Raw genomic sequence first — 57,671 nt, 5'->3', positions numbered from 1 at the left:
CGGCTGCAGGCGATCTGCCACCTGCCGCCGTGGTTCCGCCCGTACACCAACCACGACGTGGTCGGCGTGGAGCTGGGCGGCGCGGTGAAGAACGTGATCGCCCTGGCCGTGGGGGTCTCCGCGGGCATGGGCATGGGCGACAACGTCGGCGCCATGCTCATCACCAGGGGGCTGGCCGAGATCTCCCGCCTGGGCGCGGCCCTGGGGGCCGACCAGCACACGTTCGCGGGGCTCGCGGGCATGGGGGACCTCGTGGCGACCTGCACGTCGCCGCTGTCGCGCAACCGCACCTTCGGCGAGAACCTGGGCAGGGGCATGACCCTCGCCGAGGTCGTGGCCGCCACCAAGCAGACCGCCGAGGGCGTGAAGTCCTGCGAGTCCGTGCTGGAGCTGGCCAGGAAGCACGACGTCGAGATGCCGATCACCGAGGTCGTCGTCGGGGTCGTCCACGACGGCATGTCCCCGGCGGAGGCGGGCATGTTGCTCATGTCCCGATCGCCCAAACCGGAGCGGTACGGCGTGTAAGGATGGGAGAAAGTCCTGATTACGGCGTGCTCGGCTCGCTGTGACCCGGACACCCCGGTAGATTCGGACACCATGAGCAAGCCACGCGTCGCCGTTGTTTTCGGAGGCCGCAATTCGGAGCACGCCGTGTCCCTGATGGGCGCGGGCAGTGTGCTGGATGCGATCGACAGGAGCAAGTACGAGGTGATCCCCATCGGGATCGCCCAGGACGGCAGGTGGGTGCTGGCGGCTTCGGACCAGCGGTTCGCCATCGAGTCGGGCGAGCTGCCGGTCGTCGACACCTCGGGCGCGGCGCTGGCGCTGCCGTCCGGTGGGAGTTCGCTGGTGGCGTACGACCCCGGCAGCATCCCCGTGGAGCTCGGCTCGGTGGACGTGGTGTTCCCCGTGATGCACGGCCCGTTCGCCGAGGACGGCACCATCCAGGGACTGCTCGAGATGGCCGGGGTGCGTTATGTCGGCTCGGGCGTGCTGGCCAGCGCGGTGGGCATGGACAAGGCCCACATGAAGACCGTCATGGCCGCCGCCGGGCTGCCGATCGGCCGCCACGTCGTCGTACGCGACCGCGACTGGCGGCTCGACCGCGACCGCGTGCTGAAGGAGGCGGAGGGGCTCGGCTGGCCGGTGTTCGTCAAGCCCGCCAGGGCCGGGTCCTCACAGGGCATCTCCAAGGCCCACGACCTGGGCGAGCTGGAGGCGGCCGTCGAGGTCGCCAGGCAGCACGACCCCAAGGTGCTCATCGAGGCCGCCATCGTGGGCCGCGAGATCGAGTGCGCGGTGCTGGAGTCGCTCGGCGACGAGCCCGCGGTCGCGTCGCGGCCCGGCGAGGTGAAGGTCGAGGGCGGCCAGGAGTTCTTCGACTTCGAGGCGAAGTACTACCCGGACCAGATGTCGCTCACCGTGCCCGCCGACCTCCCCGAGGAGGCGGCCGAGCAGCTGCGGGCCATGGCGGTGCGCGCGTTCGAGGCGCTCGACTGCGAAGGGCTCGCGCGGGTCGACTTCTTCTACACGCCCGAGGGCCACCTGATCTTCAACGAGATCAACACCATGCCCGGGTTCACGTCGCTGTCGGTGGCGCCGCAGCTCTGGGCCGCCTCGGGGCTGGACTACCCGGCGCTGGTCGACCGGCTCATCCAGCTCGCGCTGTCGCGCTCGGCGGGCCTGCGTTGAGATCGCGCGGTCACTGGGACGAGGGCGAGACCTGGGCGATCGGCTTCGACAGGTCCGCCAGCACCTCGGCGGCCACGTGCTCGCCGCCGACCGTGACCTCCACGTAGGCCGCGTCCGTGACCGCGGTGAACAACGTGGGCCTGTCGGGGTCGGCGAACCAGCCCACCCCACCTATCTCCTGGAGCTGGTCGGTGGGTGCCATCCTGGCCGGCCTGGGCACGCCGCAGCGCAGCGCGATGACCCCGTCGCCCCAGACGGCCACGTACGGCGACTCGGGCGTGGACGTGCCACGCCGGTCGCCGTCGAGCGTCTGGGGCAGCAGCGTCGCCAGCTTGCCGCAGGCCGTCACCGCCTCGCCCGTCGGCTTGGGCGGCTCGACCTGTACGGTGCCGCCGCAACCGGCGAGCGCGAGGAGAACGAGCAGGGCGGCGGCGGCACGCATGCGACGACTACCTTTAAATGTGGACGATCGGACACGTAAGAGTACGCGTGATCCCTTCCACCGCCTGAATCTGTGCCACCACGAGCTTGCCCAGCTCGTCGACGTTGTTGGCCTCCGCGCGCACGATCACGTCGTAGGGCCCCGTCACGTCTTCCGCTTGAGTGACCCCGGGAATCCCGGAAATCTCGCGAGCCACGGCAGCGGCCTTGCCGACCTCGGTCTGGATAAGGATGTAGGCCTGCACCATCACGTCCTCCCGGGCGATTGGATCACGCCGAAGGGCCACCGTACCCTGTGTGCGTCAGGAGGTGCGTCATCACAGTCGGAGATCTCGGCGAATTCGGAGTGATAAATCGGATTACCAGTCGTCTGCCCCAGGGTGCGGCGGTAATGCTCGGTCCGGGTGACGACGCCGCCGTGGTCAGCGCGCCTGACGGCCGGGTCGTGGTCTCAACGGATTTGCTGATCGAGGGTAGACATTTTCGGCGGGATTGGTCCAGCGGTTACGACGTGGGTCGTAAGGCCGCCGCCCAGAACCTCGCCGACGTGGCCGCCATGGGCGCCGTGCCGACGTCCCTCGTGGTCGGGCTGGGCATGCCCGCCGACCTGCCGCTGACGTGGCTCGACGGGCTGACGGACGGGTTCCGCGACGAGTGCGCGGTGGTTGGGGCGAGCGTCGCCGGGGGCGACATCACGCGGTGCGACCTGGTGGTCATCGGGGTGACCGCGCTGGGCGACCTGGGCGGGCGGGCTCCCGTGACGCGCTCCGGCGCCCGGCCCGGGCATGTCGTGGCGGTGACCGGGCGGCTGGGGTACGCCGCCGCCGGGTGGGCGCTGCTGGAGGCGGGCGTGCCGGAGAACCCCGTTCTGGAGGAGGTCGTGGTCGCGCATCGGCGGCCCAGTCCGCCGTACGCGATGGGGCCGGGGGCGGCCGAGCTGGGCGCGAGCGCGATGCTGGACGTCAGCGACGGGCTGCTGCAGGACCTCGGCCACGTCGCCGAGGCCAGCGGCGTGCGCATCGAGCTGGATCCGCGGGCCTTCGCCGTGGGGGAGCCGGTTGCGGTCGCGGCCAAGGAACTTGGGGTCGATCCGCTGGAGTGGGTGCTCACGGGTGGCGAGGATCACGCGCTCGCGGCGGTCTTCCCCGCAGAGGTGAGTTTGCCGCCGTCGTGGCAGGTCGTGGGCCGGGTGGCCGAGGGTGAAGGCGTGCTGGTTCATGGGCGCGAGATCGGCCGGCGCGGATGGGATCACTTTCGGTGATGACTTGTCCCGATTTGAGTGACATTTTCCGGATTTGTGGTGGGACTCCGGGGATTGCTGTGACAACGGTGTCGCAAAGGTGTTATGAAGATTGGCGGCCACTGTAACCGCGAGAAAGGGCAGCCATGGGCCGCCACGGCACAGGTGGATCCGACGACGGGGATGAACGGGGGAACAACAGCGCATTCTGGGGTCCTGACGAGCAGGCCGAGCCACCCGGCTGGCCTTCGCTGCCGGACGAACCCGAGGTGACGGGCCAGTGGGCTCCTATGCCGCGGCGCACTGACGGACCGCCTCCGCGCGGGCCGCAGTCCGAGCCGTTCGAGACCACCGGTGCCTTCGCGCTGCCCAACAACTCCGACGGCGGCTTCCCCCCGGCCAACGACCCCGTGCATGGCTTCCCGCAGCCGGGTCCTGGGGAGGCCGGGCCGTTCGAGACGACGGGCGCCTTCGCCCGGCCGCCGGAGTGGGGCCAGCCGGGCGACCGCCCTTTTGACGCTCCCGGTCCCTTCGACGGGCCCATGGAGCGCACGGCCTTCTTCGACGGCCCCGGCAATCCGGGCGCACCCGCCGGGCGGGGCCCTTTCGACGCCGCGGCTCCCATGGAGGGGCCCGCCGAGCGTACGGCCTTCTTCGGCGGCCCGGACACTCCGCCTGGCCCAGGAGGACCGGGTCCGGGCCCGGCCGGCGGTCGAGGCCCCTTTGAGGCGTCTGGCCCCTTTGACGGGCCCATGGAGCGTACGGCCTTCTTCGACGGCCCCGACGTGCCGGGTGGCGCCTTCGGCGGACCACCTCCCGGCGACCGGCCCGGGCCCTTCGACGGGCCGTTCGACGGGCCGTTCGATGGGCCCGGTGACCGTACCGGCGCGGTGCCCATGTCGGCCGGCCCGCCCGAGCCCGGGGACGTCAAGGTGGCCGGGGAGCCCACGGCCGTGCAGGCGCCCGCCTGGGCGAACGCCGAGACCGGCTTCCTCGCCTCCGACTGGGCGGCCGACCCCGGCCTCGACGAGCCGGACGAGCCCAAGGGCCGCCGCGGGCGCCGTAAGGGCGGACGCGGCGGCGGCGGCGACGTGCTCACCGCGCCCCCGTCGTCGGGTGGCGGCAAGGGCCGGGTCGCGCTGCTGTCGGTCGCGGCGGTCGCCGTCGTGCTCGGCGGCACCGTGGCGGGCGTCAAGTTCATGAGCTCGTCGGGCACTCCCGACAAGTGCGCGGGCGCGACCTGCGCCGCCGTCCAGGCGACGAACAACCAGCCGGGTCCCGCGGCCTCCCAGCCGACCGAAGAGGAGACCACGCCGGAGGAGGAGCCGTCCGAGGAGGAGTCGGCGGACGAGGAGCCGACGACGTCCAAGACCCCGTCGCCGACGGCCTCGTACAGCGCTCGTACGCCCCCGCGCCGCACCGCCTCCGCGACGCCGACGCCCACCAAGACCAAGGTGAAGACGTCCGCGAAGCCGACGAAGGAGCCGACGCCGCCCGTCGAGGAGCTCGCCACCGAGACGCCGACCGAGGAGCCTTCGACGCTGGACGACGGCGACACCGGCGGGGGGACCAGCAGCGGCGGCAGCACCCCGCTCCCGACCACCACGAACACGTTCGGGTCCGGCCAGGGCGGCGCGATGAACATCAAGCAGACCATCAAGCAGCGGGTGCTCAGCTACCAGGCCGACATGACGCTCTCGAACACCTCTCGGGAGACGCTGGAGAACCCGACGGTCTCCGTCCCGGTCGAGGGCAAGGTCATGGCCGTGACCGGCGCCCAATGGACGCAGGACGGCGATCTGCTGATCCTCGACCTGTCGGCGTCGCTGTCGGCCGGTGACTCGGTGAACGTCTCGTTCACCGCCACGGGCGAGGGCCAGAAGGCCGCCAACTGCGGGCTGGTCAGCGGGGACTGCGCCATCAGCTGAGTGGTTGGATGGGGGACATGACGGTTTCGACCCCTCCACGCGTGCTGACCGTCGCCGGCTCCGACTCCGGGGGCGGCGCGGGCATCCAGGCCGACCTGAAGACCATGCTGGCCATGGGCGTCCACGGCATGAGCGTCATCGCCGCGGTGACGGCTCAGAACTCCCTGGGCGTCCAGGGCTACTGGGAGCTGCCGCCCGAGGCCGTACGCGCGCAGCTCGACTCGGTCCTGGGCGACATAGGCGCCCAGGCGGTGAAGACCGGCATGCTGGCCTCCCCCGCGCTGGTCGAGGTCGTGGCCGACGCGCTCGGCTCGTACGCCGCGCCCGTGATCGTGGACCCCGTGGGGGTGTCGAAGCACGGCGACCCGCTGCTCGCGCCCGAGGCCGTCGACACGCTGCGGACGCGGCTGCTGCCCGTGGCCACCGTGGTGACGCCGAACCTGTGGGAGGTGGAGCAGCTCACCTCTGTCAAGGTGGAGGACGAGGGCGGGCTGCGGGCGGCGGCCGAGGCCGTTCTGGAGCTCGGGCCCAGGTGGGCGCTGATCAAGGGCGGCCATCTGCCGGGCGCGCCCGTGGACCTGCTCACGGACGGCACGGCCGAATACCGCTTCGCCGCCGAGCGCCTCGACAACCGCCACACCCACGGCACGGGCTGCACGCTGGCCTCGGCGATCGCCTCCCGGCTCGCGCTGGGCGACGACGTGCCGGAGGCGGTGGGGAAGGCGAAGGAGTACGTGACGGGCGCGATCGCGCGCGGTTTCCCTCTGGGAAGCGGCATCGGCCCGGTGGACCACGCCTGGCGCTGGCGCTGACGCTCGGGCCTCAGGGGCCCGAAAACGCGTAAGCCCGCGGCTCCCTCGGGAGCTACGGGCTTACGCGAAAGTGTGGGACCTAGCGGGTGACCTTACCCGCCTTGATGCACGAGGTGCACACGTTGAGCTTCTTCGGCGTGCCGCCGACGACCGCGCGGACCGTCTGGATGTTGGGGTTCCAACGACGACGGGTACGGCGGTGGGAGTGGGACACGTTGTTGCCGAAGGTCGGGCCCTTGCGGCAGACATCGCAGACGGAAGCCACGGTTCGCTCCTTAAAACAGTCGATGTAGCCCTGTCCGCTGATGCTTTCCGGGCGGAGGGCATGCCGGGACAACCGGCCAGCCAGACGAGAATATCCGATCCACACCGATGGGCGCGAACTGGAACGCTGGACCGGTGGTCCGGCGGCGATATTCTCCATCGACAACCGTAGCGCATCCGGGCCACGCCGGGAGCCGGGAGGGTGCAGATGAAGATCCTCGACCCGCCGGCGGTGCGCCGCTGGGCCCGCCTGGCCGCCGACGCGCTCGGCCGGGCCAGGACCGAGATCGACGCGCTGAACGTGTTCCCCGTGGCCGACGGCGACACCGGCACCAACCTGCACCTGACCATGCTGTCCGCGGCCGAGGCCGTCGAGTCGCTGCCCGACGACGTGGACGCGGCCGTGGTGTGGCAGACGCTCTCGTACGGCGCGCTCGTCGGGGCCCGCGGTAACTCCGGCGTGATCGTCAGCCAGGCGTTACGCGGCCTCGCCGAGGTGCTGAAGGACGGCTCCGACCTGCGGGCCGGGCTGCTCAGGGCCGCCGTGCTGGCCAGGGAGGCGGTGGCCAGGCCGGTGGAGGGCACGGTGCTGAGCGTGCTGGAGTCGGCCGCGCGAGCCGTACAGGACGTGGACGGGGGCGATCTGCGGGCGGTGGCGCGGCAGGCGGCGGGTGAGGCCCGCGCCGCGCTGCGCCGTACGCCTTCCCAGCTGGACGTGCTGGCCCGCAGCGGCGTGGTGGACGCGGGTGGCGCGGGCGCGGCGATCGTGCTGGAGACCCTGGCCTCCGTGATCACCGACTCCTACAGCGATCACTACGACGTGCCCGCGCCGACCTCGCGGGTCGCGCCGATGGCCGAGGTGGGGGCGGGGTACGAGGTGATGTACCTGCTGGACGCCGACGACGCCGCGGTGGCCGCGCTGCGCGAGGAGCTCGACGCCATGGGCGACTCGCTGGTCGTGGTCGGCGGCGGCGGGCTGTGGAACGTGCACGTCCACGTGGCCGAGGCCGGTCCCGCCGTGGAGGCCGGGCTGCGGGCCGGGCGGCCGCACCGGATCAGGATCACGTACCTGGCCGAACGCACCCACCGCGGCAGCGCGGGCCGGGGCGTGGTGGCGGTGGCCGCGGGGGACGGGATCGCGGCGCTGTTCGAGGAGTGCGGCGCGGTCGTGGTACGCCGCGAGCCCGGCACCCGGCCCACCCTGCCCGCCATGCTGGCCGCGATCAGGCAGGCGGGCGGCGAGGTCGCGGTCCTGCCGAACGACGAGGGCGTCAGGTCGGTCGCCGCCGCGGCCGCGGAGATCGCCCGCGAGGACGGGGCCGTGGTCAGCGTGCTGCCGACGAAGGCGACCGTGCAGGGGCTGGCGGCGCTGGCCGTACACGATCCGCTGCGCCGCTTCGACGACGACGTGGTGGCGATGACGGACGCGGCCGGGCACACGCGGTACGGACACGTGACGGTGGCGGACCGCGAGGCGATGACGAGCGCGGGCCTGTGCCGCCCCGGGGACGTGCTCGGCATGATCGACGGGGACGTCGCGGTGATCGGCGGCTCGCTCGACCGCGTGGCCACCGTGGTCGTGGACCGGATGGTGGCCGGCGGCGGCGAGCTGGTGACCTTGGTCACGGGCGCGCAGGCGCCGCCGGGGCTCGCCGCGCGGCTGGAGGAGCAGTTGCGCGGTACGCGGCCCGACGTGGATCTGGTCGTGTACGACGGCGAGCAGGGCGGCTATCCGCTCCTGATCGGCGTGGAGTGACACCGATGAACGGGATTCCTGTCGGGCCGACGCGGTAGAACTTAATGCCGTGAGCCGTTTCGACGAGCCTCTGACGAAGGCGCTCGACCCGAAGACCGCCAAGTTGCTGCACAGCGTGCTCGACCTGGAGACGGTCGGCGACCTGCTGCGCCACTATCCCCGGCGTTACGCCGAGCGCGGCGAGCTGACCACGCTCGACGCGCTGGAGGTCGACGAGCACGTCACCGTGGTCGGCGAGGTGACCAGGCTCATGCGCAAGCCCATGCGCAATCGCGGCGGCACCTGGCTGGAGGTCGAGGTCGTCGACGGCAACGGCAACAGGCTCTACCTGTCGTTCTTCGGCAAGGGCTCCCACGTGGCCGAGTCGCGGCTCAAGCCCGGGCAGCGGGGCATGTTCGCGGGCAAGGTGGGGCTGTTCGGGGCGCGGTCGAAGCCGCGCTGGCAGCTCGCGCACCCGGAGTTCGAGCTGTTCGAGGAGGGCGAGGCGAACGCGGAGGAGTTCGCGGCGGCGCCGGTGCCGATCTATCCCGCGGGCAAGGACGTCACGCCGTGGGCGATCAGGCGCGCGGTCGGCGTCGTGCTCGACACGCTGGGCCCGCTCGACGACCCGCTGCCCGCCGAGCTGCGGGCCCGCCACGGGCTGCAGGATCTGGGCGAGGCGCTGGCGGGCATCCACCGGCCGAAGGACTTCGCCGAGGTGGGGCGGGCGCGCAAGCGGCTGAAGTTCGACGAGGCGTTCGTGCTGCAGGCCGTGCTGCTGCGGCGGCGCCGGGCCGCCACCGCGCTGCCCGCCAAGCCCAGGCCCAGGCGCGGCGACGGCCTGCTGACCGACTTCGACGGGCGGCTGCCGTTCTCGCTGACGGAGGGGCAGGCGCAGGTCGGCGAGGAGATCGCCGCCGACCTCGCGCTGGAGCACCCGATGCACCGCCTGCTGCAGGGTGAGGTCGGCGCGGGCAAGACGGTGGTGGCGCTGCGGGCGATGCTCCAGGTGGTCGACGCGGGCGGCCAGGCGGCGCTGCTGGCCCCCACGGAGGTGCTGGCCCAGCAGCATCACCGCTCGATCACCGGCATGCTCGGGGATCTGGCGCAGGGGGGCATGTTCGGGGGCACGTCGGTCACGCTGCTGACCGGCTCCATGGGCGCCGCCGCCCGCCGCGCGGCCCTGCTGGACGCCGCCTCGGGCACGGCGGGGATCGTCGTGGGCACGCACGCGCTGCTGCAGGAGCACGTGCAGTTCGCCGACCTGGGGCTGGTCGTGGTGGACGAGCAGCACCGGTTCGGGGTGGAGCAGCGCGACGCCCTGCGCGAGAAGGCGGCCGGTGGCCGTCCGCACGTGCTGGTCATGACGGCGACCCCGATCCCGCGCACGGTCGCCATGACCGTCTTCGGCGACCTGGAGATCTCGACGCTGTCCCAGCTCCCGTCGGGCCGCGCCCCCATCACCACGCACGTCGTCCCGGCCGCCGAGAAGCCCCACTACCTCGAACGCACCTGGCAGCGGGTGCGGGAGGAGGTGGCGCTGGGGCGGCAGGCGTACATCGTGTGCCCGCGTATCGGCGATCTGGAGGGCGACGAGGGCGACCTGGCGGCCGCCGGCGACGACGACCGCCGCCCGCCGCTGGCGGTCCTCGACGTGGCCGAGCTCCTGAAGAGCGGCCCCTTCCACGACCTGCGGGTCGGCACGCTCCACGGCAAGCTCCCGCCGGAGGAGAAGGACGCGATCATGCGCTCCTTCACGCGGGGCGAGCTCGACGTCCTGGTGGCCACCACCGTCATCGAGGTCGGGGTCGACGTCCCCAACTCCTCCGTCATGATCATCATGGACGCCGACCGCTTCGGCGTCTCCCAGCTCCACCAGCTCCGCGGCCGCGTCGGCCGCGGCGGCCTTCCGGGGCTGTGCCTCCTGGTCTCCGACTTCTCCGAGGGCACGCCCGCCCGCGCCCGCCTCGACGCGGTCGCCACCACCCTGGACGGCTTCGAGCTGTCGCGCGTGGACCTGGAGCAACGGCGGGAGGGCGACGTCCTGGGGGCGGCGCAGTCGGGCAAGCGGTCGTCGCTGAAGCTGCTGCAGCTCCTGCGGGACGAGGACGTGATCGCCATGGCCCGCGACGAGGCCGCCGCCCTCCTGGAGGAGGATCCGGACCTGACGGCGTACGAGGGGTTGCGGGCGGAGATCGCCCGGCTGCTGGCGGACGAACGCGCGGAGTACTTGGAGAAGACCTGACCCCTATGGCCGTGGCCGCCTGAGCAACTCCCAGGCCGGGGGGCAGCGTGCGGCGCTTACGGCCGTCCGGCCGCGCGCTGGGGTCTCGGGCGCCGGTGAGGCGGGGTGGTGTTCGGCGCGATACGTGCGGCGGGCCGGGGGCCGTTGGCGGGGAGGCGGCGTGGGGCGCTTCGGTGGCGCGGTGGGCAGCCTGCCGGCAGTGGAAAAACCCAGCCGCGGGGACGGCCTCCCCCCGAATGCCGTCCCCGGCTGGGCCCACCCTCGGGTCAGGTGCCGAGGGAACCGGCGTGCGGAAGGGCTCACGATCACGCCGGTCGGCCTTCATGTGGGTCACCTTGAAGGCCGCAGAACTCATCATGCGGGCCCGTCGCGCCGATGTGAATCACCCTTGCGCACTCGAGGCAGACACTTGTCCACTCTTGACCTGCGCGAACATGCGGAACAATGGGTCACATGACGCGGATCATCGCAGGCAGCGCAGGTGGCAGGCGGTTGGCGGTGCCGCCGGGGCGGGGGACGAGACCGACCAGCGACAGGGCCAGAGAAGGGATCTTCTTGACGCTCGACTCCCTGTACGGCCTCACCGGCGCCCGCCTGCTCGACCTGTACGCCGGGTCCGGCGCGATCGGCCTGGAGGCGCTGTCCAGGGGCGCCAAGGAGGCCGTGCTGGTGGAGTCCGACCCCAAGGCCGTCAGGACGATCAAGGCGAACGTCCAGTCGCTGGGCCTCGACGGCGCCAGGGTGATCGCGGACAAGGTCGAGCGCGTGCTCGGCAACCCGCCCGCTGAGCCGTACGACATCGTCTTCGCCGACCCGCCCTACGCCTTGTCCGACGAGGAGGTCCGGCGGACGCTGGAGTCGCTGCGCGACAACGGCTGGCTGCTGGATGAGGCGTTGGTGGCATTCGAGAGGGAAAGCAGGGGAAAGGCACTGATGTGGCCGGAAGGCTACGTTGAGGAGAGGGTCCGTCGTTATGGCGAAGCATCCGTTTGGTACGGTCGCGCCGCCGGGAACCCGTAGACCTGGGAGGCGTCTTGCGCCGCGTAGTCTGCCCGGGGTCGTTCGACCCCATCACCAATGGCCACCTCGACATCATCGGCCGGTCCGCCCGGCTCTATGACGAGGTGACCGTGGCAGTCCTCATCAACGTCGAGAAAAGCAGCCTGTTCACGGTGGACGAACGAATTGAGATCCTGCAGACCGTGACCAAGGAATATCCGAACGTCAAGGTGCGGAAATTCCACGGACTGCTGGTCGACTTCTGCAGGCAGAACGACATCCCCGCCATCGTCAAAGGCATCAGGGTGGTCAGCGACTTCGACTACGAGTTGCAGATGGCGCAGCTCAACTACCGCCTGTCGGGGGTCGAGACGCTGTTCATGCCGACGAACCCCGAATACTCGTTCCTGTCCTCCAGCAGGGTGAAGGAGATCGCCAGGTATGGTGGGGACGTCTCGGGCCTCGTGCCCGATCTCGTGCACAAGCTGCTCATCGAGCGGCTCAGGGGCTGAGCGCGACCTGCTATCCTTTCATTTCGGCCTTGTACGACGGCGATCGTCTCGCCATGCCTAGCGAGAGCAGGATGACTCAGCACCTCGACCCCCGCTCCCCGTGGGTGATCTCAACCCATGACCTGGGAAAGCGGCCGGGCACGATGCGGCAGATGACTCTGACCCTCCCGGCACCGGCGGATCTCGGCGTCGACATGATCGGTGTCCCCAAAGACGCCGAAGTCGAGCTGGACCTCCGGCTCGAAGCAGTGATGGAAGGTGTGCTCGTGTCGGGCACGGCGCAGGCCCCGCTCGCCGGGGAGTGCGCTCGCTGTCTCGACCCCGTCACCTCGGACCTCGAGGTTGACCTGCAGGAGCTGTTCTTCTACTCCGACGAGGACGCCTCGGACGAGGATTCGCTGCTCGACGGCGAGCTGTTCGACCTCGAGCCGACGTTCCGCGACGCGGTGGTGCTCGCACTGCCGTTGAGCCCCGTCTGCCGTGAGGACTGCGAAGGGCTCTGCACGGAGTGTGGGATCAAGCTGGCCGAGGCCGGCGAGGATCACCGGCACGAGAAGATCGATGCCCGCTGGGCGTCGTTGCAAGGTCTGATTACCGACAAAGATAACGATCAGGAGAAGTGACGTGGCCGTCCCGAAGCGAAAGATGTCGCGGAGTAACACCCGCCACCGTCGCTCCCAGTGGAAGACGACTGCTGTCGCCCTGGTGAGCTGCCCGCAGTGCCGTTCGCCCAAGCAGCCGCACATCGCGTGCCCCACCTGCGGCACCTACAACCGGCGTCAGGTCATCGAGCCTTCCGCCTGATCCGTCAGCAGTTGACGTGATGCCGACCGGGTGCGATGGTGCCTCGGTCGGCGTTACCGTCTCAGATGCGTGCGGCGGCGGTTCGCCCGCGGCCGTGGTGGACGCCGGGGCTACGCGTTACCCCGACGCCCACCACGTTTTCGGGCATCTTCCGCAGTCGCCACACCATGCGAAGATGTCCGAGGAGGAAAGCACGTGGGCACAGGTCCTAAGCCGGTGGCCGTAGAGGTCGCCCGAGACGAGCTGGAGCGGGTCCTGGCGGTCGGCCTCGACTCCGACATCCTGGAGCGGGCGCTGACCCACCGCTCCTACGCGTACGAGAACGGCGGCCTGCCCACCAACGAGCGCCTGGAGTTCCTGGGCGACTCGGTGCTCGGCCTGGTGGTCACCGACACCCTCTACCGCAACCACCCCGACCTCCCCGAGGGCCAGCTGGCGAAGCTGCGCGCCGCAGTGGTCAACATGCGCGCGCTGGCCGACGTGGCCCGCAACCTGGGCCTGGGCCGGTTCCTGCGGCTCGGCAGGGGCGAGGAGGGCACCGGCGGGCGCGACAAGTCGTCCATCCTGGCCGACACCCTTGAGGCGCTGATCGGCGCGATCTACGTCGACAAGGGGCTCGACGAGGCGTTCCGGGTGGTGCACCTGCTGTTCGACCCGCTGATCGTCCGTTCGGCCTCGCTCGGCGCCGGGCTCGACTGGAAGACCTCCCTGCAGGAGCTGACGGCCTCCGAGGCGCTCGGCGTGCCTGAGTACCACGTCGAGGAGAGCGGTCCCGACCACGCCAAGTCGTTCACGGCGATGGTGCGGGTCGGCGGCGAGTCGTACGGTTCGGGCACCGGGCGCAGCAAGAAGGAGGCCGAGCAGCAGGCGGCCGAGGCGGCCTGGACCCGGATCAGGGCCCGGCGCGAGCAGCGCGAGAGCCAGCCCGCGGGCTGAACGCCCGCCCGGGCGAGCCACACGAAAGGGTCTGAGGTGCCTGAGCTACCGGAGGTCGAGGTCGTCAGGCGCGGCCTCGCGCAGTGGGTCACCGGGCGCGAGATCGCCTCGGCGGAGGTGCTGCACCCCCGCGCCATCAGGCGGCACGCGCCAGGAGCCGACGAGTTCGCCGCGCGCCTCAAGGGCCGCGCGGTGCTGTCCGCCGAGCGGCGCGGCAAATACCTGTGGCTCCCGCTGTCGGGCGCCGAGGAGGCCCTCCTGGCCCACCTGGGGATGAGCGGCCAACTGCTGGTCGTCGAGCCCGACTCGCCGCCGGAGAAGCACCTGCGGGTACGCCTCCGCTTCGAGGACGGCGGCCCCGACCTGCGCTTCGTCGACCAGCGGACGTTCGGCCACGTCATGCTGACCGGCCTGGCCGATGGCGTCCCCGAGCCGATCGCCCACATCGCCCCCGACCCGTTCGAGCCGGTGTTCGACGACGCGGAGTTCGCCGGCAGGCTCAGGGCCAGGCACACGGAGATCAAGCGCGCGCTGCTCGACCAGTCGCTGATCAGCGGCGTCGGCAACATCTACGCCGACGAGGCCCTGTGGATCGCCCGCCTGCACGGGGCCCGGCAGACGCAGACGCTCACGCGTCCCAAGATCGCCGAGCTGCTGGCCGGGGTCCGCGCCGTCATGTCCTCCGCGCTGCAGCAGGGCGGCACCTCGTTCGACAGCCTGTACGTCAACGTCAACGGCGAGAGCGGCTACTTCGAGCGCTCGCTGGAGGTCTACGGGCGGCGCGACCTGCCCTGCTCCCGCTGCGGCACCGCGATCAGGCGCGAGCCGTTCATGAACCGCTCGTCCTACTCCTGCCCCAGATGCCAGCGACGACCGCGGTGAGAACGGCGAGCCCGGAGCCCAGCCACATCACCGCGGAGATCGAGACCCCGTCCACGACCCGGCCGCCGGCGAACGCGCCGAGCGCGATGGAGACGTTGAAGGCGCCGACGAAGAGCGCCGTGCCGAGCTCCCCGCCGCCCGCGCGCATGATCCACAGCTGCAGGGTCACCCCGACGCCTCCGTAACCGAAGCCCCACACCAGCAGCACGACCAGCGGCAGGCCGATCGAGGCCAGGGCCGCCGTGGCGAGCGCGATGAGGGCGGCCAGAGCGATCAGGACCGGCTTGGGGTTCCTGGCCGCCCATGCCCCGGCGGCGAAGTTGCCCGCCACGCCCGCGGCGCCGTACAGGAGCAGGACCGTGCTGACGAGGGCGGGACCGGCGTGCGAGACCTGCTCCAGGAACGGCCGGACGTAGGTGTAGGCCGCGAAGTGGCCGGACACGACGAGCACGGTCAGGACGAGGACGGTCTTGAGCGGCCCCGAGAGCCATCCGCGCCGGGATCCGGCACTTCGGGCAGGGGCCTCGCCCGGAAGGGGCGGCAGGGTCGCGTACAGGACGGCGGTCAGGGCCAGCGCCACCACCCCCATCGCGACGAACGCGCTGCGCCACCCCGCGAACGACGACACGAACGTCGCCGCGGGCACCCCCAGCACCGACGCCACGGACACCCCGGCCAGGATGATCGACGTGGCCCGCCCGACGGACCGTTCCGGCACCAGCCGCGTCCCGAGGCCGGCCGCGAACGCCCAGAACCCGCCGATGCTCACCCCCGTCAGCACCCGGGCGGCCAGGATGACGGGATAGCTCGGCGCGAACGCGCCCACCAGGTTGGCCACCGCCAGCAGCGCCATCAGCCCGATCAAGATCTCCCGCCGGTCCAGCCGGCGGGCGGTGAACGCCAGCACCGGCGCGGACACGGCGGCGACCAGCCCCGGGGCCGACATCATCAGCCCGGCCGTCCCGTCGGACACGTCAAGGGTGGCGGCGATCGAGGTCAGCAGGCCGACGGGCAGCATCTCGCTGGTCACGACGGTGAAGGTGCCCACCGCCACCGACGACACGGCGAGCCAGCGCGCCCGGACGGCGGGGGAGACATCAGTAGTGGTCATGCCCCTCAGCCTCGGGTTCGGCGGCGGACGGGAACAATGACGAAGTCCGAAGGCTTGGTTTAGGCAGGCTAAGCGATCCGAGGTGATGGGGATGGAGTTCAGGGAGCTGGAGTGCTTCGTGGTGCTCAGCGAGGAGCTGCACTTCGCGCGTACGGCCGAGCGCCTCTACCTGTCACCCGGCAGGGTGAGCCAGCTCATGCGCTCGCTGGAGACCAGGATCGGCGGCAGGCTCTTCGAGCGCACCAGCCGCAGGGTGCGCCTCACGCCGCTGGGCGAGCGCTTCCTGGCCGACCTGCGCCACTCCTACGACGGCCTGGCGAACGCGGTGCGCCGGGCCAAGGCGGCCGCCCGCGAGGTGACCGGCCGGCTCAGGGTCGGTTTTCTGGCCACGCCGACGGAGGTCGTCACCGGCAGCGTGCGGGCCTTCGAGGGCCGGTATCCGGAGTGCGAGGTGGAGCTGGTCGAGATCCCGCTCTCGGACCCCTTCGGCAAGCTGCGGGCCGGGCAGGTGGATCTCACGTTCACGCTGCTCCCGGTGAACGAGCCGGATCTGGCGACCGGCGAAGGGCTGAACGAGGTCTCCTACCAACTGGGTGTCTCCACCCGCCATGCGCTGGCCGCCCGCCCCGGCATCGCCGCGGAAGAGCTGGTGAACGTCCCCCTGATCGGCCTGGACGGCCCCGCCCCGCGCGCCTATCGCGAGCGGATCGCACCGTCCGTAACCCCTTCCGGACGTCCGATTCCCCGGGCCGGCACCGTGGCGACCAGCCAGGAGGGCCTGACCCAGGTGGCGCTCGACCGGGGTGGCATGCTGTTCTGCACGCCGACGGCGGCCCACCACCGGCGGCCCGACGTGAGCTTCGTCCCCGTCACCGGGCTGAGCCCGTCGATCATGGGCCTGGCCTGGGTGAAGGCGGCCGAGACCGCGGCCGTGCTGGCGTTCGACGAGGCGGCGGTCGGGCACGCACATCGGATGGAGTCCCTTGTGGCCTGACGGGAGATGAAATGCAGGAAAACAATGACAATTCACGGCTGACCGCCTGGGTACGGGGCAGGGTCCAAGGGGTGGGGTTCCGCTGGTGGACCCGGGCGCGCGCACTGGAGCTGGGTCTCGTGGGATGGGCGCGCAACACCGAGGACGGACGGGTGGAGGTGGTCGTGGAGGGCCCGCGCGAGGCGTGCGTCAAGCTGCTGGCGCTGCTCAGAGGTTGCGACACGCCGGGCAGGGTCGATGGAGTAGTGGAACGTTGGAGTGAACCCCGAGGTAGTTTGGGTGGATTTGTGGAGCGGTAGCGACTTCCGTTAAACCGCCCAAATAGGGTATAGTTGTATGTCGGGAGTGCCCATCAGTAGGGCTCAGCGGTTCGTTCGACTTGACCGCCCACACTGCCGGTGCGACTCTTGTTAGGTACCACGCGCACCCCTCCCGCGGAATAAGAAGTGCGCGAACCAGTCTGGTCACTCAGCGTGGAGGACCCTTTACCATGGCGAAGGCTCTACTCGGCCACGTCGGCGGTCCTGACCCTCGGATGGTCTCGGAGATGCGCCGCCTGCAGCAGCGTATCCGGGATCTGGAGGCAGAACTCATCCGACTTCAGGCCACCAATGACGCTCTTGCGGCGCAAACCCGCGATGAGGCACTAAGTCGCATGCAAGAGCGCGAGCCGGCACTCACCTGAGAGTGATCGGAGCGCAAGACCCCAGGGACGTCTCGGAGAGGCGTCCCTTGTTATTTGCGCATATTCGGAAAGCTTCCTTTACGCGGGCCGGGCAGTCATGGACTGTACCGGCCCGCGTGGGGCAGTGAGGACCAGTAGGCTTTCCGAAGTCCGCATCAGGGAGAAGGGGGTCGCGCTTGTATTTGAAGACCCTCACCCTGCGCGGCTTCAAGTCTTTCGCCTCAGCGACCGCCCTGCGTCTCGAACCGGGCATCACCTGCGTCGTCGGCCCCAACGGCTCGGGAAAGTCCAACGTCGTCGACGCCCTCGCCTGGGTCATGGGCGAGCACAGCGCCAAGTCGCTGCGCGGCGGCAAGATGGAGGACGTCATCTTCGCCGGCACCTCCTCCAGGCCGCCGCTCGGGCGCGCCGAGGTGACGCTGACCATCGACAACACCGACGGCGCGCTGCCGATCGACTACACCGAGGTCACGATCAGCCGGCTGATGTTCAGGTCGGGGCAGAGCGAATACGCGATCAACGGCGACACCTGCCGCCTGCTCGACATCCAGGAGTTGCTGTCCGACTCCGGCATCGGCCGCGAGATGCACGTGATCGTCGGCCAGGGCCAGCTCGACGCCGTCCTGCACGCGGGGCCCGAGGACCGGCGGGCGTTCATCGAAGAGGCCGCGGGCGTGCTCAAGCACCGCAAGCGCAAGGAAAAGGCGCTGCGCAAGCTCGACTCCATGCAGGCCAACCTGACCCGCGTGCAAGACCTCACCACCGAGCTGCGCCGCCAGCTCAAGCCGCTGGGCCGGCAGGCGGAGATCGCCCGCAAGGCCGCCGTCATCCAGGCCGACCTGCGGGACGCCCGGCTGCGGCTGCTGGCCGACGACGTGTGCATCCTGCGTACGACGCTGCAGCGCGAGGCCGCCGACGAGGCCGCGATCACGGCCAGGCGCAACCAGGTCGAGGCCGAGCTGGCCGAGGGCCAGCAGCGCGAGGCGGCCCTGGAGACGGCCGAGGCCGAGACCCAGCCGCGGCTGAGCGCCGCGCAGGAGACGTACTTCCGGCTCTCGTCGCTGCGCGAGCGCATCACCGGCCTGGCGCAGCTCGCCGCCGAGCGCCACCGGCACGCGCTCGACGCCGCCGCCATCGAGCGCCGCGGCCGCGACCCCGAAGACCTCGAGCGCGAGGCCGCCGAGGTGCGCGAGCGGGAGCTGATCCTCGGTGCCGAGCTGGAGCAGGCTCAGGAGCTGCTGGAGGAGGCCGTCCAGCGGCGGGCCGAGGCCGAGGCCGAGCTGAGCGCCGAGGAGCACCGCCTCGCCCTGGCCGCCCGGGCCGCCGCCGACCGCCGCGAAGGGCTGGCCAAGCTGCGCGGCCAGGTCGATTCCGTACGGAGCCGGACGCGGGCCGCCGAGGAGGAGATCGGGCGGCTCCAGCAGTCCGTGGCCGACGCGGCCGGGCGCGAGCGGCGGGCCAGGGAGGACCTGGAGGCGCAGCGGCTGGAGGAGCCCGCGGTCGATCCCGCGCTCGCCGAGGAGTTGGCCACGGCGCAGGCGCTGGTGGAGGAGGCCAGGGCGGTCGCCGACGAGGCGCGCGCGGCGGCCGAGGAGGCCAAAGCGGGCCTCGACGCGCCGCGCGCCGCGCTGCAGGCCGCCAGGTCCGGGATGACCACCGCGCGCGCCGCCGACCAGGAGGCCCAGCGGTCCGTGGCCGCGCTGATCGCCCGCCGCGACGCCCTGGAGCTGGGGCTCGCCAAGGGCGACGGCGGCGCGGCCCTGCTGGACGCCGATCTGGCCGGGGTGCTGGGGCCGCTGGCCGCTTCGATGCAGGTCACGCCCGGCGCGGAGCCGGCGGTGGCGGCCGTGCTGGGCCCGGTCGCCGAGGCCATCGCGGTCAAGTCCCTCGACACGGCCGTCGAGGCCCTTGACCTGCTGCGCACCCAGGGCTCGGGCCAGGCGACCCTCCTGGTGGGGGCGGACGACGACAGGGCCCGGCGCACCCGTACGGCGGCTCCCGAGGGCGGCCAGTGGGCCGCCGACCTCGTCATTGTCCCCGATCACCTGCGGCCCGCCCTCGACCACGTCCTCGCGGACGTCGTGCTGGTGGCCGACCTCGAAGCCGCCCGCGCGGTCGTCGAGAGCCACCCCGGGCTCAGGGCGGTCACCAAGGCAGGCGACCTGGTGAGCGCGCACCTGGCCAGCGGCGGCTCCGAGGGTGGCACCTCCGTGCTGCAGGTACGGGCCGCGTTCGACGAGGCCGTCAGGGACCTGGAGGAGGCCGAGGGCCGGGCCGAGGAGACGGCCGTCGCCCTCGACCAGGCGGCCGAGCAGGAGCAGACGGCACAGGCGGCGCTGGAGGCCGCCCAGGCGAAGGCCAACGAGGCCCAGACCGCCGTCACCACCGCCCAGGCCGGCGTGAGCGCCGTCCAGGGGACCCTCGACCAGGTCAGGGGCCGCCAGCGGGAGGCCGACCAGCGCAACGCCGCCGCCGCCAAGCGCCTGGCCCAGCTCGAGGCCGCCGCCAACGCCGCCCGCGACGAGGCCGAGCGCCTGGCCGTGAGCGTCACCAAGGCGGAGGAGGCCCGCGCCGAGGGGCTGGAGGAGGTGGCCGAGCTGGAGGTCCGCCTGGCCGAGGCCGAATACGCCCAGGAGCTGGAGTCCGAGCCCACCACCGACCTCCGCGACGACCTGGCCGGCGCCTGCGAGGTCGCCCGGCAGCGCGAGATGGACACCCGGCTCCAGGTCCGCACCGCCGAGGAGCGGGTCAAGGGCATCGAGGGCCGCGCCGACGGGCTCGTCCGGGCCGCCCAGCGCGAGCGCCAGGACCGCGCCCAGGCCGCGGCCCAGCGCGCCAGGCGCCGCCAGCAGGCCGCCGTGGCCGAGGCCGTCAGCAAGGGCGCCAAGCAGGTGCTCAGGGAGCTCGAGTCCTCCGTCCGGCTCGCGTCGAGGGAGCGCGACGAGGCCGACCTCGCCAGGGTGGCCGTCGACGCCGAGCTCAAGCAGGTGCGCCTGCGCGTCCGCGAGCTCGGCCAGGAGCTGGACAAGCTGGTCAACCGCGTGCACGGCAGCGAGGTCGCCCGCACCGAGCAGCGGCTGCGGCTGGAGCAGATGGAGCAGCGGGCGCTGGAGGAGTTCGGGGTCGAGATCGAGGCCCTGATCTCCGAGTACGGGCCCGAGGTCCCGGTCCCGGGAGACCCGCCGGTGCCGTACGTGCGCGAGGAGCAGGAGAAGCGGGCCAGGGCCGCCGAGCGGCAGATGAACCAGCTCGGCAAGGTCAACCCCCTCGCCCTGGAGGAGTTCGCGGCCCTGGAGGAGCGGCACGCGTTCCTCACCTCGCAGCTCGAGGACCTCAAGAAGACCAGGCGCGACCTGCTGCTCGTGGTCAAGGAGGTCGACGACCGGGTGGAGCAGATGTTCGCCTCGGCGTACGAGGACGTGGCCCGGGAGTTCGAGCAGATCTTCACCAGGGTGTTCCCGGGCGGCGATGGACGTCTGGTGCTGACCGAGCCGGCCGACATGCTGACCACCGGCATCGAGGTCGAGGCGAGGCCGCCGGGCAAGAAGGTCAAGCGGCTGTCGCTGCTGTCGGGCGGGGAGCGCTCGCTGACCGCCGTGGCGTTCCTGATCTCCATCTTCAAGGCGCGGCCCTCGCCGTTCTACGTGATGGACGAGGTCGAGGCGGCGCTCGACGACACGAACACGCAGCGGCTGCTGACGCTGTTCGAGGAGCTGCGGCAGAGCTCGCAGCTGATCGTCATCACCCACAACAAGCGCACGATGGAGATCGCCGACGCGCTCTACGGTGTCTCGATGCGCGGGGACGGCGTGACGCAGGTCGTCAGCCAGCGGCTCCGCGAACGCGAGCCGGCCTGACCCCACTGCGCTCCACGTGGTGGCGGCGCGCCGGACAGCCGGTCTGAGGGCGTGAGTTGGGCCTGATCGGTGGTGCCTTGGGCATGACCATGCCGGTCGATCTGGAAAACTGACATCTTGTGGATGGTTACCTCGGCGTCATAGTGATCGTGGCCGTCGTCGCCCTGCTGGCGGCCGGCGGCCTTCTGCTGTACTTCAAGCCGGGTCGCAAGGCGGCCCCGCCGGTCAAACCGCCAGAGACTCCCGTGCTCCCCGAGCAGGAGGAGAAGCCCGCGGGAGTGGCGGGCGAGGAGGGCGAGGGCGCGACCACCACGCTGCCGCCACCGGTCAAGCCCGCCGAGCCGGCCGTCGTCACGCCCGAGATCGAGGTGCCGCCGCCGTCCGCGGGCCGGATGGTGCGGCTGCGCTCGCGGCTGGCACGCTCGCAGAGCGCCCTCGGGCGCGGCCTGCTGGAGCTGCTCTCCCGCGACCGCCTCGACGACGACGTGTGGGACGAGGTCGAGGAGAAGCTGATCACCGCCGACGTCGGCGTCGCGCCGACCCGGGTGATCGTCGACGACCTGCGCACCAAGGTCAAGGTGCTGGGCAGCCGCACTCCCGAGGAGCTGCGCGGCCTGCTGCGCGAGGAGCTGCTGGCTCAGGTCAACCCCGATCTCGACCGCACGCTGCACGTCCAGAAGCACGGCGAGCGGCCCGCGGTGGCCCTCATCGTGGGCGTCAACGGCACCGGCAAGACCACCACCACCGGCAAGCTCGCCCGCTCGCTCGTCGGCGACGGCAAGAAGGTCGTGCTCGGCGCGGCCGACACGTTCCGCGCGGCCGCCGCCGACCAGCTCCAGACGTGGGGCGAGCGGGTGGGGGCCGACGTCGTTCGCGGTCCCGAGGGCGGCGACCCGGCCTCCGTGGCGTTCGACGCCGTCGCCAGGGGGATCGAGGAGAAGGTCGACGTGGTCATCGTCGACACCGCGGGCCGCCTTCACACCAAGACCGGCCTCATGGACGAGCTGGGCAAGGTCAAGCGGGTCATCGAGAAGAAGGCCACGGTCGACGAGGTGCTGCTCGTCCTCGACGCCACCACGGGCCAGAACGGCATGCGCCAGGCCCAGGTGTTCGCCGAGGTGGTCAACATCACCGGCATCGCGCTGACCAAGCTCGACGGCACCGCCAAGGGCGGCATCGTGATCTCCGTGCAGCGGGAGCTGGGGGTGCCGGTCAAGCTCGCGGGGCTCGGCGAGGGGCCCGACGATCTGGCGCCGTTCGACCCCGAGGTGTTCGTGGACGCGATCCTGGGGGAGTGAGACGAACACGATTCGGGCGCGCGGTAATTGTCGAGGGAATAGCCATTACCAGATAAACAATTGTTCGAGGGCTTTTCCCTGTGCTGACATGTAGCGGTCATCAATGATCGCTCGTTCCGCGCAAAGGGGCGCCATGAAGAAGATCGTCGTTCATCGGCCAGGAACCGTGAAGCCGACCGCCGCGGCCGCGCCGAGGCACAGCGCCTGAGCCGCCCGGCCGGCGTCTCGTGGGGCGCCGGCCAGCACGGAAAGGCCGTTCGTGGACACGATCTCCCTTGACGCCGACCGCCGGATCGGCGGCCCCTACACTTTCGCGGCCGGGCTCCTCGGCCATCTCGTCCCCCGGGCGCTGGAGCGCCGGCCGGAACTGGTCGCCGCGCACGACATCGAGATCCGCACCGCCGCGCCGCAGCTGCGCGAGTCCGTCCCCGAGCGCAGGAGCTCGCTGGCCGGCCGCCTGCCCACGGGGCAGCGCATCCTCGTGCCCGGCGCCCGGCGCAGCCTCAGGATCGCGAACGGGCTGGCCGAGTTCGTCCGCGACCACCTGCGCGACGCGGGCCCGCTCGCGCTCACCGTGACGAACCTGGGCGCGGCCGACCACACCGACACCGAGCTGGTGACCGTGCTGCGGCGCAGGCTCGACCCGGAGCTGCTGCGCATCGACGAGGGCCCGCCGGCCCCGAGCACCGGACCGCTGTGCGCGGACTTCGACCGTTACCGCGACGAGGGCTTCCATCACGCCATGGCAGAGTCGGGCCTGGCCGTGCTGCGCGGGATGGCGTACGAGGACGACCCGGAGGGCTGGCAGCACCTCCTGCAGCGCGTCGCCGGCGCCCTGGAGGCCACCGAGCGCGAGGACGAGGCCCGCGAGCTCTACGACCGGGCCAGGCGCGTGAGCACCGACCCCAAGCACCGCGCCACCGTCGCGTACGCGACCGCCATGATCCTCGTACGCCACCACGACCCCGCCCGGCGCGACCCCGAGCAGGCCCTGGCCTGGATCAACGAGGCGATCACGATCACGTCGCTGCTTCCTGACCGCCGCGAGCGGGCCTTCCACCTCGGGTTCGACCTCAACGGCAAGGCCCTGGTCGAGGTACGCAGGGGCCGTCACGAGGCGGCGATGGAGCTCGTCCAGGAGGCCATCGACCTGGCCGAGACGGACCTGATGGGCGAGCACCCGATCCACCGGCTCGTGCTGCACGCCAACAGGGCGCAGCTCCTGGCCATGGCGGGCCGGACGGAGGAGGCGCTGGCCGGCTACACGCGGGCCGTCGAGGCCGATCCCGGCTACCCCGACTACTACCTCGAACGCGGCAACCTGCTGCACCGGCTCGGCCGGACGGAGGAGGCGCTGGCCGACTACGAGGCGGTCATGCGGCTCAGCCCGCCCTTCCCCGAGGCGTACTACAACCGGGCCGAGGTCCGGTTCGCTGCGGGCGACCTCGACGGGGCCCGCGCCGACCTGGACCACACGCTGGAGCTGGACCCCGAGTTCGCGCCCGCGTACGTGAACCGCAGCGGTATCGATGTGGTGATGGGGGACTACGCCAGAGCCAGGGAGGACGTGGTGCGCGGGCTGGGGCTGACGCCCCGCGACCCCCACCTGCTGTGCGTGCTCGGGCAGGTGGAGCTGGCCGAGGGCAGGCGCCCGGAGGCGCGGACCGCGTTCGACGGGGCGCTGGAGGCCGACCCCGAGCTGGTGGCGGCCTGGGCGGGCCGGGCCGAGCTGGCCTTCGAGAGCGGCGACCACGACGCGGCGCTGGCTGACCTGACCCACGCGCTGAAGCTGGCGGAGACGGCCGAGCTGCTGTTCAACAGGGCCGTGCTCTACCGGGCCGCTGGGCTGGCGGACAAGGCCAGGGACGACCTGCTCAGAGCCGCGGAGCTGGCCCCTGACGACGAGGAGGTCAGGCGGGCGCTGGCCGAGGCGTGATCGCCACCGTGGCGGATCAGGCTCGCGGCTCCGCGGGATGCGAACGCGGCCGGATCGGAACCACGAGCGGCGTCCCCGCCACCGGGTCCTCGATGACCTTGGCGTCCAGCTCGAACACCTCACCCAGCAGGTCCTCGGTCAGCACCTCGTGCGGGGTGCCCGCGGCGACCACCCGCCCGGCGCGCATGGCCACCAGCCGGTCGGCGTAGCGGGCGGCCAGGTTGAGGTCGTGCAGGACCATGACGACCGTGCGGCCCGCCTCCTGGTGCAGGTGCCGTACGAGCTCCAGCACCTCCACCTGGTGCGCCAGGTCAAGGAACGTGGTCGGCTCGTCGAGCAGCAGCAGGTCCGTGCCCTGGGCCAGGGCCATGGAGATCCACGCCCGCTGCCGCTGCCCGCCCGACAGCTCGTCCAGCGGCCGTTCCGCCAGGTCGGCCAGGCCCGTCATGTCCAGGGCGGCCGCGACGGCGCCCTCGTCGTCCGAGGACCACTGCCGGTACCACGTCTGGTGCGGATGCCTGCCCCTGGCCACCAGGTCGGCCACGGTCAGCCCTTCGGGGGCGCTGGGCGCCTGGGGGAGCACGCCGAGGATCTTGGCCACCTCGCGGGTGGGGATCTTGTCGATGCGCTTGCCGTCCAGCAGGACCTCGCCGCCCTGCGGCTTGAGCAGGCGGCCGAGCGCGCGCAGCAGCGTCGACTTGCCGCAGCCGTTCGGACCGATGATCGTGGTCACCGTGCCCGCCTCGATGCCGAGGTCGAGCCCGTCGACGACCAGGCGTTCGCCGTATCCGAGCTTGACGCCGGCGGCCTGCAGCCTCATTTGCGTGACCTCCAGATCAGGTGGATCAGGTAAGGGGCGCCCAGTACGGCCGTGACGATGCCGACCGGCAGTTCCAGCGGGGAGAACGCGGTCCTGGCGATCAGGTCGGCGGCGGTGGTGAGCACGGCGCCCACGACCGCCGAGCACAGCAGCGGCGGCTGGGCGGAGCGGGTGAGCCTGAGCGCGATCTGCGGCGAGGCCAGGGCCACGAACGCGATCGGGCCGGCGGAGGCGGTGGCCACGGCGGCCAAGAGCACGGCCGCCAGGATCATCAGGGCGCGGGACAGGTTGGTGCGGACGCCGAGCGCGGTCACCGTGTCGTCGCCGAAGCGCAGGGCGTCGAGGGAGCGGGTGCCGAGCAGGGTCAGCGGCACCAGCACGGCCAGGGCCAGCGCGGTGGGCAGCACGTGCTCCCAGCCGCGGCCGTTGAGCGAGCCGCTGATCCAGACCATGGCGCGGCCGGTGTCGTTGACGTCGCCGACGGTCAGGAGCCAGAACTTGATGTTCGTGAACACGGCGGCCACGCCGATGCCGACCAGGACCAGCCGGTAGCCGTCCAGGCCGCGCCGCCACGCCAGCCCGTACACGACGGCCGCGCCGACCAGGCCGCCGAGCAGGGCCAGCGCGGGGATGCCGGCGGTGGCCAGCAGGCCGCTGGCGCCGCCGTACGCGCTGCCGCTGGCCACGACGCCGGCCACGACCGTGACCGAGGCGCCGGTGGTGACGCCGAGGATCTCGGGGCTGGCGAGCGGGTTGCGCGCGATGGACTGGATGATCGCGCCGGACAGCGCGAGCGCCGCGCCGACGAGGGCGCCGGTGAGGGCGCGCGGCAGGCGCAGCTCCATGATGACGAAGTGGGCGGCGCTGTTGACGTCGAACGTGCCGGAGATCACTTCCGGCAGCGTCATCCGGATCTCGCCGATGCGCATGTTCATGGCCATGAGCAGGACGATCAGGACCAGGCCGATCACGGAGACGGCGACGCCGCGCAGCCGTACCCGCCAGGACACGGCGCCGACGCGGAGGGAAAGAGCGGTCATCACAGTCGCACTGGCTTCCTGCGCCTGACGAGCGCGACGAAGAACGGCGCGCCGATCAGCGCGAGCACCACGCCCACCTCCAGCTCTCCCGGCGGGGCCACCACGCGGCCGATCACGTCGGCGAGCAGCAGCAGCGCGGCGCCGATCAGCCCCGAGAACGGCAGCAGCCACCGGTGGTCGGTGCCCGACAGCGGGCGGGCGAGGTGGGGCACGATCAGGCCCACGAACGCCAGCGAGCCGCAGGCCGCGACGGCCGCGCCCGACAGCAGGGTGACCGCGGCGACGCCGACGGTGCGGGTCGTGGAGATGTTCTGGCCGAGGCTCCTGGCCACGTCCTCGCCGAGGGAGAGCGCGTTCAGGCCCGGCGCGTTGACCATCGCGAGCACCAGGCCCACGAGGATGAACGGCAGTACCTGCCAGACCACGTCCGAGCCCCTGGTCGCGATCGAGCCGGCCTGCCAGAAGCGGAAGACGTCCATCGCCTGCTCGTCCAGCAGCACGATGGCCGAGGTCAGCGCGTACAGCAGGGCGCTCACGGCGGTGCCCGCCAGCGCCAGCGTGACCGGGGTCGGGCCGCCCCTGCCGCCCACCATGCCCAGCGCGAACACCCCGACGCTGGCGACCAGGGCGCCCGCCAGGCCGAACCAGATGTAGGTGAGCAGGCTGGAGGCGCCGAGCAGGATGATCGAGGACACCATCGCGAACGCCGCCCCCTGCGTGACGCCGAGCAGCCCCGGGTCGGCGAGCGGGTTGCGGGTGTGGCCCTGCATGAGCGCGCCCGCCACGCCGAGCGCGATCCCGGCGAGAACGCCTAAGGCGGTCCTGGGGAGGCGCAGCGAGCGGATGACGATGTCGTTCTCGGTCCCGGTGGGGGCCGTGAGGGCGTGCCAGGCGTCGGCGAGCGGCACGGACTTGGAGCCGACCGTGATGCTCAGCACGATCGCGACCAGCACGGCGGCCAGCAGCGCGAGGAGAACGGTGAGCCGCCTGTGCCGGATGCCATGGAGGCGCGGGGCCACAGCGGTCGCACTCACCCACGTCCTCCTCAACATTTGCCCGATCACGGTGAAGTATGCCAGCTTAGGCAGGGCTAACCTAATTTAGGGTTGCCTTACTTTGGGATTCGGGAAAGGGATCTTATGAGACCGTTGCGCATGCTGGTCGGTGCTCTCCTTGTGGCGGGGCTCGCGGCCTGTGGTTCCTCCGGCGCTTCCGGGGGGAGCGCGGCGGCTCCTGCCTCCGGTGCCCCGTTCAGGACCGTCAAACACGCGATGGGCGAGACCGTGATCCCGGCCCAGCCGAAGCGGGTGGTGGCGCTCGACCAGAGCTTCGTCGACGCGGTGCTCACGCTGGAGACGCCGGTGGTGGGGTACACGACGTACCGGTCGCTCGACGACAAGCTGCCCGCCTACCTGGGGGCCGTCGCCGAGCAGTACGGCAAGGAGGCCACCCCGGTCGGCTCGCTGGAGCAGCCGAGCCTGGAGAAGATCATGGCGCTGAAGCCCGACCTGATCGTCTCGGCGAAGGTCCGGCACGAGGCCCTGTACGACAAGCTGTCCAAGATCGCGCCGACCGTCTTCAGCGAGACCACCGGGGCCATCTGGAAGGAGAACATCCGGCTCATGGGACAGGCCCTGGGCAAGGAGCAGCTCGCCGACACCAGGATCAAGGAGTATGAGGGACGAGCGGCCAAGATCGGCGCGGCCATCAAGGCAAAGGATGGCGAGCTGCCGACGATCTCGGTCGTGCGGTTCGCCGGCGAGCCGACAGTCAGGCTTTATGTTGAGAAATCCTATTCCGGGCTGGTGTTGAAGGATGTCGGGTTCCCGCGGCCCGAGGGGCAGCCGACCGAGCAGGACGCCATCGCGGTGGACATCAGCCAGGAGCGGATCGCGGACCTGGACGCCGACCACATCTTCGTCTCGACATATCAGGATCCGTCGGCGGAGGGGCCCAAAGAGAAGTTCGTGAACAACCCGCTCTGGGGCAAGCTCAAGGGCGAGAAGCACGATGTCGCTGACCTGACCTGGATGACCGCGGTGGGCATCCAGGGGGCGCACGCCATCCTGGACGACGTGGCCAAGCTCTTCGAGGTGGACCCGGCCAAGGCCTGAGCCCGCTCAGTCCGGCAGGAACGCGCGGAGCTCGTCCAGGTGGGGTTCGACGTCCAGGCCCTGGTCGGCGAGCCACCCCGGGTTGCCGTACGTGCCCCGGTATCGGTCGCCGCTGTCGCAGACCAGGGTGACGATGCTGCCCTGCTCGCCCGCCGAGCGCATCTCCTGGATGAGGTCCACGCAGGCCGCCATGTTCGTGCCCGTGGAGCCGCCGACGTCCAGGCCCGTGACCTCGCGCGTCCAGTGCATGGCGGCGATCGAGCGGGCGTCGGGGACGGCGATCATGCGGTCGATGACGGACGGCTGGAACGAGGGCTCCACGCGCGGGCGGCCGATGCCCTCGACGCGGGAGCCCCGCGCGGTGACCGAGGTGTCGCCGGAGACCCAGCTCGGGTAGAAGGCCGAGCCCTCCGGGTCGACGACGGCCAGGCGGGTGGGGTGGCGGCGGTAGCGGATGTAGCGGCCGATGGTCGACGACGTGCCGCCGGTGCCGGCGCCCACCACGATCCAGGAGGGCTCCGGGTGGGGCTCCATGGACATCTGGGAATAGATGGACTCGGCGATGTTGTTGTTCCCGCGCCAGTCGGTCGCCCGCTCCGCGTAGGTGAACTGGTCCATGAAATGGCCGCCGGTCTCGGCGGCCAGACGGTGAGATTCGTCATAGATCGCGCGAGGGTCGGTCACGAGGTGACACTTCCCGCCGTAGAACTCGATGAGGTGACACTTCTCCGGCGACGTGGACGCGGGCATGACCGCGATGAACGGCAGGCCCAGCAGCCGGGCGAAGTACGCCTCGCTGACGGCCGTGGATCCGCTCGACGCCTCCACGATCGTCGTGGCGGGCCCGATCCAGCCGTTCGCCAGGCCGTACAGGAACAAGGATCGAGCAAGTCGATGTTTGAGTGAACCCGTTGGGTGTACCGACTCGTCTTTCAAGTAGAGGTTTACACCCCAGTGCGAGGGAAGCGGAAAGACGTGCAGATGTGTGTCGCAGCTACGGTTGGCATCGGCCTCGACCTTGCGTATGGCGTCTGTCACCCAGTGGCGCGAAGCAAGGTCGTGACGGTCCACAAAACTCATGCCCATACGCTATCCCATGTGACTCTTGCCACTATTACTGCAAAATTGGGTGGGTAGTGTTATGATACTGAGACTTGTCCGGCCGTGGACGTGACGACACACGCCGCGAGCAGATGGACGGAAACCCCCTCTGACCAAGGCGGAACCTCTAACGCGTCCCTTACCTGGGACTTGCCATGATGGAAACCGCCCGCAGGCGGCTTGTGCCGAAACGGGGGATAGCGCAAGGGGGAATGAATTGATCACTATGACCGATGAGCAGCGTCAGGACTGGTTCGAGCGCGATGTCGTGCCCGTGACGTCGCAGCTGTTCGCCTCCGCCATGCGCCTCACCCGCAACGCCGCTGACGCGGAGGACCTGGTGCAGGAGACGGTGGCCAAGGCGTACACCTCGTACCACCAGTTCCGGGAGGGCACCAACCTCAAGGCGTGGCTGCACCGGATCCTCACCAACAACTTCATCAACGACTACCGCAAGAAGCAGCGTTCGCCCAAGTTGTCGGCCGCCGAGGACATCGAGGACTGGCAGCTGCACGCCGCCGAGTCGCACAGCTCGACGGGCCTGCGCTCGGCCGAGACCGAGGCGCTCGACCGGCTGCCCGACAACGTCGTGATGAACGCCCTGCGTTCGCTGCCCGAGGACTTCCGCGTGGCCGTCTACCTGGCCGACGTGGAGGGGTTCGCGTACAAGGAGATCGCCGACCGCATGGGCACGCCCATCGGCACGGTCATGTCCCGCCTCCACCGGGGCCGCCGCCAGCTGCGCGGCATGCTCGAGGAGTACGCCCGCGAGGAAGGCGCCGTACGGCTCCCCGCCCAGCGCGCCGCGTGAAGACCCCTACGACCCCATCATGAAATGAAGGCGGACGCGTAACACGCCGCCTTCATTGCGCAGCTGTACGAGATCGCAGAGCTGCCGGCTGATCCAGAGCCCGTATCCCCGAGGGGATTCGGGCTCAGGTGGTATGTAGCCGGGTAACGGGTCGTCCAGGTCGCCGCCCGGGTCGGCGACCTCGCAGACCAGCTCCCCGTCGCTCACCCACATCGTGATCATGCCGTGCCCGGCGCCGTGCTCGATGCTGTTCGCGGCGATCTCGGACACGCTGATCACGAGCGAGGTGATCAGGTTGCGGTCCATGCCGGCCGCTCTGGCGTAGTCGCCCACGCTCTGGCGCAGCCGCTTCAGCTCCCGGGCCGTGAAGGGGATGGTCTCGGCGCCGTCGGCCGGCGCGGGCAGGGGCGCGCGGTCGCCGTTCAGGACCAGCTCGTGGGGCTCGACGAAGCGGGTGCTGGCCGCCTCGCCGTCCGTGCCCAGGAGAAACGGGTGGCTGACCGGGCCGAAGTCGAGCGCGGTCCTGGGGGCGCGGCGCACGTCGTACAGGCACATCATGATCGCCGCCGCCGGGCGGAGCGCGGCGTTGACCACCGACTCGTAGCGGATCAGCTCCCTGATGTCGCGCTCGCTCCTGCCCTCCCAGTCGGGCTCGCCGATGACGAGGGTGCGGCGGTCGCGGGTGTACTCGTGATAGGCGGCCAGGGTGCGGTACGGGTGGCCGTACCAGCCGGTCGAGACCCTGCTGTCGATGCGCCCGGCGTCGCGGCCGAGGGCGTCGTGCAGCAGGGCGAGCTTGTCCGCGCACGTGATCACCAGCACGTGCCTGCCCTCGTCGAGGGCGGAACGCACGCGCGGGGTGGCGAGCCTCACGAAGGTCTCGTCCGAGTCGTGCGGCACCGCGATGTGCCGTAGCGACTCGCCGTCCGAAGGTGCCCGGTCAGGGCGCACGGGCGAAACGTAGCAAGCGCTAGAGGTGCTGCGCAACGGCTATCAGCGCCACCGCCCCGAGCGCGCAGGCCACACCGGCCACCTGGATGGCCCGCAGCCGCTCTCCCAGCACCTGTCTGGCCAGCAGCAGGGTGCTCGCGGGATACAGCGACACCAGCACGGCGACCAGGCTGAGCAGGCCGTCCTGCTGGGCCAGCAGGTACAGGACATTGGCCGCCATGTCGAGCACGCCCGCCGCCACGATGATGTGCAGGGAGCCCGGGCCGGGCCTGAGCGCGCGCCGCGTGACCAGGGCCAGCAGCGCCACCGTCGTGATCGACGACACTCTGGCGCCGACCAGCGGCCACAGCCCGGCATCGTCCGGCGCCATGGCCAGCAGGATGAAGAACCCGCCGAACCCGGCCCCGGCCGCCAGCGCGGTCAGCACCGAGGCCAGGGAGCCCTGCCGGTCCGTGGACCTGTCCTGGCTGACCAGCAGCACCGAGCAGAGCGCCAGCGCGATGCCCACGAGCGCCCAGAACGCCGGCCGCTCGCCCGTCGCCAGCCCGAACACCACGGGCAGCGCCGCCGAGGTGACCGCGGTCGTCGGGGCGACCACCGACATGACGCCCGTGGCCAGCGCCCGGTAGAACAGCACCAGCCCGGCCGCGCCCGCCAGGCCCGCCGCCAGGCCCCACGACAGGGCGGCGGCGCCGGCCGTGCCGGGCAGCACCGGCAGCAGGGCGAGGATCAGCACCAGGCCCGCGATCTGCGACAGCACGACGACCGACAGCACTTGGGATCGGCGGGTGGCCAGGCCGCCGAAGAAGTCGGCCGTGCCGTACACCACCGCGCAGGCGGTCGCCAGGATCACCGTCACCGGTATTCCCCCCTTTGGTTCAACAGGTTGCACTGTCAGTACAACACACAGAGTACATTCCATTGCAAATCGGATTCACTAGACTGCACTGCGTGGAAGATCCAGACCTGATCAACCAGGCCATCGCCAGCAACGTCCGGGCCCAGCGGGCACACCGGGGGCTGACGCTCGACGCCCTCGCCGCCCGGTCGGGGGTGAGCAGGGGCATGCTGGTCCAGGTGGAGCAGGGCAGGACGAACCCGAGCGTCTCCACCCTCACCCGGATCGCCTCCGCCCTGGGCGTCACCGTGGCCCGGCTCGTCGAGGTCGCCGACGTGCCGACGGTGCGGATCGTGAGCAAGGCCGACGTGGTCACGTTCGACCAGGGGGACGTGCGGGCGCGGCTGCTGGTCGGCGCCGACGTGCCGATGATCCTGGAGCTGTGGGACTGGCGGATGCCGCCCGGCGAGCACCACGACGGCGACGCCCACCCGCCGGGCACCCGCGAGATGCTGACCGTCCTCGACGGGGAGTTGACACTCACCGTGTACGGCAAGAGCCACGTGATCGGCAAGGACGACGCCGTGCTCTTCACGGCCGACCGGCCCCATCGCTACGCCAACCGGGGCACCGAGGACCTCAGGTTCGTGATGGTCGTCGCGGAGCCGCGCGACACCCAGGACCAATAACCGCTGCTTCTCCTTCCGGGACGGCATGGAAAACCTTGGTAACAGCCAGTAATATTTGCGGTCGGTGAGGCTGACGTGACAGGAGGTGTGCGATGGCGGTGCCCTGTGACGCGCGCCCGGTGACCGTGTCGCTCTGGCCCTCCCACGGCCGATGACCGGCCTCCCCACAGCCGGACGGGACCCTCGGAGCAGACCCCCGGCTTCACCCAGCGGTCGTTGACGATTACTCATGCTTTGGACGGCTGATGCCCGTTGTTGGGTACATCCCTGGTGTGGCGGAACGTGGGCAGGGGGTGGCGTGTGAGTGAGGCCCTCGCGGCGACGGAGAAGCTCCAGTCGGAGCTTCGCGCTCTGGGCGTCACCAGCGCGTACGAGGTAGGGGACGGAGCGACTATCTCGGTATGGATAGGCCTGGTCGTTCGGTATAGAGATGGTTTTTACCGTTGGCAGGAAGGACCGGTGAAACGTCGGCATCTGGGTACGGATCCGGTCGGATGTGCCATGCGCGTGGCGCGCCGCTACAAGGAACTGCAGGCCGATATCCCACTCTGGTGGGACGACCTGGCCAGGGACTTGCGGGGGAAACCGGTCCAGGACTATCCATAGGCCCCCGCGCGCGGCGCTTCGGGGGGAACCATGCGCGTATGGGCTTTGCCGCTGGCCCTGCTCGCTCTGGCAGTCTGCGTCACCTGCTCGGTGGCGAGCCGCCATCAGACCGAGGCGCCGATCGTGCCGTACAAGGCGGCCGTCGTCGATCCGGCGGTGCTCGCCAAGCGGCTGGTGTCGATGCAGTACGGGTCCGGCTGGCCGCGCAGCCGCAAGTTCGACTGCGCGAGGCTCAAGTGTGTGGCCCTGACCTTCGACGACGGGCCCGGCGAGTACACCGGGCGGCTGCTCGACATGCTGCGCAAGCGTGACGTCAAGGCCACGTTCTTCGTCATCGGGCAGATGGTGGCGGCCGACAAGGGCGGCCGGCTCGTCCGGCGCATCGTCGAGGACGGCCACGAGCTCGGCAACCACTCCTGGAGCCATCCCGCGCTCGCCGGGCTGTCGCACGACGACGTGCGGCGGCAGCTCCGGCACACCAACGACCTCGTGTTCAAGCTGACCGGGGTGCGGATGCACCTCATGCGGCCGCCGTACGGGTCGACCAACGCCGCCGTCGCCGCGGAGGCGCGCGACGAGGGGCTGGCGGAGATCCTCTGGAGCGTCGACACCCTCGACTGGCTGCACCGGGTCCCCGCGGCCGTGGCCCGGCGGGCCGGCGAGGCCAAGTCCGGATCGATCGTCCTCATGCACGACATCCATCGGACGACGGTGGAGGCCGTGCCCGCCATTCTCGACATCCTTGACCGGAAGGGCTTCACGTTCGTCACGGTTTCGGAGCTCTACGGCAAGACGCCGTCGCCGGGCCGGACGTACACCGAGCGGTGACCCGAGGTGTCGGTGCGGCGTGGCACCCTTGGGAGCATGGGTTTCAGCGGCTTCCCTGATGAGGCTTTCCTGTTCTACGAGGGGCTCGAGGCGGACAACTCGAAGACCTACTTCACGCGGCACAAGCACCTCTACGAGGAGGCGGTGCGGGAGCCGATGCTCGCGCTCACGGACGAGCTGGCCGCCGAGTTCGGAGCGGCGCAGCTCTTCCGGCCCTATCGTGATGTGCGCTTCTCCAAGGACAAATCGCCGTACAAGACCCATCAGGGCGCGTTCGTGGACCTCCAGCCGGGGATCGGGCTCTACGTGGAGCTGAGCGCGGCCGGGATCTACACGGCCGGGGGCTTCTACACCCAGGCGCCCGACCAGGTGGCCCGCTACCGGGCCGCGGTGGACGAGGACCTGACCGGCAAGCCCCTGGAGTCGATGACGGGGGAGCTGGTGTCCGCCGGTTACGAGCTGGGCGGGGAGCGCCTCAAGACCAAGCCGCGGGGCTTCTCGGAGGACCATCCGCGGATCGAGCTGCTGCGGCACAAGTCGCTCTACGCGGGGGTGCGCTGGGAGCCGGAGCCGTGGGTGCACACGACGGAGGTGCGCGAGCGCGTGTCACGTACGTGGCGCGCGTACGGCCCCCTGGTCGACTGGCTCTGCGCCCACGTCCGCGGCAGCGAACTCCCCCGCCGCTGACCCTTCCGCCGTGGTCAGCGGGGGGCGGTGGTGGTGATTTGGTCGCCCTTGAGGATGCGGTCGACGGTTTGGCCGGCCGCGGAGGTGGCGGCGGTGGTGCCGGCCGCTACGACGATGGCCAGGGCGGGGGCCGCCAGGCTGCGGACGCTGCGGAGGTTGCGGACCCGGGCCCACGGTTCCCCGGCCAGGTGCATGAGGCGCCACTCCCAGTACAGCCCCAGCCCGACGCAGACCATGGTCACCTGACCCACCACGATCCCCACCACCTGCACCTTGTCGAAGGCCCCGATGTCCGGCTCCACCAGGGTGGACAGGTAGCCGGACAGCTCCGTGAGCAGGGCCGCGGCGATCAGGTGGAGGGCCTTGGTCATCGGCTGGGTGCCGCGCAGGCGCGGGTAGAAGTAGCCGAACAGGAAGCCGAAGGCCGGCAGCGTGATCAGGTAGCGCGCGTCGAAGATGAAGCTGGTCAGGTCGGCCCCGTCCGGCCACCCGTACACGATCGCGAAAGGCAGGCTCAGCAGCAGGCTCGCGGCGAAGGCGTGCACGCCGTTGTGCCAGGGCGTGCAGCCGGCGGCCGTGGCGAAGGCGGTCTCCGGGTGCCGGCCGTGCTGCCGCAGCGCCTCCTCCAGGGCGTCCCGCCGCTCGTCGAAGTCCGTCATCGACATCTCGCCCGAGCCGATGCTGCCGCGTCCGACGCGGTACAGCTCCTGCTCGGCCACCAGCAGCAGCCGCTTGTGCAGGGCGGCCCTGACGAGCCGGCGGTGCTCCTCCTGCGAGGCGGGCTCGGCGAGTACGGGGCGCGGCCCGGAGAGCAGCCAGCGCGCGCTCGCCCAGGCGACGATCGAGGTGATCGCCAGCAGCGGCAGCGGCACGTCGATGTCCGCCAGGGTCGTGCTGCCGCCGGGCGTGATGTACAGCACCATCAGTACGGCGATCATGGTCGACTCGGCGACCGGGTTGTCGATCGCGGAGAGCTCGTCGCCGAGCCGCCGCAGCCGCAGCACCAGCATCAGGAACCCCAGCAGCAGCAGCCCGAGCACCCCGCGCACGAGCGGGGTGAGCACCAGGCTGCCGATCCGGGGTTCGGGTTGCGACACCGCCAGGCTCCACGACCCCGAGTCCAGCCATTCGGTCGGCCAGCCCTGGACCAGCAGGCTCACGATCACCGCGCCGGCCACCGCGCCACGCGTCCACTGCTTGGTGGCCACGGCGAGGGCGGCGACCGGGATCATCGCCCAGCTCAGCGCCAGCACCAGCCGGACGCTGTCCGGCGGGTACACCCCGGTCAGCAGCGCCCGCAGCCACAGCGCCAGCGCGAGCAGTCCGATCGCGGCCTCGGCCGACAGCACGGCCAGCCGTACGATCACCGGCCTGACCCCCAGGTCCACGCTGAACGCCACCGCGGACCCGGCCGCGGCCACGGCCGCCACCGCCCCTCCGGCCAGCAGCGTCTGCCCCGGCAGCTGCCCGTGCAGCCACGACCAGGCCAGCATGCCGAGCCCGACCACCACGCCCAGCCCGGTCACGACCAGCAGGTCGCGCGTGTTCCACGGCGGGCTGGTGGGCAGCACCCGTCCCGCGTGCCGCAGCGCGAACGCGGGCACCGCGACGAAGAGGATCACGTACGCGACCGCCGACCAGTCCTCGGCGAACAGCGGGATCAGCAGCGTGGGCGCCGCCAGGACGAGCCCGACGAACAGCTCCCTGTTGGCCAGCCGCGCCCACCACCCGCGCCCGAGCGAGCGCAGGAGGAAGGCGACGAGAGCGATCGCGGTGAGCACGCCGAGCGCGGTGGCCCACGAGAAGTCGTCCTCCACGACCGTGTCGGCGAACCCGAACGAGTCCGGCGCCAGCGTCATGCTCACCGGGTACGCCCCGATGGTGAACTCCAGCCGCTCTTCCTGCTCCCGCTCCGGCGTGATCCCCGCCAGCCGCAGCACCGTCCACTCACCGGGCAGCACGGCGATCGAGCGCGAGGTGACGATCAGCGGGACCGCGCCGGGCGCGGTGAAGTCGAGCTTCAGCAGTTCGTCCGCCTTGACCTGCCGCAGCAGCGTCACGGCGAACCTGGCCGTGGTCCCGGTGGAATCGGAGATCAGGATCGGCGCCAGGCGCGTCGTGGGTGCCAGCCCGGGCCCGCCCACCTTGATCGCGCCGAACGCTGCGTCGGTGACCTGCTGAAGCGTGCCCGGGAACCCGCTGCCCTGGCGCAGCGCCTCGGTGAGCGGGTCCTTGGGCGCCATCTGGAGCCGGTGTACGACGGTCACCTTGACCTGTCGCTGGCGGGGATCGATCCGCCCCTTGGGCACCGGGTCCAGGTCGCGCTCAGTCGCCCTGGTGAGCGTCACCTCGGTGGTGGCCTTGCGGGCCCAGCCCACGAGAGGGTCGGCGCGGGCGGCGGCCGCCACCCACGGGTTGGGCACCGCCGTGCTCTTGGGCAGCACGGGACCCGCCACCGGTCTGGCTACGACGGTGCACCAAACGATCGCCCCCAACGACACCAGAGCCAGCCCGAACGCAGTTGCCATCCGGAGCGTTCCCACAAATTGGATGATTCTCCGGAATGGCGGAATGTTCTATGTCACGGGGTCACGGTGTGATTACAGCTTTTCACCATGACCCCTTTTCTTGACCGGCGGGCTCATTCATCGCCCATGGCGAAGCCGGAAGCCTTACCGGCCGGGCTTACACCGAAAAAAGCGAAGAAAAAGCTCAGGCGCGCTTGGCGCGGGCCGCGGCGCGACCGCGCGTGGCGGCGTCGAGCACGACCTTGCGAATGCGCACGTGCTCCGGAGTGATCTCCACGCACTCGTCCTCGCGGATGAACTCCAGCGCCTGCTCCAGCGAGAGGACGCGCGGCGGGATCACCTTCTCCGTCTCCTCGCTGGTGGAGGAGCGCATGTTGGTGAGCTTCTTCTCCTTGGTGATGTTCACGTCCATGTCGTCGGACCGGGAGTTCTCGCCGATGATCATGCCTTCGTAGACCTCGGTCGTCGGCGAGACGAACAGCGTGCCGCGCTCCTGCAGGTTGAGCATCGCGAACGCGGTCACCGGGCCGGACCTGTCGGCCACCAGGGAACCGTTGTTGCGGGTGCGCAGCTCGCCGAACCAGGGCTCGTACGAGTCGAACACGTGGTGCACCAGGCCGGTGCCGCGCGTCTCGGTGAGGAACTCGGTGCGGAAGCCGATCAGGCCGCGCGCCGGGACCACGAACTCCATCCGGATCCAGCCGGTGCCGTGGTTGGTCATGTGCTCCATGCGGCCCTTGCGCACGGCCAGGAGCTGGGTGACCGCGCCGAGGTATTCCTCGGGGCAGTCGACCGTCAGGCGCTCGACCGGCTCGTGCACCTTGCCGTCGATGGTCTTGGTGACGACCTGCGGCTTGCCGACGGTCAGCTCGTAGCCCTCGCGGCGCATCTGCTCGACCAGGATGGCCAGCGCCAGCTCGCCGCGGCCCTGCACCTCCCAGGCGTCGGGCCGGTCGGTGGGCAGCACGCGCAGCGACACGTTGCCGACCAGCTCCTTTTCGAGGCGGTCCTTCACCATGCGGGCGGTGACCTTGGACCCCTTGACCTTGCCGACCAGGGGCGAGGTGTTGGTGCCGATGGTCATCGAGATGGCCGGCTCGTCCACCGTGATCAGCGGCAGCGGGCGCGGGTCCTCGGGGTCGGCCAGCGTCTCGCCGATCATGATGTCGGGGATGCCGGCGATGGCGATGATGTCGCCGGGACCCGCCTCCTCGGCCGGCTTGCGCTCCAGGGCCTCGGTCATGAGCAGCTCGGTGATCTTGACGCGCTGGATCGTGCCGTCGGTGCGGCACCAGGCCACCTGCTGGCCCTTGCGCATGACGCCCTGGTGGATGCGGCACAGCGCGATGCGGCCGAGGTAGGAGGAGGCGTCGAGGTTGGTGACGTGGGCCTGGAGCGGCGCGCTCGGGTCGTACGTCGGCGCGGGGATGGTCGACTTGATGATGTCGAACAGCGGCTCGAGGTCCGTCGAGTCGGGCATGCCGCCGTCTTCGGGGCGCTCCATGGAGGCCCGGCCGGCCTTGGCGGAGGCGTAGACGATCGGGAAGTCGATCTGCTCCTCCGTGGCGTCGAGGTCCATGAACAGCTCGTAGACCTCGTCCACGACGTCCTTGATGCGGGCGTCGGGGCGGTCGACCTTGTTGATGCACAGGATGACCGGCATCTTCGCGGCCAGCGCCTTGCGCAGCACGAAGCGGGTCTGCGGCAGCGGCCCCTCGGAGGCGTCGACCAGCAGCACCACGCCGTCGACCATCGACAGGCCGCGCTCGACCTCGCCGCCGAAGTCGGCGTGGCCGGGAGTGTCGATGATGTTGATGGTCATGCCGCCGTGCTTGACCGCGGTGTTCTTCGCGAGAATGGTGATGCCCTTCTCGCGCTCGAGGTCGTTGGAGTCCATGACGCGGTCGTCGACGTCCTGGTTGGCGCGGAAGGCCCCGGACTGCCAGAGCATGGCATCCACAAGCGTGGTCTTGCCATGGTCGACGTGCGCGATGATCGCGATGTTCCGCAGGTCGTCGCGGCTGTTCAAAGGCATGATGACGTCTCGCTCTGTGTCGTGGGGGCGGCCGCGCGAAGTCGCGGCCTTATAAGTCTAGTTGATCCCCTCTGATGACAGGCGCGACTGAGGAGAGGGGCGGTTGTGGATACGGGGTCTCCTGAGAGCAGGCGCGACGCGAGGGGGACGGGTGCGGATATGGGAGTCTCCCAGGTGACAGGCGCGACGTGAGGGATCCCCGATGTCAAGCGCGATCCTCGATGTCAAGCTGACGTTAAGCCCTACGTACATAGCCGGTTGCACAATTGTGCGCATGGCAAGCCGGGCCGCCGTCCCTAGATTATCGGCATGACCTGGACAGAGCTGGTTATGGCCGCCGCGCCGACCCAGGGGGACCAACCGGCGGTCAGCGAAGTCAGGACCGGCGAGGTGCTGTCGTACTCCGCTTTCACCAGGCGCGTCACCCGCGCCGCGGCGGGTCTGCAGCGCCAGGGCCTGCGTTTCGGCGACGAGGTGATCGTCGACGTCCCGCTCGGCACGTCGTTGCCCGTGGCGGTCCACTCCGTGGCCTGGGCGGGCGGGGTGGCGGTGCTCGCGGCCTCGGGGACGGCGCGCTTCATGATCACCCAGCGCCGCTACGACCCCGCCGCGGTGAAGGTCGACCGGGTCTTCTCCTTCCAGACCGTGCCGGGGGCGAAGCCGTTCACCGCGCTCATCGGTGACCGCGCCCTCGAGTACGGCCCGCTGGCGGGGCCGGCGATCAGCGTCGACGGCGGGCGGGTGTTCGATCACCACACGCTGGCGAGCGACCTGCGCAGGCTGGCCGGCCGGCTGGTGATCGGCAAGGAGGACGTGGTGATCAGCGCGGTGAGCGAGCCGTTCCGGGGCCTGCGGGTGATCGATCTGGCGATGACGGTGGGGGCGCACGTCGTCATCGCCCACGAGCCGAGCCTGGTGGGCTGCCGCGTGCTGGCCCAGGAGCGCCGGGCCACCATGGTCGTCGCGCCGTACGACCTGGCCAGGCGGCTGCTCGGCGACCCCGTCCTGCGTGTCGTCGACGAAAGGGCGATCGTGAGCTCGCTTGGGCTGTGAAAAGTGCGACACTGTGGGAGAGTGTGATCCTTCAGCGACGCAGGGTGACCACATGCCAGAGCCCCCCAGGCACAATCTTCCGGCGGAGCCCAACCGGTTCGTTGGTCGCGAGCGCGATCTCGACGAATTGCGCGGGCTGTTCCGCGAGACGCGCGTGGTCACGTTGTGCGGGGTGGGCGGCATCGGCAAGACCCGCCTGGCCCTGCGGGTCGCGGCCGGGCTGGTGCCGGCGTACCCCGACGGCGTCTGGCTGGTCGAGCTGGCCAGGCTGCGCCACCCCGAGCTGGTCGACCAGGTGATCGGCCGGGTGCTCGGCGTGCGGGAGGAAGCGGGCCGCCCGGTGTTCGGCACCGTCCTCGACCGGCTGCGCGACCTGCACTGCCTGCTGCTGCTCGACAACTGCGAGCATCTCATCGACAGGTGCGCCGAGGTCGCCGCGGAGCTGATCGCGGCCTGCCCGCGCCTGAGCGTCCTGGCCACCAGCAGGGAGCCGCTGCGCATCGCAGGCGAGCTGATCTGGCGGGTCCCGCCGCTCGACCTCCCCGATGAGAGCACTTCCGGGGAGGGCGGCCCCGAGCATGAGCCCGTGCAGGGTGGTCCCGAGGCGGAGTCCGTGCAGCTCTTCCTGGACCGGGCGACGGCCGCCGGCACCAGGCTGGGCCCGGGCAGCCTGCCCGACGTGGTGCGGCTGTGCCGGGCGCTCGACGGGCTGCCGCTGGCGCTGGAGCTGGCCGCGGCCCGCACGAGCCTGCTCAGCCCCGGCCAGATCGCCGATCGCATCGACGACCGGTTCTCGCTGCTCACCACCGGCGGCCGCACCGCCCCCGCCAGGCAGCGCACGCTGGTCGCGGCCGTCGAGTGGAGCTACGACCTGCTGTCGGCGAAGGAGCAGGTGCTGCTGCGCAGGCTGTCGGTGTTCGCCGGGGACTTCGACCTCGACCTGGCCGAGCAGGTCTGCGCCGAGCGGCCCATCTCGGTGTCGGAGATCGTCGATCTGCTCGGCGGGCTGGTCGACAAGTCCCTCGTGCTGTGCGACGAGAGCCGCAGGCGCTACTGGCTGCTGGAGACCATCAAGCGCTACGCGGTGGGGTGCCTCCAGAAGGCCGGCGAGCGCGAGGTCCTGCGCGAGCGCCACCTGCACGTGGTCTGCGAGCTGCAGGAGCGCCACTTCGTCACCGAGATGGTCGAGCCGGGCGTGCCGTGGGCGCGCCGCCTCGAGGCGCTGACCATGAGCAAGCGCCTCGTCGACGACCAGCGGATGGCGCTCGACTGGTCCGTGGAGTCCGGCAACGTGCCGCTGGGCCTGCGCCTCTGCGCCGCCAGCAGCGGGCTGCTGCCGCTCTGCGGAAACCTGACGGAGATCGTCACCTGGATCGAGCGGCTGCTGTCGCTCGACCTGACCGAGGTGCCCGTCGAGCAGATCGCGCAGGCCAGGGGATACCTCGCCTACGGCCTGGAGGCCAGGGACGAGCTGAGCCGCTCCCTGGCGCTGGCCGAGGAGAGCCTGGCCGAGATCACCACCGACAACACGTTCGCGCGCTGCGTCATCCACAGCCTCATCGTCGTGGTGCTGCTGCGCATGGGCAGGCCCGAGGACGCGGTGCACCACGCGGAGGAGGGCCTGGCGCTGGCCCTGCGGTCGGGAGACGCGTGGAACCAGGCGGCGGGGCTGGCCGGGCTGTCGGCCGTGGCGCTGACCCGCGGGCGGCTGCGTGAGGCGCAGCGGCACGGCGAGGAGGCGCTCGCCCGGGCTCGCGAGCACGGCCACCGGTGGATCATGGCCAGGACCGCCACCCAGCTCGGCTCGGTGGCCGAGTTCCGCGGCGACCTGGTGACCGCCAAGGCCCATTACGAGATGGTCGTCCCGTGGCTGCGCGAGCTGGGCAGCGACCTCGACCTGTCGCGCGCCCTGGCCAGGGTCGGCAGGGTGACGGCGATGCTGCACGAGTTCGCCGCCGCGCGGGAGTGGCTGGCCGCCAGCCTCGCCCTGGGCCGGGAGACCGGGCAACGCCACGGGGTGGCCCTGTGCCTGGTCGGGCTGTCGATGCTGGCGGAGTGCGAGGGCGACCTGGAGGGCGCCGTGCTGGCCGCGGGCGCGGCGGTCAGGCTGCGCGAGTCGATCGGGCAGAAGTCGCCCACGCTCAGGATCGAGGATTTGCTCGGCCGGGCCCGCACCAAGCTGGGCGACGGCCGCACCACCTCGATCTGGTCGCGGGGCCGGGCCATGAGCCCCGACGACGCCGCCCGCCACGTGCTGGAGGGCGAGCGCATCGCGCAGAAGGCGCCGGTGGCGACCAAGCCGGTCAGACACTCGCTGCTGACGGCCCGCGAGCAGGAGGTCGCGGGCCTGCTCACGCGAGGGCTGTCCAACCGCGCCATCGCGACGGAGCTGGTGATCAGCCCCGCCACGGTCGCCCGGCACATCGCCAACATCATGGAGAAGCTGGGCTACACGTCGCGGGCCCAGATCGCGGTCTGGGCCGCCGAGCACCCGACCGTCGCGCAGTGAACGTGGCGCGGTTCTGCATAGGGATCTGCATATTCCGCCCCATGTATGCATGATGGGCCCTCCCTACCGTGGGCCACATGGATGAGCGCATCGTCATGGTGGACTCGGGCACCGGCCTGAGGCTCACCGAGGAGCAGCTGGACGAGAGGTCTGCAGTCGCGGCCGTCCAGCTGCGGCGCCGAGGTGTGCGCGCGGGTGACGCCGTGCTCATCTGCCTGCCCGTGGGAGCCGACCTCCTGGTGGCGGCCGACGCGGTGATCGCCGCGGGCGGCGTCGCCTGGCCGTTGCCGTGTGACCTCGACGCGGGCGCCTTCAGGGACCGGATCCACGCGAGCGGCGCCCGCGTGATGATCTCCGAGATGCCGAGGGCGCTCGCCGCCGCGGACGAATCACGCGTACGGATCGTGATGAGCGTCGCCGACCTCGGGGTCCTGCATTCATATCCAACCAGTCGCGAACTCTGCACGGAAAGTGACCCCATCAGCCCCTGAACCAGGGGAGACTTGGCATCGGATGTGATCCCCCCCGCGACCACCTGGGCCCCACATGATCGCGCAAGTTCCGCACAATCTCCCCGCCGAGCCCAACCGCTTCGTCGGTCGCGTCCGCGACGTGGCCGAGCTGGCGGTGCTCGTCCACGAAGAACGCGTGGTCACGCTCAGCGGCGTGGGCGGCATCGGCAAGACCCGGCTCGGCCTGCGCGTGGCGGCGCAGGAGCTGAGACGCTTCCCCGACGGCGTGTGGCTGGTCGAGCTGGCCCGCATCGGCAACCCCGAGCTGATCGTCAACGAGATGGCCGAGGTGCTCGGCGTACGCGACGAGGTGCCCGGGCGGCTGCTGGACGGCCTGCGCACGCGCCTGCGCACGGCCAGGGCGCTGATCGTGCTGGACAACTGCGAGCACCTGATCGAGCGCTGCGCCGAGCTGGTGGCCGGTCTGACCGCCGAGTGCCCCGAGCTGCGGTTCCTGCTCACCAGCCGGGAGCCGCTGCGCATCCCGGGCGAGCTGGTCTGGCGGGTGCCGCCGCTGGAGCTGCCCGACGAGCGGCATCCCGCGGCCGAGTCCGTGCTGCTGTTCGTCGAGCGGGCGCTCGCGGCGGGCGCGAGCGGGGTGGCGGGCGTCATGGACGACGTCGTACGCCTGTGCCACGCGCTCGACGGCCTGCCGCTCGCGCTGGAGCTGGCGGCGGCCCGTACGAGCCGGTTGAGCCCCGGGCACATCGCCGACCGCCTGGCCGGTCGCGGCGGCGAGCGGCTCGGCCTGCTCGCGGCCGGCGATCGCACGGCTCCGGCCAGGCAGCGCACGCTCCTGGCCATCGTCGAGTGGAGCCACGAGCTGCTCCCGCCCAAGGAGCGGGTGCTGCTGCGCCGGCTCTCGGTGTTCGCCGGGCCGTTCGACCTCGGCCTGGCCGAGCGGGTCTGCGCCGACGGCGGCATCCTGCGCAGGGCGGAGCTGCCCGGCCTGCTCACCGCCTTGGCCGGGAAGTCGCTGGTGCGCCACCACGCCCCCGGCCGCTACCGCCTGCTGGAGACCATCAAGCAGTACGCCGCCGAGCGCCTGGCCGAGGCCGGCGAGGCCGCGCACCTGCGTGACAGGCACCTGAAGGCGGTCTGCGAGGAGATGGAGCACTGCCACGAGGCCGGCTCGCTCGACCGCAGGATGCCGTGGCAGGATCGGTTCGCCCACTTCACCAGGGGCCGCGCCCTCCTCGACGACTCCAGGAACGCGGTCGACTGGGCGGTGGAGTCGCGGGACCCCGTGCTCGGGCTGCGCCTGGCCCGCGCCGCGATGGCCGTCATGGCCGTCCGGGGCGACCTGGGCGAGAGCGTCGGCTGGCACGAGCGGCTGCTCGCGCTCGACCTGTCCGGGGCCCCTGCCGACCTGGTCGCGGTGGCCAGGTGCGGGCTGGCGTACGGGCTGGAGCTCGCCGACGAGCTGGGCCGGGCGGAAGAGCTGGTCGTGCGGGGGCTGGAGGAGCAGAAGCGGCACCCGTACACCCACTGGCTGGGCATCACGTACGGCGTGGCGCTGACCGTGCTCTTCCGCACCGGGCAGAGCGAGCGGGCGCGGCGTTACGCCGCGGAGCTGGAGGCGGCGGCCGGCGCCCACGACGACCTGTTCAACCTGGTCACGGCCAGGATCGCCCAGCTCAACCTGGCGCTCTTCCACGGTCGCCCGGACGAGGCCCGGCGCTACGGCGAGGAGGCGCTCGCGCTGGCCGCGGAGGCCGGGCACCACTGGTCGCTGGCCAGGGCGCTGACCCACCTGGGCGCGGTGGCCGAGGCCGCGGGCGACCTGGAGACCGCCAGGTCACACCACGCCGCCGCGCTGCCGCTGCTGGAGGACCTGGACAATCGGATCGAGCTGGCCCGCTGCCAGGCCCAGATCGGCCGGGTGGCGGCCGGGCTGCACGACCACGCCGCGGCCAGGGGGCACATAGCCGACAGCCTGGCGCTGAGCAGGCAGACGGGCCAGCGCAGGGGGATCGTCCGCGCGCTCATGGCCGTCTCCGCCCTGGCGCAGGCGCGGGAAGACCTGGAGGGGGCGGTGCTCGCGGCCGCGGCCGCCACCGCGCTGCGCGAGTCCATCGGGCAGGTCGGCGCGTCCGGCCGGATCGAGGATCTGCTGGCGCTCGCCCGCGCGCGGCTCGGGGCGGACCCGGTGGAGCTGCTGTGGGCCAGGGGGACGGGGATGCCGCCGGAGGTGGTGGCCGGGCTGGTGCTCGACGGCGATCCCGGGTCGGCCGTGCCGCCGCCGCGCGTGCTCGACCGAGACGGGCTGAGCGAGCGGGAGCGGGAGATCGCCGCCATGCTGGCCCGCGGCCTGAGCAACCGTGGCGTCGCCGAGGCGCTGGTGGTCAGTCCGGCCACCGTGGCCAGGCACGTCGCCATCATCATGGAGAAACTGGGCTTCGACTCGCGGGCGCGGATCGCGGTCTGGGCGGCCGAACACGGGGTGGACGCGGAGCGAACATAAGCTCGTCTCCATGCCCTACGCGCCTCATTTCCCCGTCATGCTCAGGACCGACGACGGGGTCCGCCTCAACGCCGCCCACACCCCCTTCGCACGGCGAGGGAGCGCCGTCGCCTGGACTGAGGAGCGTCGGGAGCGTAGCGACCAGAGCGACGAGGGAAGGCGACGGCTCCCCAGCGACCGAGCCCGCCTCCACGGAGTGGAGGCCATGAACACAGGCATTGTCATGGCGCACGGGTTCACTGGTTCGTGGCGGGATCGCACCGCGCGGCGCATCGTGCACGTGTTGAGCGGGTACGGCGGCGTGGTCGCCTTCGACTTCCGCGGCCACGGGCGCTCCGGCGGTGAGACCACGGTGGGCGACCTGGAGATCCTCGACCTGGACGCCGCCGTCCGGCACGCCCGCGTGGCCGGCTACTCCAAGATCGCGGTCGTCGGCTTCTCCATGGGGGCGGCGGTGGCCGTACGGCACGCGGGCCTGCGCGGCGGCGTGGACGCCGTGGTGGCGGTGAGCGGCCCGGCCCGCTGGTACTACCGCGGCACCAAGCCGATGCGGCAGGTCCACTGGGCCATCGAGCGGCCGTTCGGGCGCCTGGCGGCGAGGGTGGTCAAACGGACGAGGATCGCCCGCGGCGACTGGAACCCGATCCCGATGCCGCCGCACGAGGCCGCCGCGCTCATCTCGCCGACCCCGCTGCTGATCGTGCACGGCGACGAGGACGCGTTCTTCCCGCTCGATCACGCGCACCAGCTCTACGCCGGCGCACGCGAGCCCAAGGAGCTCTGGATCGAGCCCGGGTACGGCCACGCGGAGACCGCCGCGCCCCCCGAACTCATCCGCAGAATCGGCAAGTGGATCTCCTCGAACCTTTTGTGAGTTAAACGCGTCTATCTAGGACGGAAAGAAAGAAACCGCCGGGAGAAAGTCTCTGGGGAAGGAAACCGTCGCCACGGTGGCCGTGGGACATACTTCCGGTAGCGGGATCTGTACCTAGCGTTGCGGGGGCGCGCTGGGTGCACGGTCCCGTGGCACGACGAAGGGCCTCGCGGCATGCCGCGAGGCCCTTCTCGCGGAGGGCTAGCCGAGCCGCGCGATCGTCTTGTACTCCAGGTAGCCGCTCAGGCCCTCGGGGCCCAGCTCGCGGCCGATGCCGCTGGCCTTGTAGCCGCCGAAGGGCGCGTTGGTCTCCAGCATGAAGCAGTTGACGCCGTACGTGCCGGTGCGGACCTGGCGGGCCACGTCCATGCCGTGCTCGGCGTCGGCCGTCCACACCGAGCCGGCCAGGCCGTAGTCGCTGTCGTTGGCGATGCGTACGGCGTCCGCCTCGTCCTCGTACGGGATCACGGCCAGGACCGGTCCGAAGATCTCCTCGCGGGCGATGCGCATCTCGTTGGTGACGCCGGAGAAGACGGTGGGGGAGACGTACCAGCCGCGGTCGTAGGGCCGGTCGAGACCGCCGACGACGACCTTGGCGCCCTCGTCCATGCCGATCCTGATGTAGCCCTCCACCCGGTCCTGCTGCCGCTTGGCCACCAGCGGGCCGATGCCGGTCGCCGGGTCGGCGGGGTCGCCGACGGGCTGGGAGTTGACCATGTTCGCGACGGCGTCGACGACCTCGTCGTAGCGGTTGCGCGAGGCCAGGATGCGGGTCTGCGCCACGCAGGCCTGGCCGTTGTTCATGAGCGAGGCGATGGACAGGAAGCCCATGCTGGCGGCCAGGTCGGCGTCGTCCAGGACGATCGCGGCGGACTTGCCGCCCAGCTCCAGGCTGACCCGCTTGAGCTGCTCGCCGCAGATGGCGGCGATGCGCCGGCCGGCCGCCGTCGAGCCGGTGAAGGCCACCTTGTCCACGCCGGGGTGGGAGATCAGGTGCTCGCCGACCTCGCGGCCCGCGGCCACGATGTTGAGCACGCCGGCCGGGATGCCCGCCTCGATCGCCCACTCGGCCAGCAGGTACGCGTCCAGCGGCGTCTCGGGCGCCGGCTTGAGCACGATGGTGCAGCCGGCCAGCAGCGCGGGCGCGACCTTGGTCATCGTGACGAACTGGGGGACGTTCCACGGCACCACGGCCGCCACCACGCCCACCGGCTCCCTGCGCACGGTGATCGGGCCGAACAGCCCCGGCCGCTGCTCCTCCTGCTCGAACGTCTTGCCCAGCTCGGCGTAGTACTGGAGCATGCCCAGCGGCTGAGGCGCCTGCGCGAGGTTCGAGAACGTGATCGGCGAGCCCATCTCCTCCGTGATGAGCTGGGCCATCTCGCCCTGCCGCTCGTTGTAGATCGCGGCCAGCCTGCCGATGACCTCGGCCCGCTCGGCGAACGTCATCCGCGGCCACGGCCCGTGGTCGAACGCCTCCCTGGCGGCCGCGACGGCGCGGTCCATGTCCGCGGTCGTGCCGTCGGGCACCTGGCCGACCACCTCCTCGGTGTGCGGGGAGACGATGTCTATCGTCGCGGTGCCCGCGGGGGCCACCCATTCGCCCCCGATGAACAGCGTGTCGTGCCGGCGCATGTCGTGACCCTCCTGCTTGACCGAATGCTTGCTTGTTTCCGGACTTCCTCAAGGTGACCGAACCATGTTCTGTCCGGACACGCAAGAGGGGTGCGGCATGCTCTGCCGCACCCCTCTCCGGCTCTAACCGAGCAGGTGCTTCATGGATCTCTTGACGAGGTCGGCGCGCTTGGCCGGGTCGGTCACGCTCTCAGCGCCGAAACCCAGGTAGACGGTGTCCTTGGTGACGATTCCGGCACCCTCCTCGAAGACCTGGTCCGTCCTGAACCAGTTGTTGATCGACGGCGAGGTGCCCTCGGGAGGCGCCCCGACGGCCCAGCCGCCCAGGTCCGACTCGAACGAGGTCTGCTCGGTCGTCACGCCGTCCAGGGTGACCGCGAAGTCGTCCAGGAAGACGCCCGCGCCCTGGGTGCTCCAGTCGCTGATGTAGGAGACGGACAGTTCGACCTTCTTGCCCGCGTACGGGGTCAGGTCGATCTTCCACTGCTGCCAGCCGGCCGAGTTGCCGGTGGCGGCGTGCCAGGCGCCGGAGGTGCCGGTGGACTCGCAGTCGGGGCCCTGGTAGCGCTGGGTGAACGGGTGGATCGCCCGCCAGCCTTCACCGCCGCTGGGCGGGTCGCAGCTGCTGCCGGTCTCCTGGGTGGTGTGCCCGTTGGCGTCCGGGAGCATGGTCCAGTCGTCGCCGCCCGCCGTGTGCGCCTCTACCGCGAGGTAGTCCCAGGTGCTCTCGGTGTCGTACGACGTCCAGAACGTCAGCTCGCCGCTGCTCTTGCCGGTCAGGTCGATCGTCTTGGTCAGCCGCTTCCACGAGACGTCGGCGATGCCGCTGTAGACGTCCCATGTCCCGGAGTGCGGGTCGAACGGGCCGCCCGGGCGTGCCCACTTGACCTGCGCCGAGCTCGCGAACAGCGGGAACTGCTGCGCGGGCAGGATGGCCGAGGTGGCCACGAACGAGTTGGTGTGGCTCGGCTCGATCGTCGCGCCGAAGCCGTCGAAAGTGCCGCCGTTGCCCGCCAGCCCGAACGGCTGGCCCGTGTTGTGGTCGGTGCCGGCGTCGTCGAAGAAGACGTACGCGCCCAGCCAGTACTGCTGGAAGTCGTTGAACACCGCGATGCACGGCGGGTCGTCCGGGACCGTGCACTCCGGCTGCGCCGGCTGGTCGGGCTGGTAGTAGTAGGCGCCGTTGTTGTTGGCCGCGAACGACGGGTACTTGCCGGCGTGCAGCAGCTTGCCGCCCTCGTTCAGGTAGTCGCGGACCGCCAGTTCGGTGTCCACGCCGCCCTTGGACGTCGTCCCGCCCACCTGGCCGGGGGACCTCGGGATGATGTCGTCGCCGGTCTCCCACACCACGGCCTTGTAGTGGCTGAGCACGCCCAGCGGGTGCGGGGCCTTGCGGCCCATCTTGTCCATGTCGTACACATCCGAGGTGTAGCCGGCCGCCGTGAGCGCCGCGGCGTACTCGTCGGCGTACTTGGCCTCGGTCACGCCCTGCGCCGGGCTGAGGCCCGTGACGTCCTCCGCGGCCAGGATCAGCACCTTTCCGCCGATGTCGGTCGCCACGGTGTAGGTGAAGTCGGCACTCTTCCTGCCGATCGAGGCGAACCAGACCTTCACCTTGTCGCCCGGCCTGGTGCCGGTGATCTTGCCGCGCAGCCGGTGGTAGTAGCGGTCGTAGCCGCTGCCGTACCGCTCGCCGCCCTTCCACTCACCCGTCAGGACGGTCTTGGTACGGCCGCCGTTGACCTGGTAGTTCAGGAAGACCGGGCCGAGCTTGCGCTTGGCGTTGACCTGGACGACCTGGTCCTTGCCGTAGCTGACCTCGAACGGGTCGATCTCGAAGTCCGGGGTCGTGTTGCCCAGGTGGTTCACCGGCTCGACGGGGTTGACCGCGGACCTGGCCACGTCGAGTGCGAACGGCAGGCCCTTCTCGAACTCGCCCTGCACCAGCGCCTCGTCGTCGGGGAAGACGAACCCGCAGCCGTCGCAGCCCTCGTCCAGCTCCGGCGTCCACGACAGCGTGCCGTACTGGCGGTGGGCATGGTCGTTGGTGTCGCCGTTCGTGGTGTACAGCTCGGCCCCGAGGTCGGGGTCGAAGCCGGGGACGGCCGGTTTGGCGTCGTTGCCGGTGATGGCCTCGTAGATCGGGTTGTCGGGCGTCTCCGTGGCGATCTGGAAGCCGCTCGGGTAGAGCAGCAGCGGGCCGTAGGAGTGGTAGTTGAGCTGCATCTCGAACCCGATGCGCCTGAGCAGGCCGTCCATGGCCCTGGTCTCCGGCTCGCTGGCCGGGCCCGTGCCGCGGTAGGTGTCGCTGCTCGGGATGCTCGACGAGCCTTCCTCGTCGTAGTGGAAGTTCGTCGGGAAGTTCCGGTTCGGGTCGACGCCGTCGCCGACCGTGATCTTGCCGTCGCCGTTGACGTCGCGCAGGTTCTTGCGCCACAGGCGGTTGCCCTCGGTGAACGTGAAGTCGTACCCGTCGGGGTTGGCCACCGGCACGAACCACAGCTCGCTCTTGTTGAGCAGGTCCTTCAGCGCGGCCTTGTTCGCGATCAGGTACTTCAGCAGCCGCATGTCCACCTCAGTGGCGATCCACTCGCGGGCGTGCTGGGTGGCGGAGTAGAGCGTCGAGGGCTTGATGCCGTCGGGCAGCAGCCGGGCGCCCGTGGTGACCTTGACGGCCAGGATGTCCTGGCCCTTCAGCGACTTGCCGATGGACTGGAGCTTGACGATGTCCTTGTTGGCGTTCGCGATGGCCTTGAGCTGGTCGGCGATGCCGCCCGCCTCGGAATAGGACTTCCACACGGTGTAGCCGGAGGCCGCCTGCGCCTTGGCGGCCTCGAGCTGGGTCTGGCCCTGAGGATTGCGTACGGGCTCGGGTTTGTGGCCGAGCTTGCGCAGCGCGTCCAGGTCGGTCTGTGCGGCGGTGAGTTCGATGTGTTCCTGGTCGCCCTTGTTCTGCTGCTGGACGACGTCGAAGCCTTTTTCCCTGAGTGTCTGCGCGGTGCCCGGGGCGCTGTCGAGCTGGTAGAGCTCGATGCGGTCGCGGGGTGGTAGCGGGTCCACGGACGCCTGCGCGGTCGTGGCCACGATGGACGTGCCTAAGCCGAGGATGACGGCGGTGGCGAGGGTCAATGTTCGAGACACGATCTGCCCCTTCGCAGAGACGAGTTCGATCGCCATCTCAGACCGTTGGAGCGATCTATACAAGGCCCAATCTTTAGGTTCGCCTTAAGTCGGACAAATCACCATAAATGTCACCAATGGTGCGGCAGTTCGGCCGTTCGGGTGACAGGAATCAAGATCATCTTCTATAGTTTCGGACCGTCTATGAGGGGAGGGGGCGGGTGTGAGAATCGGGCGGATCGCCGTTCTTGTCGCCGTCCTCGCCGGGCTGCTCGGCCTTCCCGCGCCATCCCCAGCCGTGGCCGAGCCCAGCCCTGGTGACCTGCGAAAACTCACCAAACAGGCCGAGCTGCTCGAAAAGCGCTACCGAGGCCAGATCCAGAGCCTGGAGGAGATCAAGCTCCAGGTGAAACGGGCGACCACCACTTCCGGCACCCTTCAGGCCCAGCTGAAGGACGCGCAGGCGGACGTGGCGGACATCGCGCAGACCGCGTACATGGTGGGGCCCCTCGACACCTTCCGGCTCCTCACCCCCAACGCCGACCCGACCGTGATACTGGGGCAGGCGGCCAACATGAACTACATGGCCGACGAGCGCACCAGGCGCGTCCAGGGCGTCCAGAAGCTGATCGACAAGTCCAAAGAGGCGAAGATCGCCGCCAACGACAGGATCGAGAAGCTGCGCAAGGAGATCAAGAACCTCCAGAGCAAGCAGCGAGACATCGACAAGCTGCTCGCCAAGTACGGCTTCCAGCAGCCCGGCGGCGCCGAGGGCCTGACCCAGCGCATGATCGACGTGCGGGCCGACATCATGCGGAACTTCCCCATGAAGTACGGCGTGGGCTGCCTGCGTCCCGGCGACCCCGGCGAGCACGGCAAGGGCCGGGCCTGCGACTTCATGATGTCGCGTGGCGGCACCGCGGCCAGCGGGTCCGACGAGGCCCGCGGAGACGCCCTGGCCGACTACCTGATCAAGAACGGCGCCCGCATCGGCGTCATGTACATCATCTGGAAGCAGCGCTACTACGACATCCGGTCAGGCGGCGGCTGGGACCCGATGTCGGACCGCGGCGGGGTCACGGCCAACCACTACGACCACGTTCACGTGTCGGTGTTCTGAGCCCGGAGCTGCTCCCGGAGCCACCGGTAGGAGGCCTTCGGGGTGCGGCGCTGGGTCTCGAAGTCCACGTGTACGAGGCCGAAGCGCTGGTGGTAGCCCTCGGCCCACTCGAAGTTGTCCAGCAGGGACCAGACGAAGTAGCCCCGTACGTCCACGCCCTCGGCCATGGCCCGGCGCATCGCCGCGATGTGGCCCTCCAGGAACTCGATGCGGGAGTGGTCCTCGAGCGTGTCGTCGGTCGAGCAGCCGTTCTCCGTGATGTGGATGGGCGGGAGCGCGCTGCCGTACCTGGACTTGAGGCCGGTCAGGAGCTCGCGCAGGCCGTCGGGGACGACCGGCCAGCCGAACGCGGTGGTGGGGTAGCCGGTGATGCCCGCGTCCGCGAACGGGAGGCCGTCGTCGGCGGGGGCGGCGATGCGGGTGGGATTGTAGTAGTTGATGCCCAGGCCGTCCAGCGGGGCGGCGATGATGTCGAGGTCGCCGTCCCGGACGAAGTCCACGGTCGGGGTGTACGCCGACAGGTCCGGATATTTGCCGAGAAGTATGGGGTCGTTGAAGAGGCGGTTGTGGAGGATGTCGTAGGCCTCCGCCGCCTTCAGGTCGGCTTCTTCCTGGGACGCGGGCCAGACCGGGGTGCAGTTGTTGGTGATGGCCACCTGGCGGGCACCGGCCGCCCGCAGGGCCTGCACGGCCAGGCCGTGGGCCAGGAGTTGGTGGTGGGCGGCGGGGAGCGCGTCCGTAAGGAGTGCCTGGCCCGGGGCGTGGATGCCCATGGCGTACCCGTAGGCCATGTGGACGAACGGCTCGTTCAGGGTGATCCAGAAGGGGACGCGGTCGGCCAGGCGGGCGGCGACGGTGGCGGTGTACTCGGCGAAATTTCCCGAAATATCGCGGTTAATCCACCCGCCACGATCTTGCAGCGCCTGCGGCAGATCCCAGTGGAACAGCGTCGGCACCGGCTGGATGCCCTTCTCCAGCAGCGCGTCCACCAGCCGCTCGTAGAAGTCGAGCCCTGCCGCGTTGACCTCGCCGTCCCCCTGCGGCTGGACACGCGGCCAGGCCATGGAGAAGCGGTAGGCGTTCACCCCGAGCCCGGACATGAGCTCGACGTCCTCGCGCCACCGGTGATAGTGGTCGCACGCGACGTCCCCGGTATGCCCGTCCCTGGTGCGGCCCGGCTCGTGGGCGAAGGTGTCCCAGACGGAGACGCCCCTGCCGTCCTCCTTGACCGCGCCCTCGATCTGGTACGCCGCAGTGGCCGTCCCCCACAGGAACATCCCGGGCTCCTTTCGTCTATGGGAACTTTAATGTCAGTAATAGGTCAGGATGGGGTCATGACGAGTACCTTGCGCCGCCGTCCCGCCCAGCGCCGGAGCGTGGAGCGGGTGGAGCGGATGCTCGACGAGTGCGCAATCCTGCTCGATGAGGTCGGCTACGAGGCGATGACCACCAAAGAGGTCGCCCGCCGCGCCGAAGTTCCGATCGGCACCTTCTACCAGTTCTTCCACGACAAGCAGGGGTTGGTGCGGGCGCTGGCGCGGCGCAACCTCGAGGCGTTCCTCGCCCGTGTCACCGACCGCATCCCCAAGGCCGACCTCGGACACTGGACGGACCTGGTGGACCTGGCCATCGACGAGTTCGTCGCCATGAAGCGCACCACGCCGGGGTTCGCGGTGCTCGACTTCGGCGAGGTCCTCCTCGGCCCCGGCGGCCCGGCGGTCGGCGGGAGCAAGACGGCGCTGGACGGGACGCAGGAGAACAACGTGGTGGTGGCCGACCGGCTGCGCACCCTCACCCTCGAACTCCTGGACGCACCCGTGGGGCCGGGGCTGGATCGCGCGCTGCTGGTGGCGGTAGAGGCGACGGACGCGGTGCTCAAGCTGGCGTTCCGCGTGGATCCGTGCGGGGATGCGGTGCTGATCGCCGAATGCAAACACCTCGTCCGCCGCTACCTGTCCGACCACCTCGCCTGACCCACCGTCCGGCCGCACGCCGCGAGGCTCGCCCTTCCGGCGCCGGGTGTCAGGTGGTGGTGTCGAGGCGGGTGCGGAGGTCCGTGTCGAGCTTGAGGTCGGTGGCGGCGATGGCCTCCTCCAGCTGGGCCCGCGTCGAGACGCCCACGATCGGGACCACGCCGTCGGCCAGCAGCCACGCCAGCACCACCTGGTTGACCGTGGCACCCAGCTCGTCCGCGACCTCCCGCAGCACCGCGAGCCGCCGCGTGGTCCCCGAGTGGTCGTAGATCTCGGGAATGGGCCGGTCGGCGCGCGTGTAGCTGCCGAACATCAGCGTGTTGTACGCCCACAACGTCACATCAGGCTCGGCGGCCAGGTAGTCGAGGGTCTCGTCCGTGGCGAGCCGGTGCCCGGACTCCGCCAGCTTGGCGAGCGGGCGCGGTCGCAGGTAGGTGTGGCGGAGCTGGAGGTAGGTGTAGGGGATCCAGCCGTGGGCGGCCGAGATGTTCCTGGCCCGTTCGAGGCGCCAGGTCGCGATGTTGCTCGCCCCCGCGTTGCGGATCTTGCCTGCCTGGGCGAGCTCGTCCATCGCCCCCAAAGTCTCCTCCAGCGGGACGGACCGGTCTTCGATGTGCGACCAGTACAGGTCGATGTGGTCCACGCCGAGGCGCCGCAGGCTGCCCTCGGCGGCCTTGGCGACGGTGGGGGCGGACAGGCCCTCGGCGGAGGCCAGGGTGGTGTCGCCGGGGACCGTGGGGCGGGCGCCGCCCTTCGTGCTGATGAAGATCTCATCGCGGTTGCCGCGGGCGGCCAGCCACGCGCCGATGGCCAGCTCGCTCTCATCGCCCGACCGGCCCGCCACCCAGAACGGGTAGTTGTTGGCCGTGTCGAGCATCGTGCCGCCGGCCTCGTGGAACCGGTCCAGGATGGCGAACGTGTCCCGCAGGTCGACGGTCGTGCCGAACGAAATCGTGCCGAGTGCGATGTTCATGGGCCGACTCTGGGAGCTGGAGCGCACTCCATGTCAAGCCGATTGACCTGGAGCGCGCTCCAGGTGGGATCCTGGTTGACGTGAGCGTCTACACGCCGGCGGAAGTTGTCGAGGAGACCGGCTTCAGCATCGACACCCTGCGCTACTACGAGAAGATCGGCCTGCTGGAGCGCGTCGGGCGCAACGCGGCCGGGCAGCGCAGGTTCAGCCAGGAGGACGTCGGCTGGCTCGGCACGCTGCGCTGCCTGCGTGACACGGGCATGCCCATCGCCAAGATGCTCCGCTTCGCCGAGCTCGTACGCGCCGGAGACCACACGATCCCCGACCGGATCAGGCTGCTGGAAGAGCACGACCGGCAGGTCAGGGAGCAGATCGACAAGCTGGCCGAGCGGCAGAAGTACATCCACAACAAGATTGGCTACTACCGAAGTCAGCTCTAGCCCTGTCTTTGCGGTCCGGCTGTTAGACCAAGATCCATGGCCGGATCGAGGGCGGAGCGGATCGACGAGCCGCTGCGCCGTGTCGCCAGGTTGTGCGCGGCGATGCTGTTCGTGGTGCTGGCGCACGTGACGGTCGTCCAGGCGTTCGGTTCGCGGGAGCTCAACGCCGACCACAGGAACGTACGGCCGCTGATCGCCAGGTTCGACCATCCGCGCGGCGACATCCTCACCTATGAGGGCACCCCGATCGCCGTGAGCCGCCCGACCGGCGGCGGCCCGTACCTCTACCGGCGGGTCTACCAGGACGGGGAGCTGTACGCGGCCGTCACCGGTCACATGTCGCTCTACCGCTCCACCGGGATCGAGCAGGCGCGGGACGAGGTGCTGTCCGGGGAGGACCCGAAGGTCAAGGTGCGCTCGCTGGTCAGGGAGGGCGTCGTGCAGGGGGCCGACGTCCGGCTGACGATCAGCGAACGGGTGCAGCGGGCCGCGTACCAGGAGCTCAAGAGGATGGGACTCCCGGGAGCGGTGGTGGCCGTCAACCCGGCGACGGGGGCGATCCTGGCGCTGGCCACCTATCCGACCTACGACCCGAACACCCTCACCACCTTCGACGCCGGCCGCCTTCTGGAGACCTCGCGCCTGCTCCGGCAGGATCCGTCGCGGCCCCTGCTGAACCGGGCGCTGAACCGGCTCTATCCGCCCGGGTCCACCTTCAAGCTGGTGACGGCGGCTGCGGCGCTGGCGTCCGGGGAGTACACCCCGACCTCGCTGGTGAACGCGCCCGTACGGCTGCGGCTGCCCGGGACGCCGACGATCCTGCAGAACGCGGGCGGCGGCGGGTGCGGGAAGCAGCGGCCGACGCTCACGGACGCGTTCCACGTGTCCTGCAACACCGCGTTCGCCGGCATCGGGCTGCAGCTCGGGCAGGACCTGCTCAGGGACCAGGCGGAGGCGTTCGGCTTCAACGCGCCGAACCTGACGATCCCGCTCGTCGCCACGGCCAGCCGCTATCCGCTGGCCATGGACCGGGCGCAGACCGCCCTGTCGGCCATCGGGCACCACGACAGCCGGGTGACGCCGCTGATGGTCGCCATGCTGTCGGCCGCCGTGGCCAACAACGGGACCTTGATGCGGCCATACCTGGTGGAGGAGGTACGGCTGGCGGACGGCTCGGTCATCGACCGCGCCGGCCCTTCCGTCTACCGCAAGGCCGTGTCGCCGGCGCTGGCCAAGAGCCTGGCGGCGATGATGACGATGGCGCCGCGCACCGGGAAGTCGGCGGCGGCCGGCCCCAGGAAGGGCGCCGAGGCCGTCCTGTCGGAGATCATCCCGGGGACGGACGACCACGCGCTCGTCACCGCCTTCGCGCCCGCGGACGCGCCCGAGGTGGCGGTGGGGGTCGTGCTGGAGCGCCCCGGGGCGCGGGCCGACGCGGTGACCTCGATCGCCCGCACGGTCATCGCGGCCGCCCTGCAGTGAGGGTCAGCGGTAGGCGGTGGCCTGGAGGGTGTAGAGGTCGGCGTAGAGGCCGTTGAGGGACATCAGGGTGTGGTGGTCGCCCTGTTCGGTGATCTTG

49 protein-coding genes (1 of these 49 running past the window's edge) are annotated in these 57,671 nt (G+C 70.8%); 33 read left to right on the top strand and 16 right to left on the bottom strand.

Features of this window, described 5'->3' with window-relative positions:
• Both ACIHFD_RS50705 and ACIHFD_RS50700 read left to right on the top strand, forming a co-directional pair.
• Positions 1-525, top strand: partial view of an NAD(P)H-dependent glycerol-3-phosphate dehydrogenase gene (locus ACIHFD_RS50705; protein WP_350729715.1) — the 3' portion only. Its footprint begins 486 nt before the window's first position; only the last 525 of its 1,011 coding nucleotides appear in the window; its start codon lies off the left edge, out of view; it ends in the stop codon at positions 523-525.
• Between the two features lie 72 nt (positions 526-597).
• Positions 598-1,692, top strand: a complete 1,095-nt coding sequence (locus ACIHFD_RS50700) for a D-alanine--D-alanine ligase family protein (RefSeq protein WP_363976018.1) — start codon at positions 598-600, stop codon at positions 1,690-1,692.
• A gap of 10 nt (positions 1,693-1,702) precedes the next feature.
• Here the strand turns inward: ACIHFD_RS50700 and ACIHFD_RS50695 are convergent, their stop codons facing one another.
• Positions 1,703-2,134 (bottom strand): DUF3515 family protein, encoded by a 432-nt coding sequence (locus ACIHFD_RS50695; RefSeq protein ID WP_350729718.1) that lies wholly within the window; start codon positions 2,132-2,134, stop codon positions 1,703-1,705.
• A gap of 13 nt (positions 2,135-2,147) precedes the next feature.
• A complete protein-coding gene (locus tag ACIHFD_RS50690) occupies positions 2,148-2,381 on the bottom strand; it encodes an Lrp/AsnC family transcriptional regulator (protein WP_106249262.1) in 234 nt (77 codons plus the stop codon).
• 47 nt (positions 2,382-2,428) lie between these two features.
• Between ACIHFD_RS50690 and ACIHFD_RS50685 the strand changes: the two genes are divergently transcribed.
• The 3 genes from ACIHFD_RS50685 to thiD all read left to right on the top strand — a co-directional run bounded on the left by ACIHFD_RS50685 (position 2,429) and on the right by thiD (position 6,113).
• Complete coding sequence (locus tag ACIHFD_RS50685) at positions 2,429-3,394, top strand: thiamine-phosphate kinase (protein ID WP_397373028.1); 966 nt, start codon at positions 2,429-2,431, stop codon at positions 3,392-3,394.
• Positions 3,395-3,663: 269 nt separating this feature from the next.
• The gene (locus ACIHFD_RS50680; protein WP_397373027.1) at positions 3,664-5,301 is read left to right on the top strand and encodes a hypothetical protein; all 1,638 of its coding nucleotides are present in this window, start codon (positions 3,664-3,666) and stop codon (positions 5,299-5,301) included.
• Between the two features lie 8 nt (positions 5,302-5,309).
• Complete coding sequence (thiD, locus tag ACIHFD_RS50675) at positions 5,310-6,113, top strand: bifunctional hydroxymethylpyrimidine kinase/phosphomethylpyrimidine kinase (RefSeq protein WP_363976007.1); 804 nt, start codon at positions 5,310-5,312, stop codon at positions 6,111-6,113.
• A gap of 79 nt (positions 6,114-6,192) precedes the next feature.
• Here thiD and rpmB read toward each other — a convergent pair whose 3' ends face one another.
• Positions 6,193-6,378, bottom strand: a complete 186-nt coding sequence (gene rpmB, locus ACIHFD_RS50670) for a 50S ribosomal protein L28 (protein WP_043618345.1) — start codon at positions 6,376-6,378, stop codon at positions 6,193-6,195.
• A 207-nt stretch (positions 6,379-6,585) separates the two neighbouring features.
• Between rpmB and ACIHFD_RS50665 the strand changes: the two genes are divergently transcribed.
• The 8 genes from ACIHFD_RS50665 (at position 6,586) to mutM (ending at position 14,490) form a co-directional block, all read left to right on the top strand.
• Entirely contained in the window at positions 6,586-8,133 is a 1,548-nt protein-coding gene (locus ACIHFD_RS50665; RefSeq protein ID WP_397373026.1) for a DAK2 domain-containing protein, read from the top strand.
• Between the two features lie 49 nt (positions 8,134-8,182).
• Positions 8,183-10,357, top strand: coding sequence for an ATP-dependent DNA helicase RecG (recG, locus tag ACIHFD_RS50660; protein WP_397373025.1), 2,175 nt, complete (start codon positions 8,183-8,185; stop codon positions 10,355-10,357).
• A 453-nt stretch (positions 10,358-10,810) separates the two neighbouring features.
• Positions 10,811-11,377 carry a 16S rRNA (guanine(966)-N(2))-methyltransferase RsmD gene (gene rsmD / locus ACIHFD_RS50655; RefSeq protein WP_397373024.1) on the top strand — a complete coding sequence of 189 codons (567 nt, stop codon included), beginning with the start codon at positions 10,811-10,813 and terminating at the stop codon, positions 11,375-11,377.
• A gap of 14 nt (positions 11,378-11,391) precedes the next feature.
• Positions 11,392-11,868 carry a pantetheine-phosphate adenylyltransferase gene (coaD, locus tag ACIHFD_RS50650; protein ID WP_185068071.1) on the top strand — a complete coding sequence of 159 codons (477 nt, stop codon included), beginning with the start codon at positions 11,392-11,394 and terminating at the stop codon, positions 11,866-11,868.
• A gap of 53 nt (positions 11,869-11,921) precedes the next feature.
• Positions 11,922-12,491, top strand: a complete 570-nt coding sequence (locus tag ACIHFD_RS50645) for a YceD family protein (protein WP_397373078.1) — start codon at positions 11,922-11,924, stop codon at positions 12,489-12,491.
• Position 12,492: 1 nt separating this feature from the next.
• The gene (rpmF, locus tag ACIHFD_RS50640; RefSeq protein ID WP_139632166.1) at positions 12,493-12,672 is read left to right on the top strand and encodes a 50S ribosomal protein L32; all 180 of its coding nucleotides are present in this window, start codon (positions 12,493-12,495) and stop codon (positions 12,670-12,672) included.
• Positions 12,673-12,888: 216 nt separating this feature from the next.
• Positions 12,889-13,608: a ribonuclease III gene (rnc, locus tag ACIHFD_RS50635; RefSeq protein ID WP_363976698.1), complete on the top strand. Its 720-nt coding sequence runs from the start codon at positions 12,889-12,891 to the stop codon at positions 13,606-13,608.
• 36 nt (positions 13,609-13,644) lie between these two features.
• Positions 13,645-14,490: a bifunctional DNA-formamidopyrimidine glycosylase/DNA-(apurinic or apyrimidinic site) lyase gene (gene mutM / locus ACIHFD_RS50630; protein ID WP_363975993.1), complete on the top strand. Its 846-nt coding sequence runs from the start codon at positions 13,645-13,647 to the stop codon at positions 14,488-14,490.
• Here the strand turns inward: mutM and ACIHFD_RS50625 are convergent.
• Entirely contained in the window at positions 14,438-15,601 is a 1,164-nt protein-coding gene (locus ACIHFD_RS50625; protein WP_397373023.1) for an MFS transporter, read from the bottom strand. The two genes, mutM and ACIHFD_RS50625, sit on opposite strands and share 53 nt — an antisense overlap.
• Positions 15,602-15,692: 91 nt before the next feature.
• On the opposite strand from ACIHFD_RS50625, the gene ACIHFD_RS50620 reads away from it, so the two are divergent.
• The 6 genes from ACIHFD_RS50620 (at position 15,693) to ACIHFD_RS50595 (ending at position 24,371) form a co-directional block, all read left to right on the top strand.
• Positions 15,693-16,595, top strand: a complete 903-nt coding sequence (locus ACIHFD_RS50620) for a LysR family transcriptional regulator (protein WP_397373022.1) — start codon at positions 15,693-15,695, stop codon at positions 16,593-16,595.
• Between the two features lie 11 nt (positions 16,596-16,606).
• Positions 16,607-16,894, top strand: a complete 288-nt coding sequence (locus ACIHFD_RS50615; protein ID WP_350729740.1) for an acylphosphatase — start codon at positions 16,607-16,609, stop codon at positions 16,892-16,894.
• A gap of 191 nt (positions 16,895-17,085) precedes the next feature.
• Complete coding sequence (locus tag ACIHFD_RS50610) at positions 17,086-17,280, top strand: hypothetical protein (RefSeq protein ID WP_090938435.1); 195 nt, start codon at positions 17,086-17,088, stop codon at positions 17,278-17,280.
• A 176-nt stretch (positions 17,281-17,456) separates the two neighbouring features.
• On the top strand, positions 17,457-21,137 hold the full coding sequence (smc, locus tag ACIHFD_RS50605; RefSeq protein WP_397373021.1) for a chromosome segregation protein SMC: 3,681 nt from the start codon (positions 17,457-17,459) through the stop codon (positions 21,135-21,137).
• A 119-nt stretch (positions 21,138-21,256) separates the two neighbouring features.
• Positions 21,257-22,435 carry a signal recognition particle-docking protein FtsY gene (gene ftsY / locus ACIHFD_RS50600; RefSeq protein WP_397373020.1) on the top strand — a complete coding sequence of 393 codons (1,179 nt, stop codon included), beginning with the start codon at positions 21,257-21,259 and terminating at the stop codon, positions 22,433-22,435.
• A gap of 259 nt (positions 22,436-22,694) precedes the next feature.
• Complete coding sequence (locus ACIHFD_RS50595) at positions 22,695-24,371, top strand: tetratricopeptide repeat protein (protein ID WP_397373019.1); 1,677 nt, start codon at positions 22,695-22,697, stop codon at positions 24,369-24,371.
• A gap of 16 nt (positions 24,372-24,387) precedes the next feature.
• On the opposite strand, the gene ACIHFD_RS50590 is transcribed toward ACIHFD_RS50595, so the two are convergent.
• Genes ACIHFD_RS50590 through ACIHFD_RS50580 form a run of 3 tightly spaced genes read right to left on the bottom strand, consistent with a single transcriptional unit; the run spans position 24,388 to position 27,265 of the window.
• On the bottom strand, positions 24,388-25,191 hold the full coding sequence (locus ACIHFD_RS50590; RefSeq protein ID WP_355208939.1) for an ABC transporter ATP-binding protein: 804 nt from the start codon (positions 25,189-25,191) through the stop codon (positions 24,388-24,390).
• Positions 25,188-26,231 (bottom strand): FecCD family ABC transporter permease, encoded by a 1,044-nt coding sequence (locus tag ACIHFD_RS50585; protein ID WP_397373018.1) that lies wholly within the window; start codon positions 26,229-26,231, stop codon positions 25,188-25,190. Before ACIHFD_RS50585 ends, ACIHFD_RS50590 begins: the two co-directional genes overlap by 4 nt.
• The gene (locus tag ACIHFD_RS50580) at positions 26,231-27,265 is read right to left on the bottom strand and encodes a FecCD family ABC transporter permease (protein ID WP_397373017.1); all 1,035 of its coding nucleotides are present in this window, start codon (positions 27,263-27,265) and stop codon (positions 26,231-26,233) included. Before ACIHFD_RS50580 ends, ACIHFD_RS50585 begins: the two co-directional genes overlap by 1 nt.
• Before the next feature lie 237 nt (positions 27,266-27,502).
• Between ACIHFD_RS50580 and ACIHFD_RS50575 the strand changes: the two genes are divergently transcribed.
• A complete protein-coding gene (locus ACIHFD_RS50575; RefSeq protein WP_397373016.1) occupies positions 27,503-28,345 on the top strand; it encodes an ABC transporter substrate-binding protein in 843 nt (280 codons plus the stop codon).
• Positions 28,346-28,351: 6 nt separating this feature from the next.
• Here ACIHFD_RS50575 and ACIHFD_RS50570 read toward each other — a convergent pair whose 3' ends face one another.
• The gene (locus tag ACIHFD_RS50570) at positions 28,352-29,425 is read right to left on the bottom strand and encodes a PLP-dependent cysteine synthase family protein (protein WP_397373015.1); all 1,074 of its coding nucleotides are present in this window, start codon (positions 29,423-29,425) and stop codon (positions 28,352-28,354) included.
• A 247-nt stretch (positions 29,426-29,672) separates the two neighbouring features.
• Here ACIHFD_RS50570 and ACIHFD_RS50565 point away from each other — a divergent pair, with 247 nt between their 5' ends.
• Positions 29,673-30,257 (top strand): sigma-70 family RNA polymerase sigma factor, encoded by a 585-nt coding sequence (locus tag ACIHFD_RS50565; protein ID WP_350729756.1) that lies wholly within the window; start codon positions 29,673-29,675, stop codon positions 30,255-30,257.
• A 6-nt stretch (positions 30,258-30,263) separates the two neighbouring features.
• Here ACIHFD_RS50565 and ACIHFD_RS50560 read toward each other — a convergent pair whose 3' ends face one another.
• A complete protein-coding gene (locus ACIHFD_RS50560) occupies positions 30,264-31,208 on the bottom strand; it encodes an anti-sigma factor RsbA family regulatory protein (RefSeq protein ID WP_397373014.1) in 945 nt (314 codons plus the stop codon).
• 19 nt (positions 31,209-31,227) lie between these two features.
• The gene (locus ACIHFD_RS50555) at positions 31,228-32,067 is read right to left on the bottom strand and encodes a DMT family transporter (RefSeq protein ID WP_350729759.1); all 840 of its coding nucleotides are present in this window, start codon (positions 32,065-32,067) and stop codon (positions 31,228-31,230) included.
• Positions 32,068-32,159: 92 nt separating this feature from the next.
• Here ACIHFD_RS50555 and ACIHFD_RS50550 point away from each other — a divergent pair, with 92 nt between their 5' ends.
• The 3 genes from ACIHFD_RS50550 (at position 32,160) to ACIHFD_RS50540 (ending at position 34,856) form a co-directional block, all read left to right on the top strand.
• Positions 32,160-32,735, top strand: coding sequence for an XRE family transcriptional regulator (locus ACIHFD_RS50550; RefSeq protein ID WP_350729761.1), 576 nt, complete (start codon positions 32,160-32,162; stop codon positions 32,733-32,735).
• Between the two features lie 636 nt (positions 32,736-33,371).
• On the top strand, positions 33,372-34,169 hold the full coding sequence (locus ACIHFD_RS50545) for a polysaccharide deacetylase family protein (RefSeq protein WP_397373013.1): 798 nt from the start codon (positions 33,372-33,374) through the stop codon (positions 34,167-34,169).
• Between the two features lie 36 nt (positions 34,170-34,205).
• Positions 34,206-34,856, top strand: a complete 651-nt coding sequence (locus ACIHFD_RS50540) for a DUF2461 domain-containing protein (protein WP_397373012.1) — start codon at positions 34,206-34,208, stop codon at positions 34,854-34,856.
• Between the two features lie 14 nt (positions 34,857-34,870).
• Here ACIHFD_RS50540 and ACIHFD_RS50535 read toward each other — a convergent pair whose 3' ends face one another.
• Entirely contained in the window at positions 34,871-37,384 is a 2,514-nt protein-coding gene (locus ACIHFD_RS50535; RefSeq protein ID WP_397373011.1) for a hypothetical protein, read from the bottom strand.
• A gap of 184 nt (positions 37,385-37,568) precedes the next feature.
• Positions 37,569-39,419, bottom strand: coding sequence for a translational GTPase TypA (gene typA, locus ACIHFD_RS50530; protein WP_350729768.1), 1,851 nt, complete (start codon positions 39,417-39,419; stop codon positions 37,569-37,571).
• 309 nt (positions 39,420-39,728) lie between these two features.
• On the opposite strand from typA, the gene ACIHFD_RS50525 reads away from it, so the two are divergent.
• The 5 genes from ACIHFD_RS50525 (at position 39,729) to ACIHFD_RS50505 (ending at position 46,831) form a co-directional block, all read left to right on the top strand.
• Positions 39,729-40,472: an AMP-binding protein gene (locus tag ACIHFD_RS50525; protein ID WP_397373010.1), complete on the top strand. Its 744-nt coding sequence runs from the start codon at positions 39,729-39,731 to the stop codon at positions 40,470-40,472.
• Between the two features lie 52 nt (positions 40,473-40,524).
• Entirely contained in the window at positions 40,525-42,981 is a 2,457-nt protein-coding gene (locus ACIHFD_RS50520; protein ID WP_397373009.1) for a LuxR C-terminal-related transcriptional regulator, read from the top strand.
• Positions 42,982-43,058: 77 nt separating this feature from the next.
• The gene (locus tag ACIHFD_RS50515) at positions 43,059-43,472 is read left to right on the top strand and encodes an AMP-binding protein (RefSeq protein ID WP_397373008.1); all 414 of its coding nucleotides are present in this window, start codon (positions 43,059-43,061) and stop codon (positions 43,470-43,472) included.
• Positions 43,473-43,527: 55 nt separating this feature from the next.
• Positions 43,528-45,957, top strand: coding sequence for an ATP-binding protein (locus ACIHFD_RS50510; protein WP_397373007.1), 2,430 nt, complete (start codon positions 43,528-43,530; stop codon positions 45,955-45,957).
• A 205-nt stretch (positions 45,958-46,162) separates the two neighbouring features.
• Positions 46,163-46,831, top strand: a complete 669-nt coding sequence (locus ACIHFD_RS50505; RefSeq protein ID WP_397373006.1) for an alpha/beta hydrolase — start codon at positions 46,163-46,165, stop codon at positions 46,829-46,831.
• 201 nt (positions 46,832-47,032) lie between these two features.
• Here ACIHFD_RS50505 and ACIHFD_RS50500 read toward each other — a convergent pair whose 3' ends face one another.
• Positions 47,033-48,466: an aldehyde dehydrogenase gene (locus tag ACIHFD_RS50500; protein WP_397373005.1), complete on the bottom strand. Its 1,434-nt coding sequence runs from the start codon at positions 48,464-48,466 to the stop codon at positions 47,033-47,035.
• A 123-nt stretch (positions 48,467-48,589) separates the two neighbouring features.
• The gene (locus ACIHFD_RS50495; RefSeq protein ID WP_397373004.1) at positions 48,590-51,607 is read right to left on the bottom strand and encodes a M14 family zinc carboxypeptidase; all 3,018 of its coding nucleotides are present in this window, start codon (positions 51,605-51,607) and stop codon (positions 48,590-48,592) included.
• Between the two features lie 202 nt (positions 51,608-51,809).
• On the opposite strand from ACIHFD_RS50495, the gene ACIHFD_RS50490 reads away from it, so the two are divergent.
• Positions 51,810-52,706, top strand: coding sequence for a coiled-coil domain-containing protein (locus tag ACIHFD_RS50490; RefSeq protein WP_397373003.1), 897 nt, complete (start codon positions 51,810-51,812; stop codon positions 52,704-52,706).
• Here the strand turns inward: ACIHFD_RS50490 and ACIHFD_RS50485 are convergent.
• Complete coding sequence (locus ACIHFD_RS50485; protein WP_397373002.1) at positions 52,688-53,983, bottom strand: GH1 family beta-glucosidase; 1,296 nt, start codon at positions 53,981-53,983, stop codon at positions 52,688-52,690. The two genes, ACIHFD_RS50490 and ACIHFD_RS50485, sit on opposite strands and share 19 nt — an antisense overlap.
• Positions 53,984-54,040: 57 nt before the next feature.
• Here ACIHFD_RS50485 and ACIHFD_RS50480 point away from each other — a divergent pair, with 57 nt between their 5' ends.
• A complete protein-coding gene (locus tag ACIHFD_RS50480) occupies positions 54,041-54,679 on the top strand; it encodes a TetR family transcriptional regulator (protein ID WP_397373001.1) in 639 nt (212 codons plus the stop codon).
• A 49-nt stretch (positions 54,680-54,728) separates the two neighbouring features.
• Here ACIHFD_RS50480 and ACIHFD_RS50475 read toward each other — a convergent pair whose 3' ends face one another.
• Positions 54,729-55,652, bottom strand: a complete 924-nt coding sequence (locus ACIHFD_RS50475; RefSeq protein WP_397373000.1) for an aldo/keto reductase — start codon at positions 55,650-55,652, stop codon at positions 54,729-54,731.
• An 80-nt stretch (positions 55,653-55,732) separates the two neighbouring features.
• Here ACIHFD_RS50475 and ACIHFD_RS50470 point away from each other — a divergent pair, with 80 nt between their 5' ends.
• Both ACIHFD_RS50470 and ACIHFD_RS50465 read left to right on the top strand, forming a co-directional pair.
• Entirely contained in the window at positions 55,733-56,092 is a 360-nt protein-coding gene (locus tag ACIHFD_RS50470; RefSeq protein WP_350729790.1) for a MerR family transcriptional regulator, read from the top strand.
• Positions 56,093-56,128: 36 nt separating this feature from the next.
• Positions 56,129-57,574, top strand: a complete 1,446-nt coding sequence (locus ACIHFD_RS50465) for a penicillin-binding transpeptidase domain-containing protein (RefSeq protein ID WP_397372999.1) — start codon at positions 56,129-56,131, stop codon at positions 57,572-57,574.
• Positions 57,575-57,671 lie beyond the last annotated feature (97 nt).

This window comes from Nonomuraea sp. NPDC051941, from assembly GCF_044593615.1.
The sequence above is the reverse complement of the archived record's forward strand: the minus strand, read 5'-3'. Positions and strand labels throughout refer to the sequence as shown.

Coding starts and splice junctions, on each gene's coding strand:
- ACIHFD_RS50700 (WP_363976018.1), top strand. CDS start 598: ATGAGCAAGCCACGCGTCGCCGTTGTTTTCGGAGGCCGCAATTCGGAG.
- ACIHFD_RS50695 (WP_350729718.1), bottom strand. CDS start 2,134: ATGCGTGCCGCCGCCGCCCTGCTCGTTCTCCTCGCGCTCGCCGGTTGC.
- ACIHFD_RS50690 (WP_106249262.1), bottom strand. CDS start 2,381: ATGGTGCAGGCCTACATCCTTATCCAGACCGAGGTCGGCAAGGCCGCT.
- ACIHFD_RS50680 (WP_397373027.1), top strand. CDS start 3,664: ATGCCGCGGCGCACTGACGGACCGCCTCCGCGCGGGCCGCAGTCCGAG.
- thiD (WP_363976007.1), top strand. CDS start 5,310: ATGGGGGACATGACGGTTTCGACCCCTCCACGCGTGCTGACCGTCGCC.
- ACIHFD_RS50665 (WP_397373026.1), top strand. CDS start 6,586: ATGAAGATCCTCGACCCGCCGGCGGTGCGCCGCTGGGCCCGCCTGGCC.
- rsmD (WP_397373024.1), top strand. CDS start 10,811: ATGACGCGGATCATCGCAGGCAGCGCAGGTGGCAGGCGGTTGGCGGTG.
- ACIHFD_RS50645 (WP_397373078.1), top strand. CDS start 11,922: ATGCCTAGCGAGAGCAGGATGACTCAGCACCTCGACCCCCGCTCCCCG.
- ACIHFD_RS50625 (WP_397373023.1), bottom strand. CDS start 15,601: ATGACCACTACTGATGTCTCCCCCGCCGTCCGGGCGCGCTGGCTCGCC.
- ACIHFD_RS50620 (WP_397373022.1), top strand. CDS start 15,693: ATGGAGTTCAGGGAGCTGGAGTGCTTCGTGGTGCTCAGCGAGGAGCTG.
- ACIHFD_RS50615 (WP_350729740.1), top strand. CDS start 16,607: ATGCAGGAAAACAATGACAATTCACGGCTGACCGCCTGGGTACGGGGC.
- ACIHFD_RS50610 (WP_090938435.1), top strand. CDS start 17,086: ATGGCGAAGGCTCTACTCGGCCACGTCGGCGGTCCTGACCCTCGGATG.
- ACIHFD_RS50590 (WP_355208939.1), bottom strand. CDS start 25,191: ATGAGGCTGCAGGCCGCCGGCGTCAAGCTCGGATACGGCGAACGCCTG.
- ACIHFD_RS50585 (WP_397373018.1), bottom strand. CDS start 26,231: ATGACCGCTCTTTCCCTCCGCGTCGGCGCCGTGTCCTGGCGGGTACGG.
- ACIHFD_RS50575 (WP_397373016.1), top strand. CDS start 27,503: ATGGGCGAGACCGTGATCCCGGCCCAGCCGAAGCGGGTGGTGGCGCTC.
- ACIHFD_RS50570 (WP_397373015.1), bottom strand. CDS start 29,425: ATGAGTTTTGTGGACCGTCACGACCTTGCTTCGCGCCACTGGGTGACA.
- ACIHFD_RS50565 (WP_350729756.1), top strand. CDS start 29,673: ATGACCGATGAGCAGCGTCAGGACTGGTTCGAGCGCGATGTCGTGCCC.
- ACIHFD_RS50545 (WP_397373013.1), top strand. CDS start 33,372: ATGCGCGTATGGGCTTTGCCGCTGGCCCTGCTCGCTCTGGCAGTCTGC.
- ACIHFD_RS50540 (WP_397373012.1), top strand. CDS start 34,206: ATGGGTTTCAGCGGCTTCCCTGATGAGGCTTTCCTGTTCTACGAGGGG.
- ACIHFD_RS50535 (WP_397373011.1), bottom strand. CDS start 37,384: ATGGCAACTGCGTTCGGGCTGGCTCTGGTGTCGTTGGGGGCGATCGTT.
- typA (WP_350729768.1), bottom strand. CDS start 39,419: ATGCCTTTGAACAGCCGCGACGACCTGCGGAACATCGCGATCATCGCG.
- ACIHFD_RS50525 (WP_397373010.1), top strand. CDS start 39,729: ATGACCTGGACAGAGCTGGTTATGGCCGCCGCGCCGACCCAGGGGGAC.
- ACIHFD_RS50520 (WP_397373009.1), top strand. CDS start 40,525: ATGCCAGAGCCCCCCAGGCACAATCTTCCGGCGGAGCCCAACCGGTTC.
- ACIHFD_RS50515 (WP_397373008.1), top strand. CDS start 43,059: ATGGATGAGCGCATCGTCATGGTGGACTCGGGCACCGGCCTGAGGCTC.
- ACIHFD_RS50510 (WP_397373007.1), top strand. CDS start 43,528: ATGATCGCGCAAGTTCCGCACAATCTCCCCGCCGAGCCCAACCGCTTC.
- ACIHFD_RS50505 (WP_397373006.1), top strand. CDS start 46,163: ATGAACACAGGCATTGTCATGGCGCACGGGTTCACTGGTTCGTGGCGG.
- ACIHFD_RS50500 (WP_397373005.1), bottom strand. CDS start 48,466: ATGCGCCGGCACGACACGCTGTTCATCGGGGGCGAATGGGTGGCCCCC.
- ACIHFD_RS50485 (WP_397373002.1), bottom strand. CDS start 53,983: ATGTTCCTGTGGGGGACGGCCACTGCGGCGTACCAGATCGAGGGCGCG.
- ACIHFD_RS50480 (WP_397373001.1), top strand. CDS start 54,041: ATGACGAGTACCTTGCGCCGCCGTCCCGCCCAGCGCCGGAGCGTGGAG.
- ACIHFD_RS50475 (WP_397373000.1), bottom strand. CDS start 55,652: ATGAACATCGCACTCGGCACGATTTCGTTCGGCACGACCGTCGACCTG.
- ACIHFD_RS50465 (WP_397372999.1), top strand. CDS start 56,129: ATGGCCGGATCGAGGGCGGAGCGGATCGACGAGCCGCTGCGCCGTGTC.